We start from the raw sequence: 55,619 nt of genomic DNA on the forward strand, positions 1-55,619 counted from the left end.
TCCGTTCATCGGGCCGGATCTGTCGCTGTGGATTCGCGGCGACTACGTCGTGTCCGACGTCACGCTGAACCGCTTCTTCGCGTTTCACGTGATCGCGATTCCACTGGTGCTGGTCGGCCTCGTGATCGCGCACCTGGTCGCGCTGCACGAAGTCGGCTCGAACAACCCCGACGGCATTGAGATCAAGGCCAAGAAGGGCCCGGATGGCGTGCCGCTCGACGGCATTCCGTTCCACCCGTACTACTCGGTGCACGACTTCATGGGCGTGGCGATCTTCCTGTTGATCTTCGCCGCGATCATCTTCTTCGCGCCGGAAATGGGTGGGTACTTCCTTGAAGCCAACAACTTCATCCCCGCGAATCCGCTGCAGACGCCGCCGGAAATTGCGCCTGTGTGGTACTTCACCGCCTTTTATGCGATGCTGCGCGCCACCACCGATCCATTCAAGATCGTGCTGATGATCGTCATCGCGCTACTCGGGTTGCTGGCGCTCGTGCGCGCGCGCGGCAAGTGGAAGCTCGGTCTGCCGGTGCTTGCGGTGCTGGTGATCGTCGCGATGGTGTTCACCGAATCGAAGTTCTGGGGCGTCGTAGTGATGGGCAGCGCGGTGATTTCGCTGTTCTTCCTGCCGTGGCTGGACCGGTCGCCGGTCAAGTCGATCCGCTACCGGCCGTTCTTCCACAAGGTTTTCTTCGGGATCTTCGTGATCGCGTTCCTGACGCTCGGCTTCCTCGGCACGCGACCGCCGTCGCCGGCCGCGACGCTGATCGCCCAGATCTGCGCGCTGATCTACTTCGCGTTTTTCCTCGGCATGCCCTTCTGGACGCGGCTTGGCAAGTTCAAGCAGCCGCCCGAGCGGGTGCGGTTCAAGCCTCACTAATCGCGAGCCAGGAGAACATGAAGATGAAAAAACTGCTTTCGATGTGCGCGCTGGTCGGCGCGACCGTGCTTGCGCTGTTGGCCGCTCCGGTTCACGCGGACGAGAATTTCCCGCTCGATCGCGCCCCGGACAACACGAACAATTTCGCTTCTTTGCAGCACGGCGCGCAATTGTTTGTAAACTACTGCCTGAATTGCCACAGCGCGAACCTGATGCGCTACAACCGCCTGACCGATCTCGGCATCACGCCGAACGAAATCCAGGCGAACCTGCTGTTCACCACCGACAAGGTCGGCAACACGATGACCGTGGCGATGCGCCCGGAGGATGCGAAAGGGTGGTTTGGGGCGACGCCGCCGGATCTGTCGGTGGAGGCGCGGGCGCGCGGCACGGACTGGCTTTACACGTATCTGCGGAGTTTTTACCGCGACGATACGCGGCCGACCGGCTGGAACAATCTGGTGTACCAAAACGTGAGCATGCCTCACGTGCTGTGGCAGCTTCAGGGGCAGCGCGCGGCGAAATTCGGCGACGAGACCGACGAAAAAACCGGCGAAAAAGTACACAAATTCCTCGGCTTCCAGCAACTGACTCCGGGGACGATGTCGCCGGTAGATTATGATTCTGCTGTGGCCGACCTCGTGTCGTACCTGTCATGGATGTCCGAACCGACGCAGCAAACCCGCAGGCAACTTGGCGTGTGGGTGCTGTTGTTCCTCGGTATCCTGAGCTTTTTCGCCTGGCGACTGAACGCCGCGTACTGGAAACATATCAAATAATCACGCCGCTACATGGCGTGGGGCCGGCGCCAGGAAAAACCTGCTGAACGGTTTTTCCGCGCGCTGGCCCTTCAGCTTTTTGAGGAAACGTAAACATGATGGTTCTGTATTCCGGCACTACTTGCCCGTTCTCCCAGCGTTGCCGGCTGGTGTTGTTCGAAAAGGGCATGGACTTCGAGATCCGCGACGTCGACCTGTTCAACAAGCCGGAAGACATCGCCGTGATGAATCCGTATGGTCAGGTGCCGATTCTCGTCGAACGGGACCTGATTCTGTACGAATCGAACATCATCAACGAGTACATCGACGAGCGCTTCCCGCACCCGCAGCTGATGCCGGCCGATCCGGTCCAGCGCGCGCGTGCCCGCCTGTTCCTGCTCAACTTCGAGAAAGAGCTGTTCGTTCACGTCGGCACGCTCGAAAATGAGAAGGGCAAGGCAGCGGAGAAGAATCACGAGAAGGCGCGCCTCGCGATCCGCGATCGCCTGACGCAGCTCGCGCCGATCTTCCTGAAGAACAAGTACATGCTCGGCGAAGAGTTCTCGATGCTCGACGTCGCGATCGCACCGCTGCTTTGGCGCCTTGACCACTATGGTATCGAGCTGTCGAAGAACGCCGCGCCGCTGATGAAGTACGCCGAGCGCATTTTCAGCCGCCCGGCTTATATCGAAGCGCTGACGCCGTCGGAAAAGGTGATGCGTCGTTGAGTTTGGCTTTGGAGCGCGTACGCCGCATCGCTTCGATGCGGCGTACGCGCCCGCAAGAGGACTGCTGATGCAAGAGATTTCCACGAAGCCCTATCTGTTGCGCGCGCTCTACGAGTGGTGCACGGATAACGGCTACACACCGCATATCGCGGTCCGCGTCGACAATCAGACGCGCGTGCCCCGTCAGTTCGTGCGCGACAACGAAATCGTGTTGAACATCAGCTTCGAGGCGACCAGCCAGTTGCAGATGGGCAACGAGTGGATCGAGTTCAACGCGCGCTTCTCCGGCAAGTCGCACAAGATCGAGGTGCCGATCGCCAATATCCTCGCGATCTACGCGCGCGAAAACGGCCAGGGAATGGCGTTCCCGGTCGAATCGGCGGGCGGCGAGGCTCAGGATTCGGGCGCGGATGCCGCGGACGAAGCTGACACGCCGACGGCTCCGCGCGCCGTCGAAACCGCCCCAGCCGACCCGGCCGTGGCCACCGACGCCGACGACAAACCGCAGCCCGACGACGATGGCTCGAAAGGCGGCGGAAGGGCTCGCCTTAAGATCGTGAAATGAAGTAGAATCACGGCCTCATGCCGGCTTAGCTCATCAGGTAGAGCGCTTGACTTGTAATCATGAGGTGGCGGGTTCGAGTCCTGCAGCCGGCACCAGATTGCTTTATCAGCAGTAACTGCAAATGCTAGAAAACCCCGTCGAAGCACACGCTTTGGCGGGGTTTTTCTTTTTTCGGTGGAAATCGGCCGGATCGTTTCTGATGCCGATCACCGAAGCCTTGGCGGGCTCGCTTGCGACGAGGGTTTCACGCACGTCAAAACGTGCGAGGGGCAGCGTGAGGTGAGCCCCGCGATGGCTCAAAAATCACGATATCTCTTTCACCTTGTCGATTGTGGATATTATTGTCTACTTTCGCTGCGTCTAGACTCACCTCATCACCGTCACCAATTCATGCCGCGTCGCGGATCCGCACGGCGGCGGTACGGTACTATTCGGGCGTCGCCCGGGATGGCGGGCCGCCGCCGGACATTCCGGTCCGCTGCCGCGGTCCACGTCGCCGACGACGTCACATCGACTCCATTGCACCATGACCAGCCCCGCAACTCTCACCTGGCCAGAAGCCGACGGTCCGCGCACCGCACGCTGGCGTTCCGAGGCGGCCGTGCCGCCGCCGAAGCGCGTCGTCGTCGCCGACGACCGCACCACCGCCGATTCGGCCTACCGCCTCGCCTGCGAAGGCACCGCGCTGCTGTGGCGCGGCGACTTCCAGAACGCGCGCCAACTGCTGCAGGCCGTCACGCGCCGGCTCGAACGCAAGCCGCGCAAGCAGGGAGCGACACCGCTCGACGCGTTCAACCTGCATCGGCAGGCGCAGTCGCAGCGCGCGCGCACGCTCGGCATGATCCTGATTCCGCTCGATGCCGACTACACCATTCCGCTGCATCGCGCGCCCGACGTGCGGCAGGCCTGCATCGAAGCTTATGGACCGGCGACCGGTGACGCGTCCGTCGTGTCGTTGCGCGAGTTGCTCGGTTTGATCGGCGCGCACGAATGGCGCAAGAAGGGCGTCGAGATTGCGGCGCTCGGCGAGCGCATCCATCCGCACTACGGTGTGTTCTCACCGGTGCGCGGCGAGTACGTCGATCTGGTCGCGCGCACGCCGCTGCCGTCGCTGGAGCTCGCGTTCGATATCGGCACCGGCACCGGCGTGCTGGCCGCGCTGCTGGCCCAACGCGGCGTGCGCAAAATCGTCGCGACAGACCAGGATGCGCGCGCGCTTGCGTGTGCTCGTGAAAATCTCGCACGACTTGGTTTCGCCGAGCAGGTTGAGATCGTGCAGGCCGATCTGTTTCCGGACGGTCGCGCACCGCTCGTCGTCTGCAATCCGCCGTGGGTGCCGGCGCGGCCCGCGTCGCCGCTCGAATACGCGGTCTACGATCCGGACAGCCGCATGCTGGTCGGCTTCCTGAACGGCCTCGCTGATCATCTGACGCAGGGCGGCGAGGGCTGGCTGATCATTTCGGATTTCGCCGAGCACCTTGGGCTGCGCACGCGCGAGTGGCTCCTCGCGGCGATCGAGCACGCGGGGCTCAGTGTCGTGGGACGCGAGGACATTCGTCCACGGCATCCGAAGGCCAGCGATCAGAACGATCCGTTGTATGTTGCGCGAGCGGCCGAGGTCACGTCGTTGTGGCGGCTCAAGGTGCGGTGATGGCGACTGCGCGCGTCACGCCGACGTGCCGTGCGCTTCCAGATACGCGCATGCGCCCCGGCCAGCGACCAGCCCGCTGGCAAAGCAGGCGGTCAGCAGATAACCACCAGTCGGCGCCTCCCAATCGAGCATTTCGCCCGCGCAGAATGCGCCGGGCATCCGGTCGATCATCAGATGCGCGTCCAACGCCTCGAACGGGATTCCGCCCGCCGTACTGATCGCTTCCTCGATTGGTCGCGCGCGCAGCAGTCGGATCGGCAGCGCCTTGATCGCGTGGGCCAGGCCGCGCGCATCGGCGAATGCTTCTTTCGACAGAATCTCGTGCAACAACGCCAGCTTGACCCCGCCGATTCCGATTCGCCCGTGCAGATGGCTCGCAATCGAGCGTGAGCCGCGCGGCCGCGTCACTTCCTCAACGACTCGCTCGAGCGGCAAGCCTGGCGCGAGATCCAGCGCGATCGTGACCTCGCCGCCGGCGAGAATTCGCTCGCGGATCGGCGCCGACAACGCGTAAATCAGGCTCCCTTCGAGGCCCGTTTCGGTCAAAAGTATTTCACCTTGTCGATTGTGGACTTTTCCGTCTACGCCGGTGAGGGAAATCGCGACCGTCTTGATCGGCTGACCTGCGAAACGCTCGCGCAGATACGGGCTCCAGTCCGCGTCGAAGCCGCAGTTCGCGGGACGCAGCGGCGTCACCGGCACGTCGCGCGACGTCATTAGCGGCACCCACGCGGCGTCGGAGCCGAGACGCGGCCAACTGGCGCCGCCGAGCGCGAACACGACCGCGTCGCAGCTGACCGTCTGCTCGCCGTCGGGCATGTCGAAGCGCAACGCGTGGGCGGCACCGTCTTCGGATGTTGACGCCCAGCCGCTCCACTTGTGACGCATATGAAACTGCACACCCGCTTCGCGTAGCCGATGCAGCCACGCGCGCAGCATCGGCGCGGCCTTCATGTCGGACGGAAATACGCGCCCCGAACTGCCGACGAACGTCTCGACGCCCGACTCGCGCAACCATGCGCGCAGCGCGTCGGGACCGAACGCGTCGAGTAACGGCGCGATGCGCTCGCGGCGCGAGCCGTAGCGCCCGAGAAACGGCGTGGGGGCTTCCGAATGCGTGATGTTCATGCCGCCTTTGCCCGCCATCAGGAATTTGCGGCCGACCGACGGCATCGCGTCATATACGTGGACTTGCACGCCGCGCCGGGCAAGCGTCTCGGCGGCCATCAGGCCGGCGGGGCCGCCGCCGATCACGGCGACGCGGGCGGAATCGAGCGGGAATGACATGCGGTTCAGCGGATCAACGGGGAGAAAAGGCGGTGCGCCGCGGTGACCGAACGGATATGCGGTGCGAAGGGCGCTATTGTTACACCGCGCGCGGCGCGCGGCAAACGCCGACGAACTCTGTCGAACTGTGCTGGGTACTGGCAAATAGGCGGCTATTCGGCCCGGCGACCGGGCTCGATTGCCCCAGACCGGAAAATACTGGATTCAGTCTTTCTCCCGGCCGTTGCGCATCGCGTTCACCGCTTGGCTCGCGCCGCACACGACCTATACTTTTCAAACACCTTCCATCAGTCGCCGTTCGCGTCGTTTCTCGCGTTAATCCCCAATCACGTCACTTCCGACGCAGCCGCTGCGGCGCGCTTCACTGCCGCGCGCCGGCAGCCGAGGCGCATCGCCTGTCGAATCGGTGGAAGGGTCGATCATCTGGTTCAAGGAGATTGCCATGACCCGCAAATATATCGACTGTCGCGAGTTTCCGAGCGAAACGAACTGCACTGTCGCGCTATCCGCCGACAGCGACGGCGAACTGCTCGAAGCCGCGGTCCAGCATGCCGTCAGCGTTCACAAGCACGCGGATTCGCCGGAGCTGCGCGAGCAGCTGAAGACGCTATTTCATGAGGGAACGCCGCCCGTCGAGGCGCCGCACGCTTGAGACACCCGTGGAAGGGGAGTGTGGAAGCCCGCGTCGCGAGCGGCATACAGCCGCCCGCGTGCGGGCGTGTTGCAGCAGTCTTGTCGTGACACGAGAAACGCGATACCAAGCCAATCTAATCAGGATGCCGACGCGCTAACCCGGATAGGCCTCATCGACCTTCAGCCCGGCGAGCTTGAAGATCACCCGCAACGTCTGCGGCTTGATGTCGCGTCGCGACGCGAGCGTCGTCATCACGAAGTCGAGGACCTTGGCGTACTTGAGCATCGTCAGGCAGGTCTCTAGGTCGACGTTGCCGTCGCGCATGACCTCGGCAAGTCGCAGCATTTCCGTGGAGATGTCGCGAGCCATCTCCAGTTCGAGTTGCTGTTTCTCCGACCACGCCGGCGCGGCGGTGAGCTTCGCCAGCATTTCCTGAAACTTCTGTTCGACATTTCCGTTGGGTACCGTATCCATTGCCGCCTCTTCTGTGATCATCCGAGCGCGCGACCCGTTGCAAAGCCGGCCGCTGCTGGTTACGTAATGTTCGGCCCTTGTTGCGGGACCGCTCTCCCCACATGCATCCGGTTCGCGTGTCCGGTTGCACGGCCGGACAGCCTCCTGTTTTCTCAGCCGGCGCTCAAGCTGTTTTCAGCCATTATCGAGACACTTCCGCGCAACGCCTTTCGAGCAGGAAGTGTTCCTAGTCGACCGCCTGTCTCCCGTGGTCCGGGCGGCGTACTGGCTGGGATTGCTGCACTTTGGGTAAACTGGCAGCAACCTTTCTCTTTTTCCGTCATCTGTCGCACGTTCGCACTGCAATTGATGGCGACCCATACGATGTCCGGCAAAACCCACGAAATCCGTCCCAACCAGTCCGTCGAACTGCTCAAAGAGCTCCACATCCTCACGCGCGACGGCAAGATGAATCAGGACAGCCGTCGCAAGCTGAAGCAGGTCTACCATCTGTTCCAGTTCATCGAGCCGCTACTCAAGGAGCTGAAGGACCAGCAGGGGGCGCTGACGCTCGTCGATCACGGCGCGGGCAAGTCATACCTCGGTTTTATCCTGTACGACCTGTTTTTCAAGGAGTTTCAGGACGTCGCTGGTGGGGCTTCGCACATTTACGGCATTGAAACGCGCGAAGAGCTGGTGACGAAGTCAGAAGAGCTGGCGGCGCGGCTCGGCTTCAAGGGGATGTCGTTTCTGAATCTGTCGGTGGCGGAGTCGATCACGTCGACGCGGTTGCCCGCCGAAATCGACATCGTGACCGCGCTGCACGCGTGCAATACCGCCACCGACGACGCGATCCGTTTCGCACTCGAAAAGCACGCGAAGTACATCGTCGTCGTGCCGTGCTGCCAGGCCGAGGTAGCCGGCGTGCTGCGGCAGAACAAGGGCAAGGCTCTGAAGACCGCGCTGACGGAAATCTGGCGGCATCCGCTGCACACGCGCGAATTCGGCAGCCAGATCACGAACGTGCTGCGCTGCCTGCAGCTCGAAGCGCATGGCTATCAGGTCAGCGTGACCGAGCTGGTCGGCTGGGAACACTCGATGAAAAACGAGTTGATCATCGCGCAATACAAGGACCTGCCGCGACGCCGGCCCGCTGAGCGGCTCGGCGAAGTGCTCGACGCGCTCGGGCTCGATGCGCTGAAGGAGCGATTTTTCGTGCCGGCCTGAGGCGCGGCTGGGCGCTTCACTTAGCGCTTCATCAACGCATCCCAGCCCGCGAGGCCAATGCGCCGCAGCGTTTCCTGATTGCGCTCGTAGATCTCTTCCGCGTCGGGAAAGGCCTGCACGGCTCGCTCGATGCTGTCTTCCCGCAGCAGATGCAAGATCGGATAGGGCGCCCGGTTCGTGTAGTTTTCGATATCGTCGGGCTCGCTGCCTTCGAACTGGTAATGCGGATGAAAGCTCGCGATCTGGATGACGCCTTCGAGCCGTAGCTGCTGGACGAGCCGGTCGGCGAAGAACAGGCAGTCGTTGAAGCCGAGAAAGTCGTCGAACGCGCGCGGCAGAATCAGCAACGTCGTGTCGATGGCGGCGGGGTCGGCGGCGACGAGGGTCTGCAGTTCGGCTTCCAGGTCGGTCAGCACCGCTTCGAGCGTGTGCGCTTCGCTGACCGCATAGCGAATCTGCCCCTTCACATGCGCGGCCTTCGCGAACGGACACAGGTTCAGGCCGATCACGGCCTCCGTCAGCCAATGACGGGTCGCGGCGATAACGGCATCGTGGGATTCGGCGGGCAACGGCATGGCGGACGGATGTGACGGGAAAACGCGCAATTCTAAAGGACCCGGCTGACGGACTGGCTCAGCGAACCGGCTTCTCCGCGCAAGCGGCCGCAATCAACTGCGCGGCGACTTTCGGCGCGGCGAGGATCGGCCCGCAGCCCGGCCCGTAAGTCTGGCTCGCCGCGTACACGCCCTCGATCAGCAGACCGAGCCCATCGGCCAGCGCTTGCGGATCGCCGGCGCCGGCCGCCGTCGACAGTTCGACGAGGCGCGCCATCAGGCGCTGCTTGTTGCCGAACACGAACTGCCGCGCCGGATGCGCGGTATCCGAAAACTCCACCGACACATTCACGAACGGGCAGCCGCGGTAATCGCCGACCGAGGCGCGTACCGCGAGGTCGTCGAAGAACTGCCGAAGCTGCTTCGCCGGCTCGCCCCGATGCTTCTCGAAGCTCTTCTCGACGTAGCGGAAGAACTGCTCGTCCTTCTGCTCCAGATACGCCATCACGAGCTCGTCCTTCGACGAAAACTGCCGGTACAGACTCATCTTGTTCACGCCCGCGCGCTCGACCACCGCATCGACGCCGACCGTGCGCACGCCCTCGCGATAGAACAACTCGCTGGCCGCGCGCAGCAGATGCAGCTGCGCCTGCGGCCCGGCGGTCTGCGCGCCGCGCGCGCGCCGCGCACGAGTACGAGCGGGCTTGGGGGTTTCGCTGTCGGACATGGCAAGTCACCCGAATGAGATTGACGCCTTGACATGTTACTGACCAGTAACTAAGATCGCAACACTATTGTGACCGATCTGTCACAAGTCATTCACCGGGGCCGTAATAATACGAACGGCGCGGCCACTGGGGCCGCGTCGATGGGAGAACCAATGAACTGGGCTGCGCGACTGATAGGCGGGCGTTTCCATTACGGCTGGTTGACCGTCGCCGTGGTGTTCCTGGTGTTGCTCGCGGCTGCGGGTACGCGAGCGACACCGAGCGTGATGATGGTGCCGCTCGAGCACCAATTCGGCTGGAGCCGCGCGACGATTTCGCTCGCGATCTCGGTGAACATCGCGCTGTACGGGTTGATGGGGCCGTTCGCGGCCGCCGCGATGCAGCGCTTCGGTGTGCGCCCCACGCTGCTGAGCGCGCTGGGCACCATGGCTGCGGGTGTCGCCCTGTCGTCGCTGATGACGCATCCGTGGCAAATGGTGCTGATCTGGGGCGTGATGGTCGGCGGCTCGACCGGAGTAGCGGCGCTGTCGCTGTCGGCGACGGTCGTGACGCGCTGGTTCACGACGCGCCGCGGTCTCGTGATGGGTATCCTGACCGCCAGCTCGGCGACCGGCCAGTTGGTGTTTCTGCCGCTGCTCGCGGCCATTGCCGAGCATTACGGCTGGCGTCAGGTCGTGTGGGTCGTCGCGCTCGCGGCGGGCGTCGTGATTCCGCTCGTCGCCTTCCTGCTGCCCGAGCATCCGGCCAGCATGCAGCTGCGCCCGTACGGCGAACCGCACGACGCGCCCATCACGACGACCGTCACCAGGCAGAATCCGCTCGCGATCGCATTCGGCACGCTCGCGTCGGCGAGCAAAACGCGCGACTTCTGGCTGCTGTTCTTCAGCTTCTTCATTTGCGGCGCGAGCACCAATGGCTATGTCGGCACCCATCTGATCGCGATGTGCGGCGACTACGGGATGACCGAAGTGCAGGGCGCGTCGTTGCTCGCGGCGATGGGCGTGTTCGACCTCTTCGGCACGACGATGTCGGGCTGGCTGTCGGACCGCTTCAATAGCCGCGTGCTGCTGTTCTGGTATTACGGGCTGCGGGGGCTGTCGCTGATGTATCTGCCGCACGCGTTCGGCATCGACTTTTTCGGACTGCCGCTGTTCGCGGTGTTCTACGGTCTCGACTGGATCGCCACCGTGCCGCCGACCGTGCGTCTTGCGACCGACGTCTACGGCAAGGAATCGGCGCCGATCGTGTTCGGCTGGGTGGTCGCGGGCCACCAGCTCGGCGCGGCGTTCGCGGCGCTCGGTGCGGGCATGCTGCGCGCGAGTCTTGGCACCTACACGGTCGCATCGATGATTTCCGGCGGCTTGTGTCTGATCGCCGCGGTGATCGTGCTGCGCATCAACCGCCCTGCCAAGGTACCGACGCCGCAGGCAATCTGAGGCGCCTCGCGCGCCGCGCGGATTCACCGTCAGCGAAGCATCGGCACACGGCCCCATAACGGGGCCGTGCGCATTTTCTCAGCCAGCACGCATAGCGCCGCGCCGCAACTTGGAGCGCGCACCGAAAGCCCGTTATGCTATGTGGCCTCGGGCAGCCGCCCGACGATCATGAATTTCTACCGAGAGAAGCGCATGGCCACCAAACCCGCCTCAACCGAAGTTGCCATTCACGAGCTGATTGCAGGCCGCTGGAGCCCTCGCGCGTATTCGAGCGAGCCGGTGAGCCGCGATCAGTTGCGAGCCGTGCTAGAAGCGGCGCGCTGGGCGCCGTCTTCATATAACGCGCAGCCCTGGCGTTTTGTCGTATTCGATCGCAGCGTCGACGAAGTCGCATTCAAGAAGGCTTTCGCCACGCTAGTGCCGTTCAACCAGGGCTGGAATGCGCCCGCGCCAGTGCTGATCGCGGTGACCGCGCACACACTGACCAACAAGGGCGACGTAAACCGCTGCGCGTTCTACGACGCCGGCGCGGCGGCGATGGCGCTGGTGCTGCAGGCGCACGCGCTCGGCCTCGCCGCGCACCAGATGAGCGGCTTCGACGTGAACGCGTTCCGTACCACCTTCGAATTACCAAAGGACGTCGAGCCGATCGCGATGATTTCGCTCGGCCATTACGGCGACGTCGACAAACTGGACCCGGTCCTGCGCGAACGCGAGAAGGCGCCGCGTCAACGCGCGGCGCTCGCGGAGATCGCGTACGCCGGCGCCTGGAAGAAGGCGTTCTGAGTGATGGATTTGCTGCGCTTGCCGCGCGATTTCGCGTAAAGCGAGGAAAGCAGGCGATGAGCAACGAAGCAGTCAGGCACGCGCGGCACGGTCCGCGCGTTTTTCATGCAGCGCCGTCCATGCCGTTCTCACCATCCGTCACGCTCGACAGCGGCGCGGCCACATGTTCGAGCGACTTGCGCTCCGCGTCGACACCCCAGATCGCCGCGACGAGCGCCGCCGCGAGCATCAACGCCGAGCCGACCAGATAGCCCGAAAACACCTCGCTGCGCTGATGCGTATCGATCAGCCGACCGAAAAACGCCGGCCCGATGATGCCGCCGAGCGCGGTGCCGAACGCATAGAAAACCGCGATCGCGAGCGCGCGGATTTCGAGTGGAAACGATTCGCTCACGGTCAGATACGCGGAACTCGCGGCCGCCGACGCAAAGAAGAAAATGACCATCCAGGCGACCGTCTGCGTGACGACGCTCAGCAGTTGCTGCTCGAACAGATAGCCTGACAGCGTCAGCAGGATCGCCGACATCGCGTAGGTCGCGGCGATCATCTTGCGTCGGCCGATCACGTCGAACAGCCGCCCGAGCACGAGTGGCCCCAGGAAATTGCCGAGCGCGAAAGGCAGCAGATACCAGCCGATGTCGTCGCCCGGCACGTGATAGAAGTCGGTGAGGACGAGCGCGTAGGTGAAAAAGATCGCGTTGTAGAAGAATGCCTGCGCGGTCATCAACGTGAGACCGACCAGCGCGCGGCGCCGGTGCACGTTGAACAGCGTGTGGAACACCTCGCGCAACGGCGTATGGTCGCGCGCGCGCAGTCGCAGCCGCGTGAGGGCGTCGTCGGCGAGCGTGTGGCCGGCGTCGCGAAAACGCGTCTCGATGCCTTCGACGATCGTGCGGGCGTCGCGCTCGTCGCCGTGCGTGAGTAGCCAGCGCGGGCTTTCGGGTATCCAGATGCGCATCGGCAGGATCGCCAGCGCGAGCACCGCGCCGATGAAAAAACACGCGCGCCAGCCCCAGTCGGAAGGCAGCAGGTGCGGATCGAGCAGCACCAGCGAGCCCGCGGCGCCGAGCCCCGCGCCCACCCAGAACGTGCCGTTGATGCCGAGGTCGGTCCAGCCGCGCACGCGTGCCGGCGTGAATTCCTGGATCGTCGAGTTGATCGCCGTGTATTCGCCGCCGATACCCGCGCCGGTCAGGAAGCGGAACAGCATGAAGCTCGTCAGATTCCACGACAGCGCGGTCGCCGCGGTCGCGGCCAGATAGAGCGTCAGCGTGATGAAAAACAGCTTGCGGCGGCCGAGCCGGTCGGTCAGCCAACCGAAACCGAGCGCACCGAGCACCGCGCCGGCAATGTATGCGCTGCCCGCGAGGCCGACCTCGGCATTCGAAAAGCGCAGCGCCGGGCTGGTTTTCAGCGCGCTCGCGACCGCGCCGGCGAGCGTCACCTCAAGGCCGTCGAGCAGCCACGTCACGCCGAGCGCGACCACGATCAGCGTATGAAAGCGGCCCCACGGCAGACGGTCCAGCCGCGACGGCAGATCGGTTTCGATCAGCGTGGCATGCTGGTCATCGACGGCGGCGGTGGGCGGCACGCTCATGACGCGAAGTCTCCTCGATGGCGAAATGGGACGGCATATCCGGTCGGACGCCGCAAGATCCATTCCGCGCCATGATTTCTAACGATCTTGCGGACGTCCCGTCAGCTTCAGTTGATGCTGACGGAGTTTTCGTGATACAAAGCCGCTCCCCTTTCTGTGCGCGCCAGCCGTGAGCGGCCATTCCTGCCATGAACTATTGCGCGATTGACTTCGGTACTTCCAATTCGGCCGTCGCGGTTCCGGCCGGCCCGCAGCTGAAGCTGGCGCCGGTCGAAGGCGCGTACACGACGCTGCCCACCGCGGTCTTCTTCAATACCGACGAACACACCAGCGAGTTCGGGCGCGCGGCGCTCGCTGCTTACATCGACGGTTTCGACGGCCGGCTGATGCGCTCGATGAAAAGCATTCTCGGCTCGCCGCTCGCCGAGAATACAACCGATCTCGGCGACGGCAGTGCGATCAAGTACACCGAGGTGATCGCGACGTTCCTGACTCACCTGAAACGCGCGGCCGAGGCGAGCGCCGGCGGGGCGATCGACCGCGCGGTGCTGGGCCGCCCAGTGTTCTTCGTCGACGACGACCCGCGCGCCGACCAGATGGCGCAGCAACAGCTCGAAGCCGCCGCGCGCACGGCCGGCTTGCGCGACATCCACTTTCAGTATGAACCGATCGCGGCTGCGTTCGACTACGAATCGCACCTGAGCGCCGAGGGGCTCGTGCTTGTGGCGGACATCGGCGGCGGTACCTCGGACTTTTCGCTCGTGCGAGTGGGGCCGGAACGGATGAAGCGCGTCGAGCGCAAGGACGACGTGCTCGCGCACCACGGCGTGCACGTCGCGGGTACGGACTTCGACCGCCGCGTCGAACTCGCTACGATACTGCGTGAACTGGGCTACCAGTCGCTCGATCCGCAAGGGCGCGAAATCCCGAACCGGATTTATTTCGATCTCGCGACCTGGCACCTGATCAACACCGTCTACACGCCGAAGCGCGTCAGCGAACTCGCGCTGATGCGGCACCTTTTCACGGAGACGAAGCACCACGACCGGCTGATGCGCGTGGTCGAGCAGCGTTTCGGGCACGCGCTCGCCGCCCACGCGGAAGAGGCCAAGATCGGCGTGGCGGCGGGCGGCGAGACCGTAATCGATCTCGAGCAAGTGGAAGAGGATCTGCGTCTCGCGTTCGACGAAGCGCAGCTCGTCAAGGCAGGCGAGGAAGAAACGCGACGCATCGTGCAGGCCGCGCGCGATACGGTGCAGGCGGCGGGCGTCGCGCCGCGCGATGTCGACGCGATCTATTTCACCGGCGGGTCGACCGGCCTCGCGTTTCTGTCGGGCGCGCTGGCCGCGGCGTTTCCAGACGCGCAAGCGGTGTTCGGCGATCGTCTCGCGAGCGTGGCGACCGGCCTCGGTATTCATGCGCGGCGTGTATTCGGATAATCCCGGATAATCAACAAATAATCCGCCGCGAATTGCGAAGTCACGCGAAGTTAATCGGTGCATTCAGATTGGCCGCCGTAATAAAAAACCCCGCCGAGGCGGGGTTTTTTTGCGTCCAGAAGGAAGCGCGGAGCTTACACCGGCTTGATGTTAGCCGCTTGCTTGCCCTTCGGGCCCGTCTTCACTTCAAACGTGACCTTCTGGTTTTCTTGCAGCGTCTTGAAGCCTTCCGTGCGAATTTCCGAGAAATGCGCAAACAGATCTTCACCGCCGCCGTCCGGAGTGATGAAGCCGAAGCCCTTAGCGTCGTTGAACCACTTGACGGTACCGGTTTCCATATTACTTTTTCCTAAAAAATGGTGAATAAGGCCGAAGCCCGGGTGCATGAAAATCAAGGAAGGGGGTAATGGGACCAACCGGAGTACCGTTGATGGGCGAACTACGAAAGAACCACTTCACTCGCCACTTGAAATCCTGCCCGAACGTTATACGGCGAATTCGGACGAAGGTCAACAGTCTAGACGAAACTTTGCCGGACTTATCCGAAATTTTCTTACAAAGCTTGCGCAGGGGGCCAACTTTTTGTTAGGGGAACCCTTAGTTCGGCTGCGGTTTCGCTGCAGCAACACGGTGCAACCGTTAAACTACGCGCCGCGCGTCGGTTGCACCTGTTCCGCATATGGACGCGCTTACATGCGCGTCACCCCGTTTCCCCCGCCACAAGCGATGTCACGCGGTGCCGACATGGTTCTGATTTAGGAGAAGAAGTGAAAAGTTCTATACAACGGAACATCGGGCCATTCGCGCTGATGCTGACCGGTCTGGGCTCGATCATCGGATCGGGCTGGCTGTTCGGCGCGTGGAAGGCTGCAAAAATCGCCGGTCCGGCTGCGATTTGCGCATGGATCATCGGTGCGGTCGTGATTCTCGCGATTGCGCTGACCTACGCGGAACTCGGTGCGATGTTTCCGGAATCTGGCGGGATGGTGCGCTATGCGCGCTACTCGCACGGCGCGCTGGTCGGTTTCATCAGCGCGTGGGCTAACTGGATCGCGATCGTGTCGGTGATCCCGATCGAGGCCGAAGCATCGATCCAATATATGAGTACGTGGCCCTATCCCTGGGCGCGTGCGCTGTTCGTCGACGGGTCATTGACGACCAACGGCCTACTGCTGTCCGCCGGGCTCGTCATCATCTATTTCCTGCTCAACTACTGGGGCGTTAAGCTATTCGCGCGCGCCAACTCGGCGATCACGATCTTCAAGTTCCTGATCCCGGGCGCAACGATCCTCGGCCTGATGATGACAGGCGTTCACACTGAGAACTTTGGTCAGACGACCACGTTCGCGCCGTACGGCTGGTCGGCGGTGCTGACCGCGGTCGCGACGAGCGGCATCGTGTTCGCGTTCAACGGTTTCCAGAGCCCGATCAACCTGGCCGGTGAAGCGCGAAATCCGGCCAAGAGCGTGCCGTTCGCGGTGATCGGCTCGATTCTGCTCGCGCTCGTGATCTACGTGTTGCTGCAGATCGCATACATCGGCGCCGTGAATCCGGCCGACGTGATGAAGGGCTGGAGCCACTTCAGCTTTGCTTCGCCGTTCGCGGAACTGGCGATTGCGCTGAACCTGAACTGGCTGGCGATCCTGCTGTACGTCGACGCGTTCGTGAGCCCGAGCGGCACCGGTACGACCTACATGGCGACCACCTCGCGCATGATCTACGCGATGGAGCGCAACAACACGATGCCGAAGATGTTCGGTAACGTGCACCCGTTCTATGGCGTTCCGCGCAACGCGATGTGGTTCAACCTGCTCGTCTCGTTCATCTTCCTGTTTTTCTTCCGCGGCTGGAGTTCGCTCGCGGCGGTGATTTCGGTCGCGACCGTGATCTCGTACCTGACCGGCCCGATCAGCCTGATGGCACTGCGCCGCGCGGCAACCGATCTCGAGCGCCCGCTGCACATCGCCGGCATGAAGGTGATCGCGCCGTTCGCGTTCGTCTGCGCGTCGCTGATCCTGTACTGGGCGAAGTGGCCGCTGACCGGCGAAATCATTCTGCTGATGGTCGTCGCGTTGCCGGTGTATTTCTACTTCCAGGCGAAGTCGGGCTTCGAGGGCTGGGGCCGTGACTTGAAGGCTGCCTGGTGGCTGGTCGCGTATCTGCCGATCATGGCGATCCTGTCGCTGATCGGCAGCAAGGAGTTTGGCGGCTTCGGCATTCTGCCGTATGGCTGGGACATGCTCGCCGTGATCGCCTTCTCGTTGGTGTTCTACTTCTGGGGCGTGAACAGCGGCTATCGTTCGGAGTATCTGGACGAGCGGCTCGTGCACGACGAAGTGCTCGAAGGTGTCGGCGCGCATTGAGCGCCGGTCGAAACCGAAGATCCGCTCGACGCGGATCTTTCGGGGCCGATAAAAAGCCCGCCTGATCACTGATCAGGCGGGCTTTTTGTTGACTTTTGTGCGCGACCCCCGCGCCGGATCAGGCGGTCCCGAACACGTAGTTCGTCATCGCGAGCGAGCGTTGGTAGGTGCCGAGCGACTGGATCGCGAGCGAATAGTCGTCGTCGGCGGCGCCGAGCGCAGCGAATACCGGCAACAGATGCTCGTCGGTCGGATGCATCAACACCGCGTGCGGCGCCTGGCGGCGATAGTCGAGCAGCGCGTCGATATCGCGCGCGACAAGCTTGTCCTCGAACCAGTCGGTGAATTCGGCCACACGCGGATCGGCGTCTTCCGGGCGCGCGGAGAAATCGGCGGCGCGCAGGTTATGGGTGATCTGGCCGGAGCCGATCACCATCACGCCTTCGTCTTTCAGCGCGCGCAGCGCGCGGCCGACGCGGAAATGATGCGCGGCGTCCTTGCGCGGTTGGATCGACAGTTGCGCGATCGGCACGTCCGCTCGCGGAAACATCAGCAGCATCGGCACCCATGCGCCGTGGTCGAGTCCTCGCGGCTGCACGTCCGCGACGATGCCGTTCGCGCCGAGCAGCGCGGCGGCGCTACGTGCGACGTCGGGCGCGCCCGGCGCCGGGTATTGGATTTCATAGAGCTGGCGCGGAAAACCATAAAAATCGTGAATGGTTTCAGGCGCCGTCGCGATGCTCGCGAGTGGCTGCGCGGTGCCCCAGTGCGCCGACAGCATCAGAATTGCCGCAGGACGCGGCAATTGCGTGCCGAGCGCGCCGAACTCGGCGGACGGCATCGACGGATCGATCGGCAACGTGGGTGCGCCGTGAGACAGGAAAAGCGAAGGTAAGCGGTTCATGAGAGCAACGCGGCCGAGTAAGCACGGCACGGAGAAATTGGGTTGCTACCAATATAGGTCCGCACGCCAGCTTGATAAACGGGTTCGGCGGGAATTGATTGCGTCGCGGCTGTTGTTAATCCGCGTTGTCGCGGTTAATCCTGCGCGCCCCGCAATCCTTCCCACGCCGGCGACAATGCTGGCCCTAGCGCAAACAGATCGAGCACGCGTGCGACAGTGTGGTCGACCATCTCGTCGATCGAAGCAGGCCGGTTATAGAACGCGGGCAGCGGCGGGAAGATCACTCCGCCCATTTCGGTGACGGCCGTCATATTGCGCAGATGCGCGAGATTGAACGGCGTTTCGCGCACCAGCAGCACGAGACGGCGACGCTCCTTCAGTGTGACGTCGGCGGCGCGGGTGATGAGGTTGTCGGCGAAACCGTGCGCGATGCTCGCGAGAGTTTTCATCGAGCAGGGCGCGACGATCATGCCGTCGGTCGCGAACGAGCCGGATGCGATGCTCGCGCCAACATCGCGCACCGAATGGACGACATCCGCGAGCGGATGCACGTCTTCCTTGCCCAACTGGAGTTCATGCTGGATGTTGAGCAAACCCGCGCTCGAAATCAGCAGGTGACTCTCGACGCCGCCGAGCCGCCGCAGCGTCTCGAGCAGCCGGATGCCGTAGATGGCGCCGGTGGCGCCGGTGATCGCGACGATCAGCCGGCGAGGCACCGCGGTGCGTGCTTGCTGCATGGCTTGCGGCGCCTGATGAAGCCAACGAAGCGTAGAACGCTCAGGCCGCGGCGAACAGCTGCTGCAGTTCGCCCGATTCGTACATCTCCATCATGATGTCCGAGCCGCCGATGAATTCGCCCTTCACGTACAGCTGCGGAATGGTCGGCCAGTTCGAGAACACCTTGATGCCCTGACGGATTTCGTCGTCTTCGAGCACGTTGACGGTCTTGATTTCACCGGCACCGCACGCCTTCAGGATCTGGATGGCGCGGCCGGAAAAACCGCACATCGGGAACTGGGCCGTGCCCTTCATGAAGAGAACGACGTTGTTGCCGTCGACGATTTGCTTGATGCGTTGTTGCGTATCCATGACTGACCTTGCGGTTCCGATAAAGGATGAGATTAGGCTGAAATGATAGCGGATTTCGCTACGGGCGGCCGCAGCCACGTCGCGCCTGGGGGTTTTAGCCTCGGCGACCGCGCTCAGGCCGCAGCGGCGCGCAGCACGCCGCCGCTGATCCGCTCGATGCCGGCGAGATCGCGCGCCGAGCGGACCTCGGCAAAACCGCGTTCGCTCAGCAACCCGCGCACGGCTTCGGCCTGGTCGTAGCCATGTTCGATCCAAAGCGTGCCGTCGGCGGCGAGACGCTCGGGGGCGCCGGCGACGATCGCGCGGATCGCGCTGAGGCCGTCGGCCTCGTCGGTGAGCGCGCCGCGCGGCTCGAAGCGCAGATCGCCTTCACGCAGATGCGGGTCGCCGCTCGCGATATACGGTGGATTGCTGACGATCGCATCGAAGCGCAACGCGGCGTCGAGCGAGTCGTACCAGTCGCTGGGCAGGAATACGACGGCGCCCCCCGGGCGTTTCACGTCGAGCAGGCGCGCGCTGTTGCGCGCGGCGACGGCGAGCGCGTCGGCCGAGCGGTCGAGCGCCCAGACCTGCGCGTCGGGCCGCATCGACGCGATCGCCACCGCGATTGCGCCGGTCCCGGTGCCGAGATCGAGCACACGTGGGCGCGGCCGAGGTTCGATCGCCGCGAGCGCGGTCTCCACCAGCAGCTCGGTCTCAGGACGCGGAATCAGCACGTGCGGCGTCACTTCGAATTCGAGCCCGAAGAATTCGCGCGCACCGACGAGCTGCGCGACCGGTTCGCCGGCCATGCGCCGCGCCTCGAGCGTGCGATAACGCTCGACGCTTGCGCGTTCGAGCGGCTCCTCGCCGCGCGTGATCAGCTGCGTGCGCCGCCAACCGAGCACATGCGTGAGCAGAATCCGCGCTTCGAGCGGCGGCAGCGGCGATGCGCGCAATAGCGCCTCGGCCGTGGCGGGCAGAGCGGTGGAGTCGAGCGGAGCCGGGGAGGCGTCGGTCATTGGCGGGGCGTTAGTCGGCGTCGCCGAGCGAGGCCAGCAGTTCGGCCTGATGCTCGCTGACAAGCGCCGCGATCAGTTCTTCGAGATCGCCATCCATGATCGCGTCGAGGCGATACAGCGTCAGATTGATGCGGTGATCGGTGAGGCGCCCCTGCGGGAAGTTGTACGTGCGGATGCGCTCCGAACGGTCGCCCGAGCCGATCAGGTTCTTGCGCGTCGCCGCTTCCTTCGCCTGCTGCTCGTGCGCCTGCTTGTCCTTGATGCGCGCGGCGAGCACCTTCAGCGCGCGATCCTTGTTCTTGTGCTGCGAGCGGTCGTCCTGACATTCGACGACGATGCCCGTCGGCAAGTGCGTGACGCGCACCGCCGAGTCGGTCTTGTTGATGTGCTGGCCGCCCGCGCCCGACGCGCGGAACGTGTCGATACGCAGATCGGCCGGATTGATCTCGACTTCGCCGATCTCGTCCGCCTCCGGCATCACCGCGACCGTGCACGCCGAGGTATGGATGCGGCCCTGCGTTTCGGTGGCGGGCACGCGCTGCACGCGATGCCCGCCCGACTCGAACTTCAGCTTCGAATACGCGGCATCGCCGGCAATTCGCACGATCACTTCGCGATAGCCGCCGAGGTCCGATTCGCTCGCCGACATCATCTCGGCCTGCCAGCGGTTGCGCTCGGCATAGCGCAGATACATGCGCAGCAGATCGCCCGCGAACAGCGCGGATTCGTCGCCGCCGGTGCCCGCGCGGATTTCGAGGAAAATGTTGCGCTCGTCGTTCGGATCTTTCGGCAGAAGCATTTTCTGCAGTTCGACGCCGAGCGTCTCCATACGATCGCGTGCTGCGCGGATTTCATCTTCGGCGAAATCGCGCATCGACGCGTCGGCGAGCAGTTCCTGCGCCGTGGCGGCGTCGTTTTGCGCCTGGCGCCACAGCCCGTAATGCTCGACGAGCGGGCCGAGCTCCGCGTGTTCGCGCGTCAGCTTGCGGTATTGGTCGAGGTTGGAGGTGACGTCCTCGCGGCTCAACAGGTCGTTCAGTTCGGCCAGCCGGGTGGTCAGCTGGTCGAGCTTGCGTTGCATGCTCGTTTTCATCGGGCGGGTAGCGGAGCGGACTCCGGAATGGATGCGGCCAGGAGAACGGGCGAATGCCCGGGGCGGAGCACTTTGCGAGCCACGGCGGTGGCGCGCGGGGTGCGGCGAGCACTGCGCCGCTAACGTTCGGTAGAGCCGGAGTGTTTGTAGAAGCCGCTCATCAGTTCGATCAGCTTGTCGCGGTTGTCGGTGCTCGCGCGATTCAGCGCGTGCGTAGGACCATGGATCAGCTTATTGGTGAGCGATTGCGACAGTGCCTCGAGGACTGCGGCCGGATCGTCGCCGCGCGCGAGCATTTTCTGCGCGCGTTCGACCTCTGCGCGGCGCAGCGTGTCGGCCTGCGTGTGCATGTGGCGGATCACCGGCACGATGCTGCGCGCATCAAGCCACTGCATGAAGTTCTGCACGCGCGTTTCGATGATCGCTTCGGCCTGCGCGACCGCGGCCTGGCGCGACGCATTGCCTTCGCGGACGATCGCGCCGAGGTCGTCGACGGTGTACAGGAACACGTCTTCGAGCTGGCCGGCTTCGGGTTCGATGTCGCGCGGCACCGCGAGGTCGACCATGAAAATCGGCCGGTGACGGCGCGCCTTGACCGCGCGCTCGACCGCTCCAAGACCGATGATCGGCAACGTGGACGCTGTGCACGACACGATGATGTCGAATTCGTGCATCCGCGCGGGTAACTCGGAGAGCGGAATGGCGCGGCCGTTGAAGCGCTCGGCGAGCCGCATGCCGCGCTCGGCGGTTCGGTTCGCGACGACGAGTTCCCGCGGATGCTGCGCCGCGAAGTGCGTCGCGCAAAGTTCGATCATTTCGCCAGCACCGATGAACAGCACGCGCTGGTTCGCGATCTTGTCAAAAATGCGTTGGGCGAGGCGTACCGCGGCCGCGGCCATCGACACCGACTGCGCGCCGATTTCGGTCGTGCTGCGCACTTCCTTCGCGACGGCGAAGGTGCGCTGGAATAGCTGATTCAGATAGGTGCCGAGCGCGCCGGCTTCGGAGGCGGTGCGCACCGCGTCCTTCATTTGTCCGACGATCTGCGTTTCGCCGAGCACCATCGAATCGAGCCCCGACGCGACGCGGAACGCATGGCGCACGGCTTCGGACTGCGGCAACGCATAGACGTGCGGCGCGAGTTCATCGATGGGGAGGTTGTGGTACTTCGACAGCCACTGCACTGAGGCTTCGCGCGCGGTGAGGTCGTCGGTCGCGCAGTAGAGTTCGGTGCGGTTGCAGGTGGACAGAATTGCGGCCTCGGGCGCGTTGGGGGCCATGTGGCCCAGCCAGATGCCTTTGAACGTATCCAGAGCGGGCTTTATCTGTTCGAGCGGAAACGCCACGCGTTCGCGCAAGGCGACAGGCGCAGTGTGATGGTTGATTCCGATCGTTAGAAGCTGCATTTGGGGGAGCTATCGTTCAGCCTCATATTATAGCGTTTCCACGATACTCACATCCTGCCCGCCATATATCCCCCATGCGTCAGTTCGCGCCTGTCAGGCTCTCCGGCGGGATCGCGTCGAGCTGGTAACCGTAACCATAGACCGGCGTCAGCGTGTAGCCAAGCTGCGGGCGCAGTTGCAACTTGCTGCGCACGCGCGACGCGTGGGTGTCGATGGTGCGCGACTTTACGTCGCGGCGGCGGGCCCACACGGTTTCGAGAATATGCGCGCGCGACACCGGCCGCGCGAGATTGTTGAACAACAACAGCGCGAGGCGGAATTCCTTCGGCGTCAGGATCACGGTCAGGTCGCGGAATGTCACGGCCAAATTCGCCGCGTCGAACGTATAGCCGCCGATCACGTCGCGTCGACGGTTGGGCGGCCGCCGTAGGCCCGCACGGCGCTGCAGCGCCTCGATACGCGCGAGCATTTCGGGGCCGCGCACTGGCTTGCTGAGACAGTCGTCGGCGCCGGCATGCAACGCGGCGACGATCTGGCATTCGCGCGGTGCGGTCAGCAGCATCATGACGGGCAGGCCCGGCAGAATGGAGCGCGCGCGCGGGATCACGTCTTCGGCGCAATGGTCGCCGGCCCAACTTTCGGTGATCAACAGGTCGAAAAATTCGTCGGTAGCGCGCTGCAGGAACGTGGCGCTAGTGGTGAAGTGCTGGCACGCGTGGCCGCCGGCGAAAATGAGCCGGTCAACCAGTTTGGCGTGTTGGACGTCGGGTTCGATAAGGGCGATGCGCATGGCGCTGCGTCAGCCTGGCAACGGGCGAAGCATGAGGCGTTTTCGTCAGACTTACAACTTGCCTAAGCACACCCCGATCCCTAAACTCAACCGCTATGCGGAAAGCGCCGTGCTGAACTTGTATAGTTGAGGAGGCAAAAATGCTAGCGTTGGCGGCTCCTTTCGCCTATGAGACGAATCCGAAATTGATCTTGCCGTGTTTGAGCGCCCAGTCTGGAGTCGACGCCTGATGGGTTGGCCGGGCATTCTCCTACTCGGCGCGGTGATCGGCCTCGCGGGCTGGTGGTTGCATCCGCAGCGCCGCGCGAGCCGCGCCCGCTGGTGGGCCGCGCTGTTGGCCGGTGTGCTCGGCACGAGCGTCGCGCGGATGGCCGGCAATGTGACAAGTCTCTTCCATGACGGCGACATGCTCGAATGGCCGGTATGCACCGCCGTCGCGCTCATCGCCGTCGCCGTGACGGTCGGCCTCTTGTCGCGTCAATCAACGCGCCGGTCAATCCGTCGATGAATCCTTGCAGGTAACTCCATGAACGCCCGACTTCCCGAAACCTCCTCCATTCCCGAGCGCCTCGCGAGCCTGCGCGCCGCGATGGCGCGCGAAGGCATTGCCGCTTACCTCGTGCCGTCGGCGGATCCGCATCTGTCCGAGTATCTGCCAGGGCGCTGGCAAGGCCGCCAGTGGCTGTCGGGCTTCACCGGCTCGGCCGGCACGCTGATCGTCACCGCCGATTTCGCCGGCGTCTGGACCGACAGCCGCTACTGGGAGCAGGCGAGTGCGCAGCTCGCCGGCAGCGGTGTCGAGCTGATGAAGATGACCGGCGGCCAGCTCACGACGCCGCATTTCGAATGGCTCGCGCAGAACGTCGCGAGCGGCGGCACGGTCGGTGTGGACGGCGCGGTGCTGGGCGTCGCGGCCGCGCGCGCGTTGAGCGCCGCACTGATCGCGCGCGGCGTGCGATTGCGCACCGACCTCGATCTGTTCGACGCGATCTGGGCGCAGCGCCCGGCGCTGCCCGCCGACGCCGTCTTCGAGCACGCCGCGCCGCAAGCGGGCGTCACACGCGCGGACAAGCTTGCGCAGGTGCGTCGCGCGATGGTCGAGAAAGGCGCGCAGTGGCACTTCATCTCGACGCTCGACGACCTCGCCTGGCTGCTGAATCTGCGCGGCGCCGATGTCAGCTACAACCCGGTGTTCGTCGCGCACGCGCTGATCGGCGTGGATCGGGCGTCGCTGTTTATCGCCGACGGCAAGGTGTCGCCAGCGCTCGCCGAAGTGCTCGCGCGCGACGGCATCAGCGTCGAGCCGTACGCGAAAACCGCCGACGCGCTTGCCGCCCTGCCAGCCGGCAGCACGCTGCTGATCGATCCGCGCCGCATCACGTACGGCTCGCTGCAGGCGGTGCCGTCGTCGGTCAAGGTGGTCGAGGCGGTCAATCCGTCCACTTTCCTGAAGTCGTGCAAGACCGCCGCCGATGCCACGCACGTGCGCGAGACGATGGAGCAGGACGGCGCCGCGCTCGCCGAATTCTTCGCGTGGTTCGAAAGCGCGCTCGGCCGCGAGCGCGTCACCGAGCTGACGATCGACGAGCGTCTGACGGCAGCTCGCGCGCGCCGTCCCGGCTTCGTGTCGCTGAGCTTCGCGACGATCGCGGGCTTCAATGCGAACGGCGCGATGCCGCACTATCGCGCGACCGAGGAGTCGCATGCGGTGATCGAAGGCAATGGCCTGCTGCTGATCGATTCGGGCGGCCAGTATCTGAGCGGCACGACCGACATCACGCGCGTCGTCCCGGTCGGCACGCCGAGCAACGAACAGCGCCGCGATTTCACGGTCGTGCTGAAGGGCATGATCGCGCTGTCACGCGCGCAATTCCCGCGCGGCATCCGCTCGCCGATGCTCGACGCGATCGCGCGCGCACCGATCTGGCAGGCCGGCGCCGACTATGGCCACGGCACCGGTCACGGGGTCGGCTACTTCCTGAACGTGCACGAAGGCCCGCAGGTGATCTCGCACTACGCGCCGGCCGAACCGTGGACCGCGATGGAGGAGGGCATGATCACGTCGAACGAGCCGGGTCTGTATCGGCCGGGCAAGTGGGGCGTGCGCATCGAAAACCTCGTGCTGAACGTGGCCGCCGAAAAAACCGAATTCGGCGATTTCCTGAAGTTCGAAACGCTGACACTGTGTCCGATCGACACGCGCTGCATCGAGCTGTCGCTGCTGCGCGACGACGAGCGCGCGTGGCTCAACGCGTATCACGAGACGGTGCGCACGCGCCTAGCGCCGCATGTGTCGGGCGACGCGAAAGCGTGGCTGGAACTGCGCACGCAACCCATCTGAGCCTAGCGACGACCTTCCCAAAGGAGCGTGGTGGATGGCGATCAAGGCAGTGGTGTTCGATTTCGGCGGTGTGCTCATCGACTGGAGTCCCGAGTACCTTTACCGCGAGCTGATTCCCGACGAAGCCGAGCGCCGCTGGTTCCTCACGCACGTCTGCTCGATGGACTGGGTGATCCGCCAGGATGGCGGTCAGCCGATCGTCGAAGCCACCGACGAGCTGATCGCGCGGTTTCCCGATCACGAACCGCTGATCCGCGCGTTCTATGAGCGCTGGCACCAGATGGTGGCGGGTGTGCTCGACGACGGCATCGCGCTGATGGAAAAGCTCGAAGCGGCCGAGGTGCCGCTCTTCGGGCTGACCAACTGGTCGGCCGAGACGTTTCCGTACGCGTGGGAGCACTATCCGGTTCTGCGGCGGTTTCGCGACATCGTCGTGTCGGGGCGCGTGAAGCTCGTGAAGCCCGACCCGGCGATCTTCGCGGAGATGCGCCGGCGCATCGCACTGCAAATGCCCGGTGTCGAGCCGGCCGAACTCGTCTTCATCGACGACAACGCGAAGAACGCCGAAGCCGCGACGGCGCTCGGCTGGCACGGCGTGCATCACGCGAGCGCCGCGCAAACGGAAGCCAAGCTGCGCGAATTGGGCTTGCCGGTTTGACCTGACCGCCGCCGCTACTGCCCCAGCAGATTCTTTAGCGCATTGCCGAGACCCTTGACGGTCTCGCCCGCACCCTTCGCGACGCCTTCGACGCTGACCCCGAGCGCCTTCGCAAACCCCGCGCCGATGCGCGTGAGGATTCCTTCGCGCACCGAGAACTTCGGATCGCGCAGATCGCCGTCGAGCACGAAATGCAGCGTGATGTCGCCGTTATGCGTCTTCAGCGCCGCGACGGCGGCGCGGGTCGGAATCGACATGAACGTCTCGAGCGGATTGTCGGATTCGGCGAGCTGCAGATTGTGGACTGTCACCGTGCCGGGCGCATGGAGATGATAGTTCCGCACCGTCGATTCAATCGTCAGGTCGACGGTGCCGCCCGTCACCTGTGCGCGCGTGCCGGCCTTCTTCAGCAGATACGGATCGAGCATCGCAATATCGACGCCGTGCAGCGTGCTCGTCGTCTGCGAATCGCGGCTGGCGATTTTGATCCAGCCGTCGAACGTCACGGTGCCCGTATGCGCCGGCCCCTTCATCGAGCCGCGAACGCTGACATTGGTCGGTTCGGTAAGCGCCGGCAGATGCAGATGGTCGACGCTCGCGTTGGCGTTGCTGACCGTGACCTTGAACGGCGGCGGCCCGACAGTCATGTCGTAGAAATGGAAGTTGCCGTGTTCGAAGCGGATATGGTCGACCAGCTTTTCGCGCGGGATCGGCGGCGCCGTGCCGGCGTTGCCCGGCTGATCGCCGCGGTTCAGCGATTCGCGCAGGTTCGGCAGCAGATTCAGCGAGCCGTCCTTCGTGCGTAACACGGCCATGTCGAAGCCGCGCACGACGACCTCGCGGATATGCATGCGCCGCGCGATCAGATCGCGCACGTCCGGGGTGATCGTGATTTCGTCGGCGCGTAGCGGTTCGCCCGCTGGCCAGCCAGGCGGCGCTTTTAGCACGACGTGGGTGAGGTGTACCGAGGTGAGGCCGACGTCGATACTGTCGGCGCTGCCAAGCGGCCCGAGCGCCGCGCTGACGCGATTCTTGACCTCCTGTTGCGCGAATTGCGTCGCGCCGATTGCGGTCAGAATCAACGCCAATAGCGTTGCCCCCAGGACGACGATCCAGCGCCTGACCTTCGACATCGCCATGCCTGTCTCCTCGTCACCGCATCGCGCGGCGTGGTGTTGACCGTCTGTCGCGTGCGCGAGACTTTCACGCGCGCCTCCATCTAGCGACGGTCAGCAACGCGCATGCCCCGCGGCCCGTCCGGCATTACGCCAGACGGGCCGTCGTCCGCCCGCTTCTTAACGCGAGATCGGCTTGTAGCGCAGGCGCTTCGGCCGCGCGCCTTCCTCGCCGAGACGCGCGCGCTTGTCCGCTTCGTATTCCTGGTAGTTGCCGTCGAAGAACGTGACTTGCGAGTCGCCTTCGAACGCGAGGATATGCGTCGCGATGCGATCGAGGAACCAGCGATCGTGCGAAATCACGAGCACCGAGCCCGCGAATTCGAGCAGCGCGTCTTCGAGCGCGCGCAGCGTTTCGACGTCGAGGTCGTTCGACGGTTCGTCGAGCAGCAGTACGTTGCCGCCCGCGATCAGCGTCTTCGCCAGATGCAGACGACCGCGCTCGCCGCCGGACAGATTGCCGACGATCTTCTGCTGGTCGCCGCCCTTGAAATTGAAGCGGCCGATATACGCGCGCGACGGCGTTTCGTACTTGCCGACCGTCAGCACGTCCGCGCCGCCCGAGATTTCCTCGAACACGGTCTTGGTGCCTGCGAGCGCTTCGCGGCTCTGGTCGACGTACGCGAGCTTGACGGTCGGACCCTGCACGATCTCGCCCGAATCCGGTTGCTCGCGGCCGGTCAGCATACGGAACAGCGTCGACTTGCCGGCGCCGTTCGGACCGATGATGCCGACGATCGCGCCGGCCGGGATCTTGAAGCTGACGTTATCGAGCAGCAGCCGGTCGCCGTACGACTTGCTGACATTCTTGAACTCGATCACTTCATTGCCGAGGCGGTCGCCGACCGGAATGAAGATTTCCTGCGTTTCGTTGCGCTTCTGGTAGTCCTGGCTGTTCAGTTCCTCGAAGCGCGCGATACGCGCCTTCGACTTCGCCTGGCGGCCCTTCGGGTTCTGGCGCACCCACTCGAGTTCCTTCTTGATCGCCTTCTGACGCGCGGACTCCGACGCTTCTTCCTGCTTCAGGCGCTCTTCCTTCTGATCGAGCCAGCTGCTGTAGTTGCCCTTCCACGGAATGCCGTGGCCGCGGTCGAGTTCGAGAATCCACTCGGCGGCGTTGTCGAGGAAGTAGCGATCGTGCGTGACGGCGACCACGGTGCCCGGGAAGCGCGTCAGGAACTGCTCGAGCCATTCGACCGATTCCGCGTCGAGGTGGTTGGTCGGCTCGTCGAGCAGCAGCATGTCGGGCTTTTGCAGCAGCAGCTTGCACAGCGCGACGCGGCGCTTTTCGCCGCCCGACAGATGCTCGATCTTCGCGTCCCATGCCGGCAGGCGCAGTGCGTCGGCGGCGATTTCGATCTGCTGCTCGGCGCTGCCGTCGGTCGTTGCGAGGATCGCTTCGTACTTCGCCTGCTCGGCGGCGAGCGCATCGAAGTCGGCGTCCGGCTCCGCGTAGGCCGCGTAGATCTCGTCGAGCTTTTTCTGCGCGTTGAACACGTCGCCGAGGCCTTCCTCGACCGCTTCACGCACTGTTTTCTGCGGATCGAGTTGCGGCTCCTGCGGCAGATAGCCGATGTTCAGGTTCGGCATCGGTGTCGCTTCGCCTTCGATCTCCGTGTCCACACCGGCCATGATGCGGATCAGGGTCGACTTGCCCGAGCCGTTCAGGCCGAGCAGGCCGATCTTCGCGCCGGGGAAGAACGATAGCGAAATGTCTTTGAGGATCTGGCGCTTGGGCGGCACGATTTTGCCGACCCGGTTCATGGTGAAAACGTATTGGGCCATTTGCTTGCAGTAGACGTTGACGACGCCGGCCGCGTGCGGGCGGGCAGTCGGGGGTGAATGGGTAATCGGTGTGAGGGCCGGGCGGAACACCCGGCGCCGGCCGGCGCGGCGTCGGATTCGACGGCGCTGCCGCGCGCGGCAAGTGGTTCAGGTGGCATTGTACTTCGCGGCGAGGGCCGGGCGGCAGGGGAGTTCCGGCGGCGGGCCGCCGTCGCGGCGCTCCGGGGACGTCTCAGTTCGCGCGTCGTCCAGTCGCCGGATCGAAGAAGTGCAGATGCTGCGCGGGCAGCACGACCTGCAGCGCTTCGCCGGCCGCGGGACGATGCGCGTGAGGCAGCCGCGCGGTCACATCGTGCTTGCCCCAGCGGCCGTGCGCGAGATTGTCCGCGCCGAGAATTTCGCAAGAATCGACGCTCAGTGTCGCGAACGGTGCGTTGGCCGTGCCCGGGCTCAGATGCTCGGGGCGAATGCCGAGCGTCCACTCGCGGCCTGTCGCGACTTCGCGGCCGATCGACGGCACGCCCGCGAGCGGCAGCTTCGGGCCGTTGCCGGCGACGTCGAAGGTCGAGCCGTCTTCCGAGACACGGCCTTCGAGCAGGTTCATCCCCGGCGAGCCGATGAAGCTCGCGACGAACACCGTGGCCGGCCGCTCGTAGACTTCGGTCGGCGCGCCGATCTGCTCGGCGTGGCCCTGGTTCATCACGATCACGCGCTGCGCCAGCGTCATCGCTTCGATCTGATCGTGCGTGACGTACAGACTCGTGGTCTTGAGGCGCGCATGCAGGCGCTGGATTTCGAGGCGCATCTGCACGCGCAGACGCGCGTCGAGATTCGACAGCGGCTCGTCGAACAGAAACACCGCCGGCTCGCGCACGATCGCGCGGCCCATCGCGACGCGCTGCCGCTGCCCGCCCGACAGCTCGCGCGGCTTGCGCTGCAGCAGCGCGCCGAGCTCGAGAATCTGCGCGGCGGCTTCGACGCGTTTCGCGATCTGCGCACGATCGACGCCCGCGATTTTCAGCGCGTAACCCATGTTCTCGGCCACGCTCATATGCGGATACAGCGCGTAGTTCTGGAACACCATCGCGATGTTGCGATCCTTCGGCTCCAGCTCGTTGACGACCTTGCCGGCGATCGAAATGCTGCCGTCGGAGATGCGCTCGAGCCCGGCGACCATTCGCAGCAAGGTCGATTTGCCGCAGCCGGACGGGCCGACCATGACGACGAATTCGCCGTCGGCGACGTCGACGTCGATGCCGTGCAACACGAACTGTTTGCCGTCGTAGGTTTTCTTAACGCTTTGCAGAGTCAGTGCAGCCATGCCGTTCTAGCCTTTGATTTTGAGTGCTTGGCGCAGTCCGCCATACCGGATCATTTTTCCGAATCCACGAGGCCGCGCACGAACCAGCGCTGCATCGTCAGCACGACGACGAGCGGCGGCAGCATCGCGAGCAGCGTGGCCGTCATCACCAGATGCCATTCGGTCGCGGTATCGCCCGAGGCGATCATCCCCTTGATGCCGATCACCGCGGTGATCAGCGACTGCTGGCTGGTGATCAGGATCGGCCACAGATACTGGTTCCAGCCGTAGATGAACGTGATCACGAAGAGCGCCGCCATCGTGGTCCGCGACAGCGGCAGCACGACGTCCCAGAAGAAGCGCAGCGCGCCCGCGCCGTCGATGCGCGCGGCTTCCATCAGCTCGTCCGGCAGCGTCTTGAAGAACTGGCGGAACAGGAACGTCGCGGTCGCCGACGCGATCAGCGGCAGCGTCAAACCGGTGTACGTATTGCTCAGATGCATCGACGACACCACCTGCACGGTCGGGAAAATCCGCACTTCGACCGGCAGCATCAGCGTGATGAAGATCAGCCAGAACGCGAGCGTGCGAAACGGAAAGCGGAAGTAGACGATCGCGTACGCGGAGATCATCGACACGGCGATCTTGCCGATCGCGATGACGAGCGCCATCACGAGGCTGTTGAACAGCATGCGATTGAACGGCGCCGCGGCGTTGCCGGTGCCCTGCGTCCAGATCGTGACGATGTTCTCGAACAGATGCGTGCTCGGCACGAGCGACAGCGGCACCGTGAACACCTCGTGCTCGCTCATCGTCGCCGCGCAGAACGCGACGTACACCGGAAACACCACCAGCGCGACGCCGATGATCAGCACCGCGTGACAGAACAGGTCGAAACCGCGTCGGTTCTCGATCATGAGTATTGAACCCTGCGTTCGATGAAGCGGAATTGCACGACGGTCAGCGCCACGACGATGATCATCAGCACGACCGACTGCGCGCCCGAACTGCCGATGTCGAGCCCCTGGAAGCCTTCGGCGAAAATCTTGTAGATCAGCGTGCGGGTGGCCTGGCCTGGGCCGCCGCCGGTCGCCGCGTCGATCACGGGAAAGGTGTCGAAGAACGCGTAGGTGATGTTGATCACCAGCAGAAAGAACGTGGTCGGCGACAGCAGCGGCAGGGCGATGCCGAAGAAGCGGCGCACCGGACCGGCGCCGTCGATCGCGGCCGCTTCGATCAGCGATCGCGGAATCGCCTGCAGGCCCGCATAGAAGAACAGGAAGTTATAGCTGATCTGCTGCCAGACCGACGCGAGCACGACGAGGAACATCGCCTGACCGGGGTTCAGCGCGTGATTCCATACGATGCCGTATTTCGCGAGCGCATACGTGACGAGGCCGATGCTCGGGTTGAACAGGAACGACCACAGCACTGCGGCGATCGCGGGCGCGACCGCGTACGGCCAGATCAGCAGCGTTTGATAGGCCTTCGCGCCGCGCGTCACGCGATCCGCGCAGACCGCGAGCAACAGCGATATCACGAGGCCCGACACGGTGACGAGCGTGCAGAATACGATCGTCGTGTTGAACGACGCCAGATACAGCGGGTCGGCGAACAGCTGTTTGAAGTTCGCGAGTCCGACGAACGCGCTCGACGTACCGAACGCGTCCTGGGTTTGCGACGATTGCCAGAGCGCGACGCCCGCCGGCCACAGGAAGAACACGAGCGTGATGAGCAGTTGCGGCGCGACGAGCAGGTAGGGCAGCGCGCTGGTGCCGAAGTAGGAGCGCTTTTCCATCGGGATGTCCAGAGTGTGCTGCAACGACGGGTTCCCGCGCGGGAGCGCCGGAACCCTGCCTGCAGGCGATGCTTAGTTACCGGCCTTTTCGAAGCGGCGCAGCAGGTCGTCGCCGCGCGCGACGGACGAGTCGAGCGCCTGTTGCGGCGTCTTCGTGTCCGCCCACACCTGCTCGAGTTCTTCGTCGATCACGGTGCGGATCTGCGGCATGTTGCCCAGACGCAGGCCCTTCGTGAACGGCAGCGGCGGCTTGTTCAGCATCTGGCGGATCGCGGTGTCGCTGCCGGGGTTCTTGTCGTAGAAGCCCTGCTGGCGCGTCAGGTCATACGCGGCGGTCGTGATCGGCAGATAGCCGGTGTCCTGATGCCACTTCGCGGCGACTGGCGCCGTGGCCAGATAGGCGAGGAACTTCGCGACGCCCTTGTAGACGGCCGGGTCCTTGCCCGACAGCACCCACAGGCTCGCCCCGCCGATGATCGCGTTCTGCGGCGCGCCCTTCACGCTGTCGTCGTACGGCATCATGCCGGTGCCGAAGTTGAACTTCGCGTATTTCTTGATCGTCGCGAGCGAGCCTGACGAGTTCGTGATGATGCCGCAGTCGCCGCTATAGAACTTCGACACCGGTTCGTCCTTGCGGCCGACATAGGTGAACGTGCCGTCCTTCGCCATGTTCTGCAGGAACTGGATGTGCGCGACCTGCAGCGGCTTGTTGAATTCGAGCTGCGCGTCCATGCCGTCGAAGCCGTTGTTACGCGACGCGAACGGCGCCGCATGCCACGCGCTGTAGTTCTCGAGCTGAATCCAGCTTTGCCAGCCCGACGAGTAGCCGCACGACATGCCCGAGGCCTTCAGCTTCTGCGCATCGGCGTGCAACTCGGCCCAGGTCTTCGGCGGCTGGTTCGGATCGAGGCCAGCCTTCTTGAACGCATCCTTGTTGTAGTACAGCACCGGCGTCGAGCTGTTGAACGGCATCGAGATCAGTTCGCCGGTTTTCGAGTCGCTGTAATAGCTCGCGATGGTCGGCACGAAGGCTTTCTGATCGAGGGGCAGGCCCGCGTCCTTGAATACCTGCGTGACCGGGACGATGGCTTTCTTCGCCTGCATCATCGTCGCGGTGCCGACTTCGTAGACCTGCAGGATGGCCGGCGCGTTGCCGCTGCGATAGGCAGCGATGCCGGCGGCGAGGGTCTGGTCGTAGGTGCCCTTGAACACGGGCACGATCTTGTAGTCGTTTTGCGATTTGTTGAAGTCGTTCGCGATGTCGTTCAGACGTTCGCCCAGTGCGGCTTCCATGGCGTGCCAGAACTGGATTTCGGTCGCGGCGTGAGCCGCCTGGCTGACGCCGATGCTCAATACAGCGGCGACGGAAAGTGAACGGAACAGCGGCTTGTAATTCATCGTTTTTGTCTCCGGTTCGGAAGGGGCGCGGACGCGAATCGCGCGATTCTATTTGTGTTCGATGACATTCCGGCGGCGGCGCGCCGGAAGCCGAAATTTAGCATTGGCTGTCAGGGAAAAGAAATAAACGGGAATCTATTCGGGAAGATCACGGGTGGTGCAACTCGGGCCACGGCGGGGGCAAAAACAATCGCCTCATGCAACACGTCCGATCGGTCGGGCCGATACCTGAAGGGTCGTACACGATTGGGTCGCCAAGGCAATCCCATCATGTCGGAGCTTTCGCCATGCCATTGACGCCTAATCCGGGAACGCACACTTTCGGCAGGGACGCCTACTTCATGCATGGCGACAGCAAGAGTCATCCGGGTAGCGCATCGAATGCGTTGCCGAGAAATACCGCAACTGCGCTGAAGGTCGTAGACCCTGTCGAAGGCGACAGTCACATTCTCGCGATATCGCGTGTGTGCGGCATTCCGTTTATTGACGATGCGCCGAAAAACTACAAGGCCAAAGCGTTGCACGCTGTTTCGGCGGTCACGACTGCAAATCCGCACATCAAGGCCCGTTGTCTCGACGCATTGCGGAAATCGTAGCGCGCAAACAAAAAAGCCCGCAACCCCTGAGGGTTCGCGGGCCTTAATCGCGCAGCGCAGTTTGCGCTGCTTCGCACTTACACGTTGAACAGAAAGTTCATCACGTCGCCATCATGTACGACGTATTCCTTGCCTTCCGCGCGCATCTTGCCGGCTTCCTTCGCGCCTTGTTCACCCTTGTAGGTGATGTAGTCGTCGAAGCTGATCGTCTGCGCGCGGATGAAGCCGCGCTCGAAGTCGGTGTGGATCGCGCCGGCTGCCTTCGGCGCCGTGTCGCCGACGTGGATCGTCCACGCGCGCACTTCCTTCACGCCGGCCGTGAAGTAGGTCTGCAGGCCGAGCAGCTTGAAGCCCGCGCGGATCACGCGGTTCAAGCCCGGCTCATGCATGCCCATGTCGGCGAGGAAGACTTCCATGTCGGCTTCGTCGAGGTCGGCGATTTCCGCTTCGACCGCCGCGCACACGGCCACGACCGGAGCGCCTTCCGCGGCCGCGAACTTCGTGATCGCGTCGAGGTGCGGGTTGTTCTCGAAGCCGTTTTCCTTCACGTTGGCGACGTACATCGTCGGCTTGGCGGTGATTAGACAGAACGGCTTGAGCGTGGCCTTTTCTTCATCGGTCAGATCGAGCGCGCGGACCGGCTTCGCCTGGTCGAGCTGCGCGCGGACCTTCTCCAGCACCGCCGCGTTCTTCGCGGCTTCCTTGTCGTTGCCCGACTTGGCCGCCTTGGAATAGCGCGCGAGCGCCTTCTCGACGGTGGCGAGGTCGGCAAGCGCGAGTTCGGTGTTGATCACCTCGATGTCCGACAGCGGATCGATCTTGTTCGCGACGTGAATCACGTTGTCGTCTTCGAAGCAGCGTACAACGTGCGTGATCGCGTCGGTTTCGCGGATGTTCGCGAGGAACTGGTTGCCGAGGCCTTCGCCCTTGCTCGCGCCGGCCACCAGACCGGCAATGTCGACGAACTCGACCACGGCCGGCAGGATGCGCTCCGGCTTGACGATTTCGGCGAGCGCCTTCAGCCGCGCGTCCGGCACCTCGACGATGCCGACGTTCGGCTCGATCGTGCAGAACGGATAGTTTTCGGCGGCGATGCCCGCCTTGGTCAGCGCGTTGAACAAGGTGGACTTGCCGACGTTGGGCAGGCCGACGATGCCGCATTTGAGGCTCATGGAAATCCTTCACTGAATCAGTAGGTTGCGTGATGGGCTCGACGCTGCGCGCGGATTCGGAAAGCCTTCGCGTAAGGTGGGGCGCGGCAGGCTCAGCGGAGCGGACAAGGCACCGAATCGGGGCGTTAGCTCGACGATTGAGTGCGAGTTTTCACGGAAAGCGCAATTGTAACCCGTTCGCCCGCGCGGACCCGCCGGCGCATTGGCGCGAAGCCACTGTAGGATCGTCAGGTCAGAGCCGGCAGAGCCCCAATTTCCGGGGGAGCAGCGTGGGAATCATCAGATGGGTTGGGATCGGCGTCGTCGCCGCGGTCGTGGTGGGCTCGGTCGCGACATGGGTCGCGCCGAATTTCGACGAAGCGCAGGCCACCACGGACCGGCAGACCATCGATTGTTTGACGACCCACCTGTCGCACGAAGATCACGCCGACATCGCGCGGTTCGCCGATAAGAACGACTACGACTCGCTGTGGCGCGTGTTCGACCGCGTGTTCCCCGACTGCGCGGCACGCAGCGATCAGCGCGATCGCAAGGCGGAGCTCGAGGCGGCCGCGTGGCGCAACCTCTCGTCCGATCGCGACTTCATGCGCATGCGCGAGGCGAACGCGGCGCTCGCGGCAAGCGCCGCGACGCACTAGCACGACGCATCGAGGCCGCGCGGCCACGCGCCCGGGAGGCAAATGCGCGTGGCCGCCGACGCGTGAAGTGCGGGTTGCGCCAGCGGTCGGCATCAGACTCGCGCAGACCCGCCGACAACCTCAGGCTGTGACCCCAGACACCCTGTCCGGCACGAGCCCGCGACACCCCGAGCACAGAGCCCAACGGCCGCGCTTGTCGATCCGTCCCCCGCACCCCCCGCGGCTATAATGCGCGCATGAACGCACACCATCAGACCTTTGATGCCGCCGTGATCGGCGGCGGGCTCGTCGGCAAGACCGCGGCGCTCGCGCTCACGCAAGCCGGACTGCGCGTCGCACTGCTCGCGCAGCCTTGCGCGGCGCTGCCCGCCGGTGCTGTCTTCGACTCGCGCGTCTATGCGTTGTCGTCGAGTTCGCAGGCCTTGCTCGAACGGCTGCGGGTGTGGCAGGCGCTCGATCACACACGGCTCGGTCCCGTCTACGACATGCGCGTCTACGGCGACGCGCATGCCGAGCTGCATTTCTCGGCGTTTCAGGCATCGGTACCGCAGCTTGCGTGGATCGTCGAGTCGTCGGTGATCGAGCGCGCGCTCGATGCCGCGCTGCGCTTCCAGCCGAACCTCACGTGGATCGACACGCGCGCGCAGGCGCTCGATTTCTCCGTCGACAACGCGAGCGTCGGCCTCGCGAACGGCAGCGTGCTCGAAGCGGATCTGGTAGTCGGCGCGGATGGCGCGCATTCGTGGGTGCGCGCGCAGATCGGCTCGAAGATGGTGCGCCGCGACTACAGACAGATCGGTGTGGTCGCCAATTTCAAGGCTGCGAAGCCGCACGGCGAAACCGCGTATCAGTGGTTCCGCGACGGCGAGATCATCGCGTTGCTGCCGATGCCGGACGGCCACGTGTCGCTGGTCTGGTCGGCCCGAACCGAACACGCCGAGCAGTTGCTCGCGCTCGATCCCGAGCGGCTCGCCGCCGAAGTCGAGCACGTGAGCGGTGAACAGTTCGGCGCGCTCGAGTGCGTGACGCCCGCGCAGGGCTTCCCGCTCGCGTTGCAGACCGTGGACCGGCTCGTCGCCCCGCGTGTCGCGCTGGTCGGCGATGCCGCGCATCTGATCCATCCGTTGGCAGGACAGGGCATGAACCTCGGCTTGCGCGACGTCGCCGCGCTCGCGAGCACGATCGGCGGCAAGGAGTCGTTCCGCGACCTCGGCGACATGGTGCTGCTGCGTCGCTACGAACGCGCGCGCCGCGAAGACATTCGCGCGCTGATGATCGCCACCGACGGCCTGCAGAAACTGTTCTCGGTGCCCGGTCCGCTCGCGCGCGCCGTGCGCAATACCGGCATGGCGTTCGTCGGCGCGCAGCCATTCATCAAGCGCTGGCTCGTGTCGGCCGCGCTGGGGTAAACCGCAACGAGGCGTCGGGCGGATAGCCGATGGCCGGTCACGGGCGCCCGGGACAGGTATCATGACCGGATCGACGCGCAGCGATCCGTCCCTTATCCGACCCCGATCGAACCTGATCGAGCCTGGTTGAACAGATAGGCGGCCGAAACCCGCGGCCGGAACGTAAAAAACGCGCAGGTGCGCGACTGACTCCAGGACTCCAGCATGAAAAAGACCTTCCGCATCGCCGTCGCCGCGCTCGCGATCGGTGCCGCTACGCTCGGCTGCTCGGCGCAGGCCGACCAGACCACCGACAAGCTCAAAGCCACCTTGCAAACCCGTCTGTCCGACGTGACGATCAAGGGCGTGTCGAAGACGCCGATCGCGGGTCTGTACGAAGTGAATCTCGGCACGCAGATCATCTACAGCGATGCGAGCGGCGACTACCTGATGCTCGGCGACATGGTGGACTCGAAGACGCGCAAGAATCTGACCGAGGCACGCCTGTCGGAAACCAACCGCATCGACTTCGCGAGCCTGCCGTTCGGCAACGCGGTGAAGGTCGTGCGCGGCAACGGCGCGCGCAAGATCGCGGTGTTCTCCGATCCGAACTGCCCGTACTGCAAGCAGCTCGAAAAAACGCTGCTGTCGATCGACAACGTGACGGTCTACACGTTCCTGTACCCGGTGCTGTCGCCGGATTCGACGGCCAAGTCGAAGTCGATCTGGTGCTCGGCCGATCGCGCGAAGGCGTGGGAATCGTGGATGCAGGACCGTCAGGCGCCGACCGCCGCCGCCACTTGCGACACCGCCGCGATCGACAAGAATCTGGCGCTCGGCCGCTCGATGAACGTCGAGGGCACGCCGACGGTGTTTCTCGCGGACGGTCGCCGCCTGCCCGGCGCGGTGCCGGCAGATCGGCTCGACAAGGAACTGTCGGCCGTGCACTGAACAGCGCGCTGGCCACAGCGCCACGCACGCCCCGGGCGTGCAACAGATGCAAGGTTCGAACTGAAGGAGGCGCACGCAGCGCCTCCTTTCGCATCGAGCCCCGAACTTCTCCGCCTCACTCTCCTGACACTCCCAAGCGCCGCCGATGAAGCCGATCCGCTACACCATCGTTCCGGGTAACCCCGCCGCCCACCTGTTCGAAGTCACCGTGACCGTCGCCGATCCCGATCCGGCCGGCCAGCGTTTCATGCTGCCGGTGTGGATTCCGGGCAGCTACATGGTGCGCGAGTTCGCGCGCAACATCGTCACGCTGCGCGCGGTGAACGACGCGGGCCGCAAGGTGCGCGTCGAGAAGATCGACAAGCACACGTGGCAGGCCGCGCCGGTCAAGGGCGCCTTGACGCTGCGCTACGAGGTGTACGCATGGGACCTGTCGGTGCGCGCCGCGCATCTGGACGACACGATCGGCTTTTTCAACGGCACCAGCGTGTTCCTGTCGCCGCTCGGCCATGAGGACGCGCAGTGCGTGGTCGATATCCAGAAGCCGCAGGGCGCCGCGTATCGCGGCTGGCGCGTCGCGACCGCCCTGCCGGAAGCGCGCGGCACGAAGCGCTACGGCTTCGGCGAATACCGCGCGCAGAACTACGACGAACTGATCGACCATCCTGTGACGCTCGGGGAATTCGCGCTCGCGACGTTCAAGGCGCACGGCGTGCCGCACGACGTCGTGATCGGCGGTCGCGTGATCGGGCTCGACATGGAGCGTCTGTGCAAGGACCTGAAGCGCATCTGCGAAGCGCAGATTGCGTTGTTCGAACCGAAGTCGAAGAAGGCGCCGGTCGAGCGCTACGTGTTCATGACGCAGGCCGTCACGGACGGATACGGTGGGCTCGAGCATCGCGCGTCTACCGCGCTGATCTGCAATCGCGCCGATCTGCCGGTGCAGGGCCGCGAGGCGATGAGCGAGGGCTACCGGACCTATCTCGGTCTGTGCAGCCATGAGTATTTCCACACGTGGAATGTGAAGCGGATCAAGCCGGCCGTGTTCGCGCCGTATGACCTCGGTGTCGAAAACTACACGTCGATGCTGTGGCTGTTCGAGGGCTTCACGTCGTATTACGACGACCTGATTCTCGTACGCAGCGGCGTGATCTCGCAGGACGACTATTTCGGCCTGGTCGGCAAGGTGATCGGCGGCGTCCAGCGCGGCAGCGGGCGCCTGAAGCAGAGCGTCGCCGAAAGCTCGTTCGATGCGTGGGTCAAGTACTACCGGCAGGACGAGAACGCGCCGAACGCGATCGTCAGCTATTACACGAAGGGCTCGCTGATCGCGCTCGCCTTCGACCTGACGATCCGCGCGCAGACCGGCCAACAGAAATCGCTCGACGACGTGATGCGGCTGCTGTGGAAGCGCTTTGGCCGCGATTTTTATCGAGGCAAGCCGGTCGGCGTCGACGAAAGCGAGATCGAGGCTATTTTCGCGGAAGCGAGCGGCGCGCAACTGGCCGAACTGTTCGCCGAGGGCGTGCGCGGCACGCGCGATCTGCCGCTTGACGCGCTGCTCGCGCCGTTCGGCGTGGCGCTCGCGCCGGACGTCGACAAAAACGGCAAGCCGTCGCTCGGCGTGCGGCTACGCGGCGGCGCGGATTGCGCGCTCGCGACCGTGCACGAGGGCAGCGCCGCGCAAAAGGCGGGCCTCTCCGCTGGCGACGTGCTGATCGCGATTGATGGTCTGCGCGTGACCGGCGGGAATATCGATGCTCTGCTGTCGCGCTATCAGCCGGGCGCGAAAGTCGACGTGCACGCGTTCCGCCGCGACGAGCTGCGCGCCACGCAGGTGAAGCTCGACGGCCCCGAAGTGGCGCGCTACAAGCTCGCGGTCAGCGATAACCGTCCCGCCGCGCGCAAGGCCCGCGAGCGCTGGCTCGCGAAGTGATCGGCGCGGTGGTGGGCCGCCCCGGGCGGTCCACCGATCGTCGCATGTCCTGTCGTCAATCGGCGGAGGAGGGCGGTGGATTGTTCTACCCATGCAACAATCCTTCGTCGCCGGACGGCTTTTTCGCCGGCCGGTAAAAAAACACAATGACTTCACTCGCGCAACACTGCGCGCCCCTACTGGAGTCAACCATGACCACGATCCTGCAAATCAACTCGGCAGCCCGTTCGCAAGGCGCGAACTCGACGCTTCTCGTCAACGAGCTGACGGAAAAGCTGCAACAGTCGAATCCGGGCGCGCAAGTCGTCGTCCGTAACCTGCAAGCCGAACCGCTGCCGCACCTCGACGACGCCGTGCTCGGCGCGTTCTTCACGCCGGCCGACCAGCGCACCCCGGAACAGGCCGCGATCGCCGCACGCAGCGAAGCGCTGATCGCCGAACTGCAAGCCGCCGACGTCATCGTGATCGGTGCGCCGATGTACAACTTCGGCATCTCGTCGCAACTGAAGACGTACTTCGACTTCATCGCACGTGCGGGCATCACGTTCCGTTACACCGCGAACGGTCCGGAAGGCCTCGTGACGGGCAAGAAGGTCCACGTCGTGTCGGCGCGCGGCGGCAAGTATCTCGGCACGCCGAACGATAGCCAGACGCCGTACCTGAAGAGCTTCCTCGGCTTCCTCGGTATGACCGACGTGAACTTCATCTACGCCGAAGGACTGAACATGGGCCCGGACGCCGCGAACGCCGCGCTGAGCTCGGCACGCGAAGCGATCGCCGCGGTTTAAGCGGGTTTGTCCTGCCGCATTGCGCCGCTTCGATGCGGCGCGAGCGGTGAAAAGAATAACGCCACGGATGGGTTCACCCTCCGTGGCGTTTTCGTTGTGTATCGCAATCTTCTGACGACGACGCTCTCACGCAAGCATTTGCGCGTCGTCCGGTAGACGCCAGTCGATCGGCTCCCGGCCGTGCTGCAGCAGATATTCGTTCGCCTTCGCGAAATGCCCGCAACCGAGAAAGCCGCGATGCGCGGACAGCGGCGACGGATGCGGCGCCTCCAGCACATAGTGCGACCTGCCGCCGAGTAGCGCGCGCTTCGCCTGCGCATGCGCGCCCCACAGCATGAAGACGAGGTTCTGATGCCGCGTCGCGAGTTCGTGGATCAGCGTGTCGGTACATTTCTCCCAGCCGCGCTTCGCGTGGCTTGCGGCGCTGTCGCGCTCGACGGTCAGCACCGTGTTCAGCAGCAGCACGCCCTGTTTGGCCCAGCTGTCGAGGCAACCGTGCTGCGGCGTCTGGTGACCGAGACTCGCGGCGATTTCCTTGAAGATGTTGCGCAGCGACGGTGGCGGCCGCACGTGCGGCGCGACCGAAAACGCGAGGCCGTGCGCCTGCGGCGTGCCGCGGTCTTCGCCGTGGTACGGGTCCTGGCCGAGGATTACGACTTTCACTTCGTCGGGGCTCGTCAGGCGGAGCGCGCGGAACACGTCGGCCGGATAGATCGTTTTGCCGGCGGCACGTTCACCGTCGACGAAGCGGCACAGTGGCGCGTAGGTGTCGCTATCGATGAAGGGCTTCAGATGCGCGCGCCAGGCCGCGGGTAGCGCGGCGAATTGTGCTTCGAGCGTGGGCGGGGCGGCGGTGGGGGCGGCGGGGGCGGGCGCGACATCGTCGAACAACGATGCCTGCGGCAAACTGGAGCGGGTGCGGGAAGCGGAGGTCATGGCGGGGAAGTGTCGCAGCAAACGCGGACTAGCTCAAGTTGCGGCAAGCGAGCGCATGAGGTGCCGCGGGTTTCGGGCAACGCGCTCACCCGGCGCGCAACCGATACCCGCGCTGCGCCTTGCTGATGTCATCCGGCGCGAGGCCGGCAATCCGCTTGCCGAGTTCGGCGGCGAGCGTATGAAGCGCCGCTTCGTCGCCCGATTTCAGTTCGAGCTCGATCTCCGAGATCGGCGCGCGGCGCGCTTCATCGTCGACTTCGGCAAGCACGTCGCCCTGATCGATCGCCGCCTCGATCTGAGCGCCGTCGGAGTCGAGCAGCCATAGCGTGCGTGTGAAATTGGTGTGGAACAGCTCGATCAGCGCAGGCGCGGCCTGCTTCAGTGCATCCGCGGCGACGGGTTCGTCGCAAGCGCTCAGCAACGATTCGATTTCGAGCTTCGCGCCCGCGACCGGCAATTCCCATTCGTGCCGGCGATGCAAGCCGTTCTTCGCCGTGCCGACCGTCTTGAAGGTCTGCAGCCAGCCGTCCGGGGTCTGCCGTAGACGCAGCGCGCTCTTTGACGACGCCAGAGTCAACTGCGGCGTATCGAAGTAAATGTTCACGAGCTTGATCGCGCGTCCGTTCTTGCCGGCGCGCGCTGCGAACCACTGCGTCGCCGCCAGCACTTGCGAAGCCGGCAGCGCCAGCTTGATTTCGCGTTCCATGCCCATGCTGGGTGTCCTTGTTGCGTGGATTTCTCTGCGCCCGATACGCCGATACGTCGATACGACGCTCAGAAAAACATCCGCGCAAGTTCCACGCCCGGATCGTCCGCGCGCATGAACGCTTCGCCGACGAGGAAGGTATGCACGTTCCGCGCGCGCATGCGCTCGACGTCGTCGCGCGACAGGATGCCCGATTCGGTCACGACGATGCGATCGTCGGGAATCGCGTCGAGCATACCGAGCGTCGTGTCGAGCGAGGTTTCGAAGGTGCGCAGATTGCGGTTGTTGATGCCGATCAGTGGCGTCTTCAGCGTCAGCGCTTCCTTGAGTTCATCGCTATCGTGCACTTCGACGAGCACCGCGAGACCCAGCGAATGCGCGAGCGCTTCGAGGTTCTGCATCTCGGCGGTTTCGAGCGCGGCGGCGATCAGCAGGATCGCGTCGGCCCCCATCGCGCGTGCTTCGACCACCTGATACGGATCGACGATGAAGTCCTTGCGTATCACCGGCAACTGGCACGCGGCGCGCGCTTGCTGCAGATAGGCGACGCTGCCCTGGAAGAACTGCACGTCGGTCAGCACGGACAGACACGCCGCCCCGTGCTTCTCGTACGAACGCGCGATGTCGGCCGGCACGAAGTGCTCGCGCAGCACGCCCTTCGACGGGCTCGCCTTCTTCACTTCGGAGATCACCGCGGCGAGACCCGCCGTGTGCTTGGCGCGCAATGCGCCGACGAAGTCGCGGAGATCGCGCGAAGACGCTTCGAGCCGCAGTTCTTCGAGCGGCACGCTTTGCTCGGCCGCCCGGACTTCTTCGCGTTTGACCGCGATGATGCGGTCGAGGATGTCGCTCATAAATGTCTCGCTACGTGATTACTGCTTGAATTGCTGGGTGAAGCGCACCAGTTCGTCGACCTTCGCGCGTGCCTTGCCGCTCGCGATCGCTTCACGCGCGAGCTCGATGCCGTCCGCGATCGTAGCCGCTACGTTCGCCGAATAAAGTGCCGTGCCGGCGTTCAGCGTGACGATTTCCCGTGCGACGCCGGGCTTGCTGCTGAGCGCGTCGAGCAGCATGACCTTCGACTCGCCCGCGTCGGCGACTTTGAGCGTGCGGTTCGACACCATCTGCATGCCGAAGTCTTCCGGATGGATCTCGTACTCGCGAATCTCGCCGTCGCGCAACTCGCCGACCAGCGTGGCGCCGCCGAGCGACACTTCGTCCATGCCGTCCATCCCGTACACGACGAGCACGTGCCTGGCGCCGAGGCGCTGCATCACGCGTACCTGAATGCCGACGAGGTCGGGGTGAAACACGCCCATCAGCTGATTCGGCGCGCCGGCCGGATTGGTGAGCGGCCCGAGGATATTGAAGATCGTGCGGATGCCGAGTTCCCGGCGTACCGGCGCGACGTTTTTCATCGCCGGATGATGGTTCGGTGCGAACATGAAGCCCATGCCCGTTTCCGCAATCGATGCCGCGACCTGCTCCGGCTGCAGATCGATGTTGACACCGAGCGCTTCGAGCACGTCCGCGCTACCCGACTTGCTCGATACGCCGCGATTGCCGTGCTTTGCGACCTTCGCGCCCGCCGCGGCCGACACGAACATCGTCGCGGTCGAAATGTTGAACGTGTGCGCGCCGTCGCCGCCGGTGCCGACGATATCGACGAAGTTCGAGTTGTCCTGCACGTCGACGTGCCGGGCAAATTCACGCATCACCGTGGCGGCCGCGGTGATTTCGCCGATGGTCTCTTTTTTGACGCGCAGGCCGGTGATGATCGCCGCCGACATCACGGGCGAGAGTTCGCCGCGCATGATGAGGCGCATCAGGTGCAGCATTTCGTCGTGAAAAATCTCGCGGTGCTCGATGGTCCGCTGCAAGGCTTCCTGGGGCGTAATGGACATGATCTCGTCTCCCTTTGTGTCAGGCATTGCGGGACGCCGCGTGATTCGAGGCCTTGCCGCCGACGGCGAGCTTCGACTGCTTGACGAAGTTTTCGAGCAGCGCGTGGCCGTGTTCGGACAGGATCGATTCCGGGTGGAACTGCACGCCTTCCACGGCCAGTTCCTTGTGGCGCACGCCCATGATTTCGCCGTCTTCAGTCCATGCCGATACTTCGAGGCAGTCGGGCAGCGATTCGCGTTCGATCGCGAGCGAGTGGTAGCGCGTCACCGTGAAATGCTTCGGCAGGTCCGCGAATACGCCCTTGCAGTCGGTTTCGATCGTGCTGACCTTGCCATGCATGATGGTCTGCGCGCGCACGACGCGGCCGCCGAACGCCTCGCCGATCGCCTGATGGCCGAGACATACACCGAGAATCGGCGTCTTGCCGGCGAATTCGCGCAGCACGTCGAGCGTGATGCCCGCGTGTTGCGGATTGCTCGGGCCCGGCGACAGGCAGATGCGCTCGGGGTTCAGCCTGGCGATTTCGTCGAGCGTGATTTCGTCGTTGCGATAGGTGCACACGTCTTCGCCGAGTTCGCCGAAGTACTGCACCAGGTTGTAGGTGAACGAGTCGTAGTTGTCGATCATGAGCAGCATGGTGTGTCTCCGGTCAGAAGTCGCTATCGAGGCCGTCCTGGACCTGCTCGGCGGCGCGCATTACCGCGCGTGCCTTGTTCTCGGTCTCCTGCCATTCGGATTCGGGCACCGAATCGGCGACCACGCCCGCGGCCGCCTGCACATACAGATTGCCGTTCGCGATCACGCCGGTGCGGATCGTGATGGCCAGATCCATCTCGCCGGTGAACGACAGATAGCCGACCGCCCCGCCGTACAGGCCACGCTTGACGGGCTCGAGCTCGTCGATCAGCTCCATCGCGCGGACCTTCGGCGCGCCCGACAGCGTGCCGGCCGGGAAGGTGGCGCGCAGCACGTCGAAATTGGTCATGTCGTTCTTGAGCTTGCCTTCGACCGAACTGACGATGTGCTGCACGTGCGAGTACTTCTCGATCACCATCTTGTCGGTCACGACCACCGAGCCGATCTGCGCGATGCGGCCGACGTCGTTGCGCGCGAGGTCGATCAGCATCACATGCTCGGCGATTTCCTTCGGATCGTTCAGCAGCTCGGTCGCGAGCGCGGTATCGCGCTCGGGCGTGTTGCCGCGCGGACGGGTGCCAGCGAGCGGGCGGATCGTGACGATACGGTCCTCGGCGCGCTTTTCCTGGCGCACCAGAATCTCCGGCGACGCGCCGACCACGTGGAAGTCGCCGAAGTTGTAGTAGTACATGTACGGCGACGGATTCAGCGAGCGCAGCGCGCGATACAGCGACAGTGGATTGTCGCGGTACGGCTTGATCAGGCGCTGGCCGACCTGCACCTGCATCAGTTCGCCGGCGGCGATGTATTCCTTCGCCTTGCGCACGGCGGCCAGGTAATCGTCTTTCGCGAATTCGCGGTAGATCTCGGTGCGCACGCTGGCCGACACGACGGGCGGCTCGACGGTGACGCGCAGCCGCTGGCGCAGTTCGCGCAGACGGCGCTTCGCTTTCGTGTAGGCCTCAGCCTGAGTCGGGTCGGCGTAGACCACCAGATAGAGCTTGCCGGCGAGGTTGTCGATGACGGCGACTTCCTCGGTCAGCAGCAGCTGGATGTCGGGCAGATTGAGGTCGTCCTTCGGCGCGCTGTGCGCGAGCTTCTTCTCGATGTAGCGCACCGCGTCATAGCCGAAGTAGCCGGCGAGACCGCCCGTGAAACGCGGCAGCCCCGGGCGTTGCGCGACCTTGAAGCGCGCCTGGAATTGCTGGATGAACGCGAGCGGATCGCCGTCGTGCGTCTCGACGACCTTGCCGTCGCGGACCACTTCCGACACGCCGTCGCGCGTGCGCATGAGAGTCCGCGCCGGCAGGCCGATGAACGAATAACGCCCGAAGCGTTCGCCGCCGACCACCGACTCCAGCAGGAACGAGTTCGCGCCGTTGCGCTCGGTCTGCGCGAGCTTCAGGTACAGCGACAGCGGCGTCTCGAGGTCGGCGAGCGCTTCGGCGATCAGCGGGATGCGGTTGAAACCCTCGTTGGCGAGGGACTGGAATTCGAGTTCGGTCATGTTCCGATCCTGTACGGTGGTCCGGCGGCAGCAAGCGTCGGGCAAAGCGGGGCTAAGCGCTTCCGGTCAGGGCGTGGGTCGACGTTCTCGACACAATGATACCGACCGGCGCGGGTCTTCCATCGGCGCGTGCGAGCGGTGCGGATGAGCAACGGTACCTTGCGGGTACGCGCAGGCTCAATCAGCCGATGCAGGTGCGTAAAAACAGATCGATGGAAAAAGCGCGTGAGCGCAGCGAAGTAAAAAACGGTTGCCGAAGACGAGCTTCAGCGTACCTCAGGCGAGGTTAGCGCGACCAGCGACGCCAGGGCCAGGCTCCCCGGTCGATGCTAATCAGACTCCGTTTTTTATTCAGAAACATGAGGATGAAGGACTGTTAAGTCGTGGATTGATGCGCTGCGATCGCCCTGGCGGCGTCGAGCAGCGAGGCAACTATACCATCGGATTTTATCGTTTGTATAGCTTGGCCGTGGTTGTACCCATAGGGCACGGTCAGCGTCGCCATGCCGGCCGCGCGGCCCGCCAGCGCGTCGTTTTCCGAGTCGCCGATCGCCACCGTGGCGCTCGGCTCGACGCCGAGCTGGGCGGCGGCGGTCAGCATCGGAAGCGGGTCCGGTTTCTTTTTCGCGAGACTGTCGCCGCCGAGCACGACGCTGAAATACGGTGCAAGCCGGTACTGCTGCAGCAATTCGAGCGCGAAGCGGTGCGGCTTGTTGGTCACGCAGGCGAGCTTCAGGCCCGCGTCGCGCAGCGCGCGCAGACCGGCCTCGACGTCTGGATAAAGCCGCGTGTGCACGCCGTTGATCTTCGCGTACTCGGCCTGATAGATCGCGAGCGCTTCGTCGAAGCGCTCTTGCGCGTGCTCGGCTTCGAAGCGCGGCGCAAGCACGCTGCGGATCAGATGCTCCGAACCCTTGCCGACATAGCCGACCACTTCCTCGCGCGTCGTTTCCTCCGCGTCGAGCTGCGCGAGCATACCGTTCAGGCCGGCGGTGAAGTCGTCGGCCGTGTCGATCATCGTGCCGTCGAGGTCGATGATCGCGGCTTCGAGGCGCGGGCCGGTAAACGTCGGGGCGGGATACGAAGTGGTCATGCGGCGCTGGTTCTTAACGCTGGACGGTCGCGAGGGCGGCGCGCATCTTGTCGATCACGACCTTGTGATCGGGCTGGCCAAAGATCGCCGAGCCAGCCACGAACGTGTCCGCGCCGGCCGCCGCGATTTCCGCGATGTTGTCGACCTTCACGCCGCCGTCCACTTCGAGGTGGATGTCGCGGCCGGTGCGCTCGGTGTACGCGTCGATGCGTTTGCGCGCTTCACGCAGCTTGTTGAGCGCCTCGGGGATGAACGACTGGCCGCCGAAGCCCGGGTTCACCGACATGATCAGCACGAGGTCGACCTTGTCCATCACATGATCGAGATAGTTCAGCGACGTCGCCGGATTGAACACGAGGCCGGCCTTGCAGCCGTGGTCGCGGATCAGCGACAGTGTGCGGTCGATGTGATCCGACGCTTCCGGATGAAAGCTGATGAGGTTCGCGCCGGCTTTCGCGAAGTCCGGCACGATGCGGTCGACGGGACGCACCATCAGGTGCACGTCGATTGGCACGTCCACGTGCGGGCGGATCGCTTCGCATACGAGCGGGCCGATGGTCAGGTTCGGCACGTAGTGGTTGTCCATTACGTCGAAGTGGATCCAGTCGGCACCGGCGACGACGACGTTGCGGACTTCTTCGCCCAGGCGGGCGAAGTCGGCGGAGAGAATGCTGGGGGCGATGCGAAATTGCGTCATGACAGGGGGCGGATGCAAGCGGGAAAGCGCCATTTTACCGGTTTTACGCGTGCAGACCGGGGTGCTGGCCGCAGTTGGCGTGGCGGAATCGCGCGAAGAAACCTCGCAAAGTGCTGGCGCAAAAGCGGTATGGAGACTGGGCGCGGCAAAGCAGCCGTGTCCCAACGTCTTAGACACTGCTGGCCGAAAGGCGTATTCGGTTGCGGCCATGCCGCGCATCAAGCAGAATGCCACTCCATGAGCGCCGCATCGCCGCTGCACCCGCAGACCATTGGCGTTCGGGCCTTCCACGATTTTTCACAGCCCGTTTGATCAGATCGGAATCAGGATGAGCCAGTACGAATTCAGCGTCTCGGCGCAGGTGCACTACCTGCCCGAAGAATCGGACCCGGAGCGTCGCCAGTACGCCTTTGCCTACACGCTGACCCATCCGTAACACCGGCCAGGTGCCCGCACAGTTGATCGCGCGTCACTGGATCATCACCGACAGCGACAATACCGTGCAGGAAGTCAAAGGGCTGGGCGTGGTCGGTCATCAGCCGCTGCTCAAGCCGGGCGAGCATTTCGAATACACGAGTTGGGCAGTGATCGCGACGCCGGTCGGCACGATGCGCGGCGATTATTTCTGCGTGGCGGAGGATGGTGAGCGCTTCGAGGCGCCGGTGCCGGAGTTCGTGTTGCGCATGCCGCGAACGTTGCATTGAACCGGCGCGGTGTTGCGCGGTCTTTAAGGAGTTCGTATGGGCGCGCGGCACAGCGGGCAGTTGAGTGGTGGTTGGATGAGCGCTCAGACGAGCGCTTGATGCACGAGGGGTTGCGCGGTTCTGCATGCAACCCGCAGGCCAGGTCACTGCGGCTTTTGCTGTTGGGACCGTTCCGCCGGCTTGGCACGTCTCGCTTTTTTCTTGCCAGCCGACGTCCACACAACGATAAAGACGAGCAGGAACAGCGCGAGCAGCGATTCCAGCGCGAAGATGAGCATCGGGTATTCGTCGAACAAATCAGACATGGCGGTTTCCATCAAGAACGAACATTGTATGCGTTTTGTCCGCCGAGCCGGCGCGTGGGTCGGTGCATTGTCGGTTGCTGTGTTGCTTGCCTCCTGCGGTGGCGGCGGCGCGCTCCGGCCTTCGCCGCCGAGCGGCGCGGCGATTATCCCCGGCCAGATCGCGTCGTCGCGCTTGACCGCGGTTGCGTGGCAGCAGGTGCCGGGCTGGCAGGACGACTCGCTGATCGGCGCGACGGCCGCGTTGCGGCAAAACTGCACGAGGCTCGCGCGTCAGCCGAACTGGTCGCATGCATGCGCGGCCGCCGCGCAAATCGACGATCTCGACGTTACCGGCGCGCGCGCCTTCTTCGAAGCCTACTTCACGCCGTTCCAGCTCGCGAATAGCGACGGCACGCTCGACGGTCTGGTCACCGGTTACTACGAGCCCCTGCTGCGGGGCTCGCGCACGCGGCATGGGGTATATCAGACCGCGCTGTACCGCTGGCCCGCCGGCTATCGCGCGGGGGCGCCGTTGCCGGCGCGAGCCCAGCTCGAACGCTCGGGTGCGCTCAGCGGCAACGAACTCGTGTGGGTCGACGATCCGATCGAAGCGTTCTTTTTGCAGGTGCAGGGCTCCGGGCGCATCGTGATGGAAGACGGCAGCGTGATGCGCGTCGGCTTTGGCGGTACCAACAATCAGCCGTACAAGTCGATCGGGCGCTGGCTGCTCGATCATGGCGAGATCACACCCGCGCAGGCGACGATGCAGGGCATCAAGGCATGGGCACGTGCGAATCCGACTCGCGTCGATGGACTGCTCGACACCAATCCGCGCTTCGTGTTTTTCCGCGAGCTGCCGTCGGCCGAAAGTATGCCGAGCGGCGGTGCGGACGGTCCGATCGGCGCGCTCGGCGTGCCGCTGACGCCGGAGCGCTCGATTGCGGTCGACCCGAGCGCGATTCCGCTCGGCACGCCGGTGTTCCTGCAGACCACACGACCGCTGACGAACTCGCCGATGAACCGCCTCGTGTTCGCGCAGGACACGGGCACCGCGATCAAAGGCGGCGTGCGCGCCGACTACTTCTGGGGCCTCGGCGACGATGCCGGTGATCTGGCTGGCAAGATGAAGCAGGGTGGCCGGATGTGGTTGCTGCTGCCGAATTCGTGAGGCGGTGGGGCGCAGGCGGAAGCGTGACTGCCGTTTGAGTTACGGCAGTTTTCGGGAGGCGGGTTGGAGGCTGCCGCGAAGCCGTCAATAGAAGTCGTGGAAATCGGCGTCACGTTTGGATCAGGATCCGTGCGTGACGCCGTTTTTTGTTGGGCTCTTACGCTGCGCGTCGTTGCCGGTTGCCTGACTTAGAGCCCCGATTTGCGCTTGTCGACCACCCGCCGCGCCTTGCCCACCGAGCGCTCGATTCCATTCACGGCCAGCACGTTAACCACCGCGCTTACGCCAATCAGCGCCTTGATGTCGCATGCCAGCGCGTTTTTCGCGGTGGTTAGCGCGGAAGTATCTGGCGCGCTTTCGGGGCACGGTTCGACATTCAGCGTCAACACGTCGAGCGGCCCTTCCTTCGTCAGTACGATCTGATAGTGCGGCGCCAGCGCGTGCTGCTTGAGCAGTAGTTCTTCGATCTGCGTCGGGAACACATTGACGCCACGGACGATCATCATGTCGTCCGAGCGACCCGTGATTTTTTCCATACGCCGCATCGTGCGGGCGCTGCCCGGCAGCAGGCGCGTGAGATCGCGCGTGCGGTAGCGGATGATCGGCAGCGCTTCTTTCGTCAGCGACGTGAACACGAGTTCGCCGAATTCGCCATCGGGCAGCACCTCGCCCGTTTCGGGGTCGATGATCTCGGGATAGAAATGGTCTTCCCAGATCGTCGGGCCGTCTTTGGTCTCGACGCACTCCGAGGCGACGCCCGGGCCCATCACTTCGGAGAGACCGTAGATGTCGACCGCGTCGATGCCCATGCGTTTTTCGATCGCCTCGCGCATGTCGTTGGTCCAGGGCTCAGCGCCGAAGATGCCGATGCGCAATGAGCAGCTAGCCGGGTCGATACCCTGGCGCTCGAGTTCGTCGGCGATCGACAGCATGTAGCTCGGCGTCACCATGATGATGTCCGGCCGGAAGTCCTGGATCAGCTGCACCTGCTTTTCGGTCTGGCCACCGCCGAACGGAATCACGGTGAGCCCCGCGCGCTCGGCGCCGTAATGCGCGCCGAGGCCGCCCGTGAAGAGGCCGTAGCCGTAGCTCACGTGCACCTTGTCGCCGCGTTTCGCGCCGGCGGCGCGTACCGAACGGGCGACGAGATTCGCCCACGTGTCGATGTCGCGCGCCGTATAGCCGACGACGGTCGGCTTGCCGGTCGTCCCAGACGATGCATGGATTCGCGAAATCTGCTCCTGCGGCACCGCGAACATGCCGAATGGATAGTTGTCGCGCAAATCCTTCTTCGTCGTGAACGGAAAGCGCGCGAGGTCCGCGACCGACTTGACATCGCCCGGATGAACACCGGCTTCGTCGAACTTGCGCCGGTACACCGGCGAATTTTCATACGCATGGGCGAGCGACCATTTGAGCCGTTCAAGTTGGAGCGCGGCGAGCTCGTCGCGGCTGGCGGTCTCGATCGGATCGAGCGGAAGAGCGGTGCTCATCGAGTGTCTCCTTGCTGCCTCAGTATCTGAGTCTGATATGTAACGCGTTGGCGTCAGAGAGCCACGCAGACAGTTGTCCGCGAGGGCGGCTCTGGCTTGCCGCCGCTCAATGTTAGTCGCCGGTGCGAATCAGGTTGCCCTTGATTTGTGCCGACTTGCCGCGAAACATCGCGACGGTCTCGCCGGCGCGATTCGTGACGCGAATATCGTAGATGCCAGTGCGCCCGCTCGATGTCTGCTCGACCGCTTCGGCGCTCAGCACGTCGCCGCCGTAGACCGGCCGGAGGTATTCGATCGAGCAGCCGGCGGCAACCGTATTGATGTTGTAGGTGTTACAGGCGAAGGCGAAGGTCGAATCGGCGAGCGTGAAGATCAGGCCGCCGTGGCAGATCTGATGGCCGTTCAGGAAATCGTCGCGCACCGCCATGCGCAGCCGCGCATAGCCGGGGCGCACTTCGAGAATATCAATCCCGAGCGCGCGACTGCAGGCGTCGTTTTCGTACATCGCGGCGGCTGTCGCGCGGGCGAGTTCGTCGGCAGTCATCTGGTCGGGGCGGGTGGTTTGCGTGGACATCTCAACGCCCCTCGAAGCGCGGCGCGCGCTTTTCGATAAATGACTGCACGCCTTCCGCGTAATCGTGCGAGGCGCCTAGTTGGCGCTGCAGATCACGCTCGAGATCGAGCTGCTGGTCGAGCGTTTGCGTCGTGCTGGCACGCATCGCCTGCTTGATCGCGGCGATCGCGCGCGTCGGTTGCTGGGCAAGCTGGGCCGCGAGTTTTGCCGCGGCCGGAGCCAGTTCGGCGTCGTCGAGCGCTTGCCAGATCAAGCCCCAGCTCTCGGCTTTGTCGGCGCTGAGCTTGTCGCCGGTGATCGCGAGGCCGAGCGCGCGTGCCATGCCAACGCGTTGCGGCAGGAACCACGTCCCGCCCGAATCCGGCACGAGGCCGATCTTCACGAACGCTTGGATGAAACTCGCGGAGCGAGCTGCGAGCACCAGGTCGCAGGCCAACGCGAGATTGGCGCCCGCGCCGGCGGCCGTGCCGTTGACCGCCGCGATCACCGGAAACGGTAGCGCTTGCAGACGGCGGATCAACGGATTGAAGTATTCATCGATCACCGCGCCGAGGTCGGTCATCGCGCCGGGCGTGAAATCGAGGTCGGCGAGATCCTGGCCGGCGCAGAAGCCGCGTCCCGCACCGGTGAGCACGAGCGCCCGGGCGCCGGACTTTTCGACCTGGTCGAGCGCCGCGCCGAGTTCCTGATGCATCGCGCGCGTGAAGCTGTTGAGCTTGTCCGGGCGGCTCAGCGTGATGGTGGCGACGTGGCTCGATGAGTCGATGTCCAGCCGGATCGCTTCATATGACATGGGGTGTCTCCTCAAACTCTCTTTGGCCGATGGGCACGGTCGCTCGACTAGCGTCGGCGCGTGATGCCGATCCGATGTCTGATGTTAGTCAGAGCGCGCGACTCGGTCCATCCGCCGAACGGCATAGGACGAAGTCGTGCGTTGTGCTGAAGCCTTCTTATGCCGTTCAGCCAGCTACCGCGGGCGCCGCTTTCGGTTCAACATGAACGCGGCTTTGAACGACACGGAAGCGGTTGGCGACGAAAGCGGCATCGGCTAGCGCGGCATTGGCGGCCGGGTTGGCGCCGGTGCCATGAAAGTCCGAAAAAGCCGCCGACTGGTTGACGAAAACGCCCCCGGTCAGGTTGATCGACAGTGCGACGCCGCCGCGAATCGACGCTTCGTGCGCGGCGTCGAGCACGGCGTCGTCCGTGCTGTAGACCGCCAGCGTTAGCGCGCCGTGCTCGCTGGCGATGTTGCCCGCGAGGTCGAGCGACTGCGCGGTCGAGTCCGTCGCGATGACGAACGAGATCGGCCCGAACCATTCTCTCGTGAACTGCACGTGGTCGGTCGAGGCGTCGAGTTGCAATACGAGCGGGGTGCGCACGCGAGCGCCCGGAAAGGACGGATGTTCGAGCGTCTGGCTCGCGACGAGAACGCGACCGAGCCCGGCGGCTTCGTCGATGCGCTGCACGACGCCTTCGTTCTGGATCGCGCCGAGCAGTTCGACGGCGCGGGCCGGATCGGCGACGAGCTTTTGCACCGCGCCGGCAAGCGCCTGGGAGACATCGTCAAAGCTGAGCGTGCCTTCCGCGGTGCGAATACCGTCTCGCGGCACGTAGATATTTTGCGGCGCGGTGCACATCTGGCCCGAGTACAGCGCCAGCGAGAACGCGATGTTGCGCGCGGCCGCCTTGATGTCGTCGACCGAGTCGATGACGATCTGGTTGACGCCAGCTTTTTCGGTGTAGACCTGCGCCTGGTGCGCGTTGCGCTCGAGCCAGGTGCCGTTCTGGGTGCTGCCCGTGAAGTCGATCAGTTTGATCTCGGGGCGCTGGACCAGTTGCTGGACGAGAGCGCCGTCGTTCGGGGCGGTGGCCAGCAGCGTGACGACGTTCGGATCGAAGCCCGCTTCGCGCAACACGTCACGCGCGATGCGCACGGTCAGTGCGAGCGGCAGGATCGCGCCAGGATGCGGCTTGACGATCACCGTGTTGCCGGTGGCCAGATCGGCGAACAGGCCCGGATAGCCGTTCCACGTCGGGAATGTGCAGCAGCCGAGCACGAGGCCGATGCCGCGCGGCACGACGGTGTAGCGCTTGTGCATCGCGAGCGGCGGGTTTTTGCCTTGCGGCTTTTCCCAGTGCGCGTCGGCGGGGATACGGCGCAGCTGATCCCAGGCATACGCGACCGCTTCGAGCGCGCGATCCTGCGCGTGTGGGCCCCCCGCCTGGAAGGCCATCATGAACGCCTGACCGGTCGTGTGCATCACGCTGTAGCCGAGCTCGAAGCTGGCGCGATTCAGGCGCGCGAGGATTTCGAGGCTCACGCCGATCCATGCCTGCGGGCCGGCCGCGCGCCAATCGCGTTGCGCCGCGGCAGATGCGGCGATGAGCGCGCTCGGGTCGGCTTTCGGGTAACGCACGCCGAGCTGGAAGCCGAACGGCGAAGCCTCTGCGCCGACGGTCTCTTCCGTCGAGGGTTGGTCCAGGTCGAACGTTTTGTCTAGAAGCGCCTCGAACGCGGCTTCGCCGTCCGCGTTGGCTGTTTCCCCGTACACTTTCGGACTGGGCATCTCGACGAACGGGCTCCAGTAGCCGCGCGTTTCGAGCGCGGCGAGCGCTTGGTGCA

The 55,619-nt window shown here is 64.4% G+C and carries 54 protein-coding genes, 1 tRNA gene and 1 pseudogene (2 of these 56 running past the window's edge); 23 read left to right on the forward strand and 33 right to left on the reverse strand.

Annotation, left to right across the window (positions count from 1 at the left end; all coding sequences use genetic code 11):
• The 6 genes from OKW45_RS34460 to OKW45_RS34485 all read left to right on the forward strand — a co-directional run.
• On the forward strand, nt 1-880 hold the 3' portion of the coding sequence (locus OKW45_RS34460) for a cytochrome b (RefSeq protein ID WP_018420082.1). Its footprint begins 500 nt before the window's first position; 880 of the gene's 1,380 nt are visible here — the last part of the coding sequence; its start codon lies off the left edge, out of view; its stop codon occupies nt 878-880.
• Nucleotides 881-903: 23 nt separating this feature from the next.
• Complete coding sequence (locus OKW45_RS34465; RefSeq protein WP_026225716.1) at nt 904-1,659, forward strand: cytochrome c1; 756 nt, start codon at nt 904-906, stop codon at nt 1,657-1,659.
• A gap of 95 nt (nt 1,660-1,754) precedes the next feature.
• Entirely contained in the window at nt 1,755-2,366 is a 612-nt protein-coding gene (locus tag OKW45_RS34470; RefSeq protein WP_006052302.1) for a glutathione S-transferase N-terminal domain-containing protein, read from the forward strand.
• Nucleotides 2,367-2,433: 67 nt separating this feature from the next.
• On the forward strand, nt 2,434-2,931 hold the full coding sequence (locus OKW45_RS34475; RefSeq protein WP_429473237.1) for a ClpXP protease specificity-enhancing factor: 498 nt from the start codon (nt 2,434-2,436) through the stop codon (nt 2,929-2,931).
• 19 nt (nt 2,932-2,950) lie between these two features.
• Nucleotides 2,951-3,026, forward strand: a tRNA-Thr gene (locus OKW45_RS34480).
• Nucleotides 3,027-3,457: 431 nt separating this feature from the next.
• Nucleotides 3,458-4,582 carry a methyltransferase gene (locus tag OKW45_RS34485; protein WP_429473239.1) on the forward strand — a complete coding sequence of 375 codons (1,125 nt, stop codon included), beginning with the start codon at nt 3,458-3,460 and terminating at the stop codon, nt 4,580-4,582.
• A 15-nt stretch (nt 4,583-4,597) separates the two neighbouring features.
• Here the strand turns inward: OKW45_RS34485 and OKW45_RS34490 are convergent, their stop codons facing one another.
• A complete protein-coding gene (locus OKW45_RS34490) occupies nt 4,598-5,869 on the reverse strand; it encodes a TIGR03862 family flavoprotein (protein ID WP_429473241.1) in 1,272 nt (423 codons plus the stop codon).
• A 442-nt stretch (nt 5,870-6,311) separates the two neighbouring features.
• Here OKW45_RS34490 and OKW45_RS34495 point away from each other — a divergent pair, with 442 nt between their 5' ends.
• Complete coding sequence (locus OKW45_RS34495) at nt 6,312-6,521, forward strand: DUF1059 domain-containing protein (RefSeq protein WP_018420089.1); 210 nt, start codon at nt 6,312-6,314, stop codon at nt 6,519-6,521.
• 135 nt (nt 6,522-6,656) lie between these two features.
• Here the strand turns inward: OKW45_RS34495 and OKW45_RS34500 are convergent, their stop codons facing one another.
• Nucleotides 6,657-6,977 carry a type II toxin-antitoxin system HicA family toxin gene (locus OKW45_RS34500; protein WP_026225718.1) on the reverse strand — a complete coding sequence of 107 codons (321 nt, stop codon included), beginning with the start codon at nt 6,975-6,977 and terminating at the stop codon, nt 6,657-6,659.
• A gap of 363 nt (nt 6,978-7,340) precedes the next feature.
• On the opposite strand from OKW45_RS34500, the gene OKW45_RS34505 reads away from it, so the two are divergent.
• Nucleotides 7,341-8,183: a class I SAM-dependent methyltransferase gene (locus OKW45_RS34505; RefSeq protein WP_018420091.1), complete on the forward strand. Its 843-nt coding sequence runs from the start codon at nt 7,341-7,343 to the stop codon at nt 8,181-8,183.
• 20 nt (nt 8,184-8,203) lie between these two features.
• On the opposite strand, the gene OKW45_RS34510 is transcribed toward OKW45_RS34505, so the two are convergent.
• Nucleotides 8,204-8,758, reverse strand: coding sequence for a DUF1415 domain-containing protein (locus OKW45_RS34510; protein ID WP_018420092.1), 555 nt, complete (start codon nt 8,756-8,758; stop codon nt 8,204-8,206).
• Nucleotides 8,759-8,816: 58 nt separating this feature from the next.
• Nucleotides 8,817-9,464: a TetR/AcrR family transcriptional regulator gene (locus tag OKW45_RS34515; protein WP_429473243.1), complete on the reverse strand. Its 648-nt coding sequence runs from the start codon at nt 9,462-9,464 to the stop codon at nt 8,817-8,819.
• Nucleotides 9,465-9,617: 153 nt separating this feature from the next.
• Here OKW45_RS34515 and OKW45_RS34520 point away from each other — a divergent pair, with 153 nt between their 5' ends.
• Together OKW45_RS34520 and OKW45_RS34525 are read left to right on the forward strand one after the other, a co-directional pair.
• On the forward strand, nt 9,618-10,901 hold the full coding sequence (locus OKW45_RS34520) for an MFS transporter (RefSeq protein WP_018420094.1): 1,284 nt from the start codon (nt 9,618-9,620) through the stop codon (nt 10,899-10,901).
• A 192-nt stretch (nt 10,902-11,093) separates the two neighbouring features.
• Nucleotides 11,094-11,687, forward strand: coding sequence for a nitroreductase family protein (locus OKW45_RS34525; protein ID WP_018420095.1), 594 nt, complete (start codon nt 11,094-11,096; stop codon nt 11,685-11,687).
• A gap of 103 nt (nt 11,688-11,790) precedes the next feature.
• Here OKW45_RS34525 and OKW45_RS34530 read toward each other — a convergent pair whose 3' ends face one another.
• Nucleotides 11,791-13,284: an MFS transporter gene (locus tag OKW45_RS34530; RefSeq protein WP_429473245.1), complete on the reverse strand. Its 1,494-nt coding sequence runs from the start codon at nt 13,282-13,284 to the stop codon at nt 11,791-11,793.
• Nucleotides 13,285-13,472: 188 nt separating this feature from the next.
• Between OKW45_RS34530 and OKW45_RS34535 the strand changes: the two genes are divergently transcribed.
• Nucleotides 13,473-14,723 carry an Hsp70 family protein gene (locus OKW45_RS34535; RefSeq protein WP_018420097.1) on the forward strand — a complete coding sequence of 417 codons (1,251 nt, stop codon included), beginning with the start codon at nt 13,473-13,475 and terminating at the stop codon, nt 14,721-14,723.
• A 134-nt stretch (nt 14,724-14,857) separates the two neighbouring features.
• On the opposite strand, the gene OKW45_RS34540 is transcribed toward OKW45_RS34535, so the two are convergent.
• Entirely contained in the window at nt 14,858-15,061 is a 204-nt protein-coding gene (locus tag OKW45_RS34540) for a cold-shock protein (protein ID WP_007180251.1), read from the reverse strand.
• Between the two features lie 429 nt (nt 15,062-15,490).
• On the opposite strand from OKW45_RS34540, the gene OKW45_RS34545 reads away from it, so the two are divergent.
• Complete coding sequence (locus OKW45_RS34545; protein WP_429473247.1) at nt 15,491-17,086, forward strand: APC family permease; 1,596 nt, start codon at nt 15,491-15,493, stop codon at nt 17,084-17,086.
• 118 nt (nt 17,087-17,204) lie between these two features.
• Here the strand turns inward: OKW45_RS34545 and OKW45_RS34550 are convergent, their stop codons facing one another.
• From OKW45_RS34550 to OKW45_RS34580, 7 genes are all read right to left on the reverse strand, one after another.
• Nucleotides 17,205-17,990: a DODA-type extradiol aromatic ring-opening family dioxygenase gene (locus tag OKW45_RS34550; protein ID WP_429473249.1), complete on the reverse strand. Its 786-nt coding sequence runs from the start codon at nt 17,988-17,990 to the stop codon at nt 17,205-17,207.
• A gap of 134 nt (nt 17,991-18,124) precedes the next feature.
• Entirely contained in the window at nt 18,125-18,727 is a 603-nt protein-coding gene (locus OKW45_RS34555; protein WP_429473251.1) for a UbiX family flavin prenyltransferase, read from the reverse strand.
• A 40-nt stretch (nt 18,728-18,767) separates the two neighbouring features.
• Nucleotides 18,768-19,079, reverse strand: coding sequence for a Grx4 family monothiol glutaredoxin (gene grxD / locus OKW45_RS34560; protein WP_018420101.1), 312 nt, complete (start codon nt 19,077-19,079; stop codon nt 18,768-18,770).
• Nucleotides 19,080-19,192: 113 nt separating this feature from the next.
• On the reverse strand, nt 19,193-20,080 hold the full coding sequence (gene prmC, locus OKW45_RS34565; protein ID WP_429473253.1) for a peptide chain release factor N(5)-glutamine methyltransferase: 888 nt from the start codon (nt 20,078-20,080) through the stop codon (nt 19,193-19,195).
• Nucleotides 20,081-20,090: 10 nt separating this feature from the next.
• Entirely contained in the window at nt 20,091-21,173 is a 1,083-nt protein-coding gene (gene prfA, locus OKW45_RS34570) for a peptide chain release factor 1 (RefSeq protein WP_429473255.1), read from the reverse strand.
• Nucleotides 21,174-21,292: 119 nt separating this feature from the next.
• Nucleotides 21,293-22,579, reverse strand: coding sequence for a glutamyl-tRNA reductase (hemA, locus tag OKW45_RS34575; protein ID WP_018420104.1), 1,287 nt, complete (start codon nt 22,577-22,579; stop codon nt 21,293-21,295).
• Between the two features lie 79 nt (nt 22,580-22,658).
• Nucleotides 22,659-23,369 carry a response regulator transcription factor gene (locus OKW45_RS34580; RefSeq protein WP_018420105.1) on the reverse strand — a complete coding sequence of 237 codons (711 nt, stop codon included), beginning with the start codon at nt 23,367-23,369 and terminating at the stop codon, nt 22,659-22,661.
• Nucleotides 23,370-23,598: 229 nt separating this feature from the next.
• Here OKW45_RS34580 and OKW45_RS34585 point away from each other — a divergent pair, with 229 nt between their 5' ends.
• Genes OKW45_RS34585 through OKW45_RS34595 form a run of 3 tightly spaced genes read left to right on the forward strand, consistent with a single transcriptional unit; the run spans nt 23,599 to nt 26,368 of the window.
• Entirely contained in the window at nt 23,599-23,877 is a 279-nt protein-coding gene (locus OKW45_RS34585) for a hypothetical protein (RefSeq protein WP_018420106.1), read from the forward strand.
• Nucleotides 23,878-23,895: 18 nt separating this feature from the next.
• Nucleotides 23,896-25,710 (forward strand): aminopeptidase P family protein, encoded by a 1,815-nt coding sequence (locus tag OKW45_RS34590; RefSeq protein WP_429473257.1) that lies wholly within the window; start codon nt 23,896-23,898, stop codon nt 25,708-25,710.
• 34 nt (nt 25,711-25,744) lie between these two features.
• A complete protein-coding gene (locus tag OKW45_RS34595; protein ID WP_429473259.1) occupies nt 25,745-26,368 on the forward strand; it encodes an HAD family hydrolase in 624 nt (207 codons plus the stop codon).
• Between the two features lie 14 nt (nt 26,369-26,382).
• On the opposite strand, the gene OKW45_RS34600 is transcribed toward OKW45_RS34595, so the two are convergent.
• The 6 genes from OKW45_RS34600 to ugpB all read right to left on the reverse strand — a co-directional run bounded on the left by OKW45_RS34600 (nt 26,383) and on the right by ugpB (nt 33,824).
• Entirely contained in the window at nt 26,383-27,507 is a 1,125-nt protein-coding gene (locus tag OKW45_RS34600) for a DUF748 domain-containing protein (protein ID WP_429473260.1), read from the reverse strand.
• Between the two features lie 156 nt (nt 27,508-27,663).
• Nucleotides 27,664-29,328: an energy-dependent translational throttle protein EttA gene (ettA, locus tag OKW45_RS34605; RefSeq protein WP_018420110.1), complete on the reverse strand. Its 1,665-nt coding sequence runs from the start codon at nt 29,326-29,328 to the stop codon at nt 27,664-27,666.
• A gap of 232 nt (nt 29,329-29,560) precedes the next feature.
• Complete coding sequence (locus tag OKW45_RS34610; protein ID WP_429473262.1) at nt 29,561-30,649, reverse strand: sn-glycerol-3-phosphate import ATP-binding protein UgpC; 1,089 nt, start codon at nt 30,647-30,649, stop codon at nt 29,561-29,563.
• 50 nt (nt 30,650-30,699) lie between these two features.
• Nucleotides 30,700-31,545 carry a sn-glycerol-3-phosphate ABC transporter permease UgpE gene (gene ugpE, locus OKW45_RS34615; RefSeq protein WP_018420112.1) on the reverse strand — a complete coding sequence of 282 codons (846 nt, stop codon included), beginning with the start codon at nt 31,543-31,545 and terminating at the stop codon, nt 30,700-30,702.
• Entirely contained in the window at nt 31,542-32,426 is an 885-nt protein-coding gene (gene ugpA / locus OKW45_RS34620) for a sn-glycerol-3-phosphate ABC transporter permease UgpA (protein ID WP_429473263.1), read from the reverse strand. Before ugpA ends, ugpE begins: the two co-directional genes overlap by 4 nt.
• A 72-nt stretch (nt 32,427-32,498) precedes the next feature.
• Nucleotides 32,499-33,824 (reverse strand): sn-glycerol-3-phosphate ABC transporter substrate-binding protein UgpB, encoded by a 1,326-nt coding sequence (ugpB, locus tag OKW45_RS34625; protein ID WP_018420114.1) that lies wholly within the window; start codon nt 33,822-33,824, stop codon nt 32,499-32,501.
• A 287-nt stretch (nt 33,825-34,111) separates the two neighbouring features.
• Between ugpB and OKW45_RS34630 the strand changes: the two genes are divergently transcribed.
• On the forward strand, nt 34,112-34,420 hold the full coding sequence (locus OKW45_RS34630; protein WP_429473264.1) for a hypothetical protein: 309 nt from the start codon (nt 34,112-34,114) through the stop codon (nt 34,418-34,420).
• A gap of 77 nt (nt 34,421-34,497) precedes the next feature.
• Here OKW45_RS34630 and ychF read toward each other — a convergent pair whose 3' ends face one another.
• Nucleotides 34,498-35,592, reverse strand: coding sequence for a redox-regulated ATPase YchF (gene ychF / locus OKW45_RS34635; protein ID WP_184009123.1), 1,095 nt, complete (start codon nt 35,590-35,592; stop codon nt 34,498-34,500).
• 269 nt (nt 35,593-35,861) lie between these two features.
• On the opposite strand from ychF, the gene OKW45_RS34640 reads away from it, so the two are divergent.
• The 5 genes from OKW45_RS34640 (at nt 35,862) to OKW45_RS34660 (ending at nt 41,293) form a co-directional block, all read left to right on the forward strand.
• Nucleotides 35,862-36,230 carry a hypothetical protein gene (locus OKW45_RS34640; protein ID WP_429473266.1) on the forward strand — a complete coding sequence of 123 codons (369 nt, stop codon included), beginning with the start codon at nt 35,862-35,864 and terminating at the stop codon, nt 36,228-36,230.
• A 236-nt stretch (nt 36,231-36,466) separates the two neighbouring features.
• On the forward strand, nt 36,467-37,639 hold the full coding sequence (locus OKW45_RS34645) for a UbiH/UbiF family hydroxylase (RefSeq protein ID WP_429473267.1): 1,173 nt from the start codon (nt 36,467-36,469) through the stop codon (nt 37,637-37,639).
• Nucleotides 37,640-37,843: 204 nt separating this feature from the next.
• Complete coding sequence (locus OKW45_RS34650) at nt 37,844-38,569, forward strand: DsbC family protein (protein WP_018420119.1); 726 nt, start codon at nt 37,844-37,846, stop codon at nt 38,567-38,569.
• Nucleotides 38,570-38,714: 145 nt separating this feature from the next.
• Complete coding sequence (locus OKW45_RS34655; RefSeq protein WP_429473269.1) at nt 38,715-40,505, forward strand: M61 family metallopeptidase; 1,791 nt, start codon at nt 38,715-38,717, stop codon at nt 40,503-40,505.
• A 191-nt stretch (nt 40,506-40,696) separates the two neighbouring features.
• On the forward strand, nt 40,697-41,293 hold the full coding sequence (locus OKW45_RS34660; protein WP_184009117.1) for an FMN-dependent NADH-azoreductase: 597 nt from the start codon (nt 40,697-40,699) through the stop codon (nt 41,291-41,293).
• A 126-nt stretch (nt 41,294-41,419) separates the two neighbouring features.
• Here OKW45_RS34660 and OKW45_RS34665 read toward each other — a convergent pair whose 3' ends face one another.
• The 8 genes from OKW45_RS34665 to rpe form a co-directional block, all read right to left on the reverse strand.
• Entirely contained in the window at nt 41,420-42,229 is an 810-nt protein-coding gene (locus OKW45_RS34665) for a uracil-DNA glycosylase (RefSeq protein WP_429473271.1), read from the reverse strand.
• A gap of 85 nt (nt 42,230-42,314) precedes the next feature.
• Nucleotides 42,315-42,941, reverse strand: a complete 627-nt coding sequence (locus OKW45_RS34670; RefSeq protein WP_429473273.1) for a CYTH domain-containing protein — start codon at nt 42,939-42,941, stop codon at nt 42,315-42,317.
• Nucleotides 42,942-43,003: 62 nt separating this feature from the next.
• Nucleotides 43,004-43,789, reverse strand: coding sequence for an indole-3-glycerol phosphate synthase TrpC (trpC, locus tag OKW45_RS34675; protein ID WP_018420124.1), 786 nt, complete (start codon nt 43,787-43,789; stop codon nt 43,004-43,006).
• An 18-nt stretch (nt 43,790-43,807) separates the two neighbouring features.
• Entirely contained in the window at nt 43,808-44,839 is a 1,032-nt protein-coding gene (gene trpD / locus OKW45_RS34680; protein WP_026225723.1) for an anthranilate phosphoribosyltransferase, read from the reverse strand.
• A gap of 19 nt (nt 44,840-44,858) precedes the next feature.
• Nucleotides 44,859-45,476 (reverse strand): aminodeoxychorismate/anthranilate synthase component II, encoded by a 618-nt coding sequence (locus OKW45_RS34685; protein ID WP_429473274.1) that lies wholly within the window; start codon nt 45,474-45,476, stop codon nt 44,859-44,861.
• Nucleotides 45,477-45,489: 13 nt separating this feature from the next.
• Entirely contained in the window at nt 45,490-46,983 is a 1,494-nt protein-coding gene (trpE, locus tag OKW45_RS34690) for an anthranilate synthase component I (protein ID WP_429473275.1), read from the reverse strand.
• Between the two features lie 376 nt (nt 46,984-47,359).
• Entirely contained in the window at nt 47,360-48,076 is a 717-nt protein-coding gene (locus OKW45_RS34695) for a phosphoglycolate phosphatase (protein ID WP_184009103.1), read from the reverse strand.
• A 13-nt stretch (nt 48,077-48,089) separates the two neighbouring features.
• Complete coding sequence (rpe, locus tag OKW45_RS34700) at nt 48,090-48,773, reverse strand: ribulose-phosphate 3-epimerase (protein WP_429408217.1); 684 nt, start codon at nt 48,771-48,773, stop codon at nt 48,090-48,092.
• Between the two features lie 328 nt (nt 48,774-49,101).
• On the opposite strand from rpe, the pseudogene apaG reads away from it, so the two are divergent.
• A pseudogene (apaG, locus tag OKW45_RS34705) lies at nt 49,102-49,477 on the forward strand (Co2+/Mg2+ efflux facilitator ApaG/CorD).
• 143 nt (nt 49,478-49,620) lie between these two features.
• Here the strand turns inward: apaG and OKW45_RS34710 are convergent.
• On the reverse strand, nt 49,621-49,794 hold the full coding sequence (locus tag OKW45_RS34710; RefSeq protein WP_162633932.1) for a hypothetical protein: 174 nt from the start codon (nt 49,792-49,794) through the stop codon (nt 49,621-49,623).
• Between the two features lie 16 nt (nt 49,795-49,810).
• Between OKW45_RS34710 and mltA the strand changes: the two genes are divergently transcribed.
• The gene (gene mltA, locus OKW45_RS34715) at nt 49,811-50,929 is read left to right on the forward strand and encodes a murein transglycosylase A (protein WP_429473277.1); all 1,119 of its coding nucleotides are present in this window, start codon (nt 49,811-49,813) and stop codon (nt 50,927-50,929) included.
• Nucleotides 50,930-51,117: 188 nt separating this feature from the next.
• Here mltA and paaK read toward each other — a convergent pair whose 3' ends face one another.
• The 4 genes from paaK to paaN all read right to left on the reverse strand — a co-directional run.
• Entirely contained in the window at nt 51,118-52,422 is a 1,305-nt protein-coding gene (gene paaK / locus OKW45_RS34720; protein ID WP_429473279.1) for a phenylacetate--CoA ligase PaaK, read from the reverse strand.
• Nucleotides 52,423-52,534: 112 nt separating this feature from the next.
• On the reverse strand, nt 52,535-52,996 hold the full coding sequence (gene paaI, locus OKW45_RS34725; protein ID WP_429473281.1) for a hydroxyphenylacetyl-CoA thioesterase PaaI: 462 nt from the start codon (nt 52,994-52,996) through the stop codon (nt 52,535-52,537).
• Between the two features lies 1 nt (nt 52,997).
• The gene (gene paaG / locus OKW45_RS34730; RefSeq protein ID WP_429473283.1) at nt 52,998-53,789 is read right to left on the reverse strand and encodes a 2-(1,2-epoxy-1,2-dihydrophenyl)acetyl-CoA isomerase PaaG; all 792 of its coding nucleotides are present in this window, start codon (nt 53,787-53,789) and stop codon (nt 52,998-53,000) included.
• A 166-nt stretch (nt 53,790-53,955) separates the two neighbouring features.
• Nucleotides 53,956-55,619, reverse strand: partial view of a phenylacetic acid degradation protein PaaN gene (gene paaN / locus OKW45_RS34735; RefSeq protein WP_429473285.1) — the 3' portion only. 37 nt of this gene lie beyond the right edge of the window; the window shows 1,664 of its 1,701 coding nt (coding positions 38-1,701); its start codon lies off the right edge, out of view; the stop codon is at nt 53,956-53,958.

Origin of the sequence: Paraburkholderia lebeckiae, from assembly GCF_050436225.1 — a bacterium.
GTDB lineage: Bacteria > Pseudomonadota > Gammaproteobacteria > Burkholderiales > Burkholderiaceae > Paraburkholderia > Paraburkholderia tuberum.

What these genes read in the sequence shown, in the direction of transcription:
- ychF (WP_184009123.1), bottom strand. Translation starts at nt 35,592, where the DNA reads ATGAGCCTCAAATGCGGCATCGTCGGCCTGCCCAACGTCGGCAAGTCC.
- prmC (WP_429473253.1), bottom strand. Translation starts at nt 20,080, where the DNA reads ATGACCGACGCCTCCCCGGCTCCGCTCGACTCCACCGCTCTGCCCGCC.
- prfA (WP_429473255.1), bottom strand. Translation starts at nt 21,173, where the DNA reads ATGAAAACGAGCATGCAACGCAAGCTCGACCAGCTGACCACCCGGCTG.
- mltA (WP_429473277.1), top strand. Translation starts at nt 49,811, where the DNA reads ATGCGTTTTGTCCGCCGAGCCGGCGCGTGGGTCGGTGCATTGTCGGTT.
- OKW45_RS34510 (WP_018420092.1), bottom strand. Translation starts at nt 8,758, where the DNA reads ATGCCGTTGCCCGCCGAATCCCACGATGCCGTTATCGCCGCGACCCGT.
- OKW45_RS34555 (WP_429473251.1), bottom strand. Translation starts at nt 18,727, where the DNA reads ATGCAGCAAGCACGCACCGCGGTGCCTCGCCGGCTGATCGTCGCGATC.
- OKW45_RS34490 (WP_429473241.1), bottom strand. Translation starts at nt 5,869, where the DNA reads ATGTCATTCCCGCTCGATTCCGCCCGCGTCGCCGTGATCGGCGGCGGC.
- ugpA (WP_429473263.1), bottom strand. Translation starts at nt 32,426, where the DNA reads ATGGAAAAGCGCTCCTACTTCGGCACCAGCGCGCTGCCCTACCTGCTC.
- OKW45_RS34665 (WP_429473271.1), bottom strand. Translation starts at nt 42,229, where the DNA reads ATGACCTCCGCTTCCCGCACCCGCTCCAGTTTGCCGCAGGCATCGTTG.
- OKW45_RS34645 (WP_429473267.1), top strand. Translation starts at nt 36,467, where the DNA reads ATGAACGCACACCATCAGACCTTTGATGCCGCCGTGATCGGCGGCGGG.
- OKW45_RS34695 (WP_184009103.1), bottom strand. Translation starts at nt 48,076, where the DNA reads ATGACCACTTCGTATCCCGCCCCGACGTTTACCGGCCCGCGCCTCGAA.
- OKW45_RS34540 (WP_007180251.1), bottom strand. Translation starts at nt 15,061, where the DNA reads ATGGAAACCGGTACCGTCAAGTGGTTCAACGACGCTAAGGGCTTCGGC.
- rpe (WP_429408217.1), bottom strand. Translation starts at nt 48,773, where the DNA reads ATGACGCAATTTCGCATCGCCCCCAGCATTCTCTCCGCCGACTTCGCC.
- trpC (WP_018420124.1), bottom strand. Translation starts at nt 43,789, where the DNA reads ATGAGCGACATCCTCGACCGCATCATCGCGGTCAAACGCGAAGAAGTC.
- OKW45_RS34485 (WP_429473239.1), top strand. Translation starts at nt 3,458, where the DNA reads ATGACCAGCCCCGCAACTCTCACCTGGCCAGAAGCCGACGGTCCGCGC.
- OKW45_RS34585 (WP_018420106.1), top strand. Translation starts at nt 23,599, where the DNA reads ATGGGTTGGCCGGGCATTCTCCTACTCGGCGCGGTGATCGGCCTCGCG.
- OKW45_RS34530 (WP_429473245.1), bottom strand. Translation starts at nt 13,284, where the DNA reads ATGAGCGTGCCGCCCACCGCCGCCGTCGATGACCAGCATGCCACGCTG.
- ettA (WP_018420110.1), bottom strand. Translation starts at nt 29,328, where the DNA reads ATGGCCCAATACGTTTTCACCATGAACCGGGTCGGCAAAATCGTGCCG.
- OKW45_RS34475 (WP_429473237.1), top strand. Translation starts at nt 2,434, where the DNA reads ATGCAAGAGATTTCCACGAAGCCCTATCTGTTGCGCGCGCTCTACGAG.
- grxD (WP_018420101.1), bottom strand. Translation starts at nt 19,079, where the DNA reads ATGGATACGCAACAACGCATCAAGCAAATCGTCGACGGCAACAACGTC.
- OKW45_RS34710 (WP_162633932.1), bottom strand. Translation starts at nt 49,794, where the DNA reads ATGGAAACCGCCATGTCTGATTTGTTCGACGAATACCCGATGCTCATC.
- OKW45_RS34550 (WP_429473249.1), bottom strand. Translation starts at nt 17,990, where the DNA reads ATGAACCGCTTACCTTCGCTTTTCCTGTCTCACGGCGCACCCACGTTG.
- ugpE (WP_018420112.1), bottom strand. Translation starts at nt 31,545, where the DNA reads ATGATCGAGAACCGACGCGGTTTCGACCTGTTCTGTCACGCGGTGCTG.
- OKW45_RS34600 (WP_429473260.1), bottom strand. Translation starts at nt 27,507, where the DNA reads ATGGCGATGTCGAAGGTCAGGCGCTGGATCGTCGTCCTGGGGGCAACG.
- OKW45_RS34465 (WP_026225716.1), top strand. Translation starts at nt 904, where the DNA reads ATGAAAAAACTGCTTTCGATGTGCGCGCTGGTCGGCGCGACCGTGCTT.
- OKW45_RS34580 (WP_018420105.1), bottom strand. Translation starts at nt 23,369, where the DNA reads ATGCGCATCGCCCTTATCGAACCCGACGTCCAACACGCCAAACTGGTT.
- paaG (WP_429473283.1), bottom strand. Translation starts at nt 53,789, where the DNA reads ATGTCATATGAAGCGATCCGGCTGGACATCGACTCATCGAGCCACGTC.
- OKW45_RS34630 (WP_429473264.1), top strand. Translation starts at nt 34,112, where the DNA reads ATGCCATTGACGCCTAATCCGGGAACGCACACTTTCGGCAGGGACGCC.
- ugpB (WP_018420114.1), bottom strand. Translation starts at nt 33,824, where the DNA reads ATGAATTACAAGCCGCTGTTCCGTTCACTTTCCGTCGCCGCTGTATTG.
- OKW45_RS34660 (WP_184009117.1), top strand. Translation starts at nt 40,697, where the DNA reads ATGACCACGATCCTGCAAATCAACTCGGCAGCCCGTTCGCAAGGCGCG.
- OKW45_RS34525 (WP_018420095.1), top strand. Translation starts at nt 11,094, where the DNA reads ATGGCCACCAAACCCGCCTCAACCGAAGTTGCCATTCACGAGCTGATT.
- OKW45_RS34515 (WP_429473243.1), bottom strand. Translation starts at nt 9,464, where the DNA reads ATGTCCGACAGCGAAACCCCCAAGCCCGCTCGTACTCGTGCGCGGCGC.
- OKW45_RS34650 (WP_018420119.1), top strand. Translation starts at nt 37,844, where the DNA reads ATGAAAAAGACCTTCCGCATCGCCGTCGCCGCGCTCGCGATCGGTGCC.
- paaK (WP_429473279.1), bottom strand. Translation starts at nt 52,422, where the DNA reads ATGAGCACCGCTCTTCCGCTCGATCCGATCGAGACCGCCAGCCGCGAC.
- OKW45_RS34520 (WP_018420094.1), top strand. Translation starts at nt 9,618, where the DNA reads ATGAACTGGGCTGCGCGACTGATAGGCGGGCGTTTCCATTACGGCTGG.
- OKW45_RS34685 (WP_429473274.1), bottom strand. Translation starts at nt 45,476, where the DNA reads ATGCTGCTCATGATCGACAACTACGACTCGTTCACCTACAACCTGGTG.
- paaI (WP_429473281.1), bottom strand. Translation starts at nt 52,996, where the DNA reads ATGTCCACGCAAACCACCCGCCCCGACCAGATGACTGCCGACGAACTC.
- OKW45_RS34670 (WP_429473273.1), bottom strand. Translation starts at nt 42,941, where the DNA reads ATGGGCATGGAACGCGAAATCAAGCTGGCGCTGCCGGCTTCGCAAGTG.
- OKW45_RS34590 (WP_429473257.1), top strand. Translation starts at nt 23,896, where the DNA reads ATGAACGCCCGACTTCCCGAAACCTCCTCCATTCCCGAGCGCCTCGCG.
- OKW45_RS34500 (WP_026225718.1), bottom strand. Translation starts at nt 6,977, where the DNA reads ATGGATACGGTACCCAACGGAAATGTCGAACAGAAGTTTCAGGAAATG.
- OKW45_RS34495 (WP_018420089.1), top strand. Translation starts at nt 6,312, where the DNA reads ATGACCCGCAAATATATCGACTGTCGCGAGTTTCCGAGCGAAACGAAC.
- OKW45_RS34655 (WP_429473269.1), top strand. Translation starts at nt 38,715, where the DNA reads ATGAAGCCGATCCGCTACACCATCGTTCCGGGTAACCCCGCCGCCCAC.
- hemA (WP_018420104.1), bottom strand. Translation starts at nt 22,579, where the DNA reads ATGCAGCTTCTAACGATCGGAATCAACCATCACACTGCGCCTGTCGCC.
- OKW45_RS34470 (WP_006052302.1), top strand. Translation starts at nt 1,755, where the DNA reads ATGATGGTTCTGTATTCCGGCACTACTTGCCCGTTCTCCCAGCGTTGC.
- trpE (WP_429473275.1), bottom strand. Translation starts at nt 46,983, where the DNA reads ATGACCGAACTCGAATTCCAGTCCCTCGCCAACGAGGGTTTCAACCGC.
- trpD (WP_026225723.1), bottom strand. Translation starts at nt 44,839, where the DNA reads ATGTCCATTACGCCCCAGGAAGCCTTGCAGCGGACCATCGAGCACCGC.
- OKW45_RS34595 (WP_429473259.1), top strand. Translation starts at nt 25,745, where the DNA reads ATGGCGATCAAGGCAGTGGTGTTCGATTTCGGCGGTGTGCTCATCGAC.
- OKW45_RS34610 (WP_429473262.1), bottom strand. Translation starts at nt 30,649, where the DNA reads ATGGCTGCACTGACTCTGCAAAGCGTTAAGAAAACCTACGACGGCAAA.
- OKW45_RS34535 (WP_018420097.1), top strand. Translation starts at nt 13,473, where the DNA reads ATGAACTATTGCGCGATTGACTTCGGTACTTCCAATTCGGCCGTCGCG.
- OKW45_RS34505 (WP_018420091.1), top strand. Translation starts at nt 7,341, where the DNA reads ATGTCCGGCAAAACCCACGAAATCCGTCCCAACCAGTCCGTCGAACTG.